The organism is Micromonospora sp. CA-240977 (genome assembly GCF_050942285.1).
In the GTDB taxonomy this organism is placed as follows: domain Bacteria; phylum Actinomycetota; class Actinomycetes; order Mycobacteriales; family Micromonosporaceae; genus Micromonospora.
Genome location: NZ_CP192055.1, coordinates 168042 through 222910, shown reverse-complemented (window position 1 = coordinate 222910; position 54869 = coordinate 168042). Strand labels below are relative to the sequence as shown.

Sequence of the window (54869 nt, the reverse complement as noted above, 5' to 3'; positions counted from 1 at the left end):
CGGCGATCCGGCCGCCACCGGCAAGCCGGCCGGCGACGACCTGCGCACCGGCAAGCCGACCGTGCTGCTCATGCTGGCTCGAGAGCTGGCCACGCCGGCCCAGCTGAGGGCGTTGGAGCGGGCCGCCGACGAACCGGTCGACCGGCTCGCCGAACTGGTGGCCGAGACCGGCGCGGTGGCCCGGGTGGAGCGGATGATCGCCGAGCGGGTGAGCGACGCGCTTGTCGCGCTCGACGCCGCGCCCGTGGACCGGACGGCGCGGACCGCGCTGACCGGGCTGGCCACCGCCGCGACCAACCGGCGGGCCTGATGAGCGACATTCTCGAGGAGGTGGTCACGTGCGGACGGTGACGGGACGGACGGACCGGGTGGTGGTCGTCGGGGCCGGCCTGGGCGGGCTCGCCTGCGCGCTGCACCTGGCGGGCAGCGGGCGACAGGTCACCGTGCTGGAACGCGAGCCGGTGCCCGGTGGTCGGGCCGGCCGGCTCGGTGTGGACGGCTACGAGTTCGACACCGGCCCGACAGTGCTCACCATGCCCGACCTGATCGCCGAGGCACTCGGCGCGGTCGGTGAGGAGCTGCACGACTGGCTCGACCTGACCCCGCTCGATCCTGCCTACCGCGCGTACTACCCGGACGGTTCGACACTGGACGTGCTCACCGACACCACCCGGATGGCCGCCGAGATCTCCCGGGTCTGCGGGCCGCGGGAGGCCGACGGTTACCTGCGCTTCGTCGAGTACGCCCGCGAGCTGTGGCGGCTGGAGCGGACCGACTTCATCGAGCGCAACCTGGACGCGCCCACCGACCTGATCACCGGCAACCTTCTCAAGCTGCTCGGCGGCGGGGCCTTCCGACGCCTCCAAACGAAGATCAATCAATTCTTCCGGGACCCCCGTACCCAGCGGATCTTCTCCTTCCAGGCGATGTACGCCGGCCTCGCGCCGCACGACGCGCTCGCCATCTACGCGGTCATCGCGTACCTCGACTCGGTGGCCGGGGTCTACTTCCCGCGCGGCGGCATCCACGCGGTCTCCAAGGCCATGGCGGGCGCCGCCGAGAAGCACGGCGTGCAGATCCGGTACGACACGACGGTGACCCGGGTGGAGACGGCGCACGGCCGGGCCACCGGTGTGCTCACCGCCGACGGCGAGCTGGTGCCGGCGGACGTGGTGGTGCTCAACCCCGACCTGCCGGTCGCCTATCGGGACCTGCTCCCCGCCGCCCCGCAGCGTCGCCTCACCTACTCTCCGTCCTGCGTCGTTCTGCACGTCGGGTCCCGACAGGGATATGCGAAGATCGCCCATCACAACATCCACTTCGGACGCGCATGGAAGGGCACCTTCGATGAGGTCATCCGGCGGGGGGAGCTGATGACCGACCCGTCGCTGTTGGTGACCAACCCGAGTCGGACCGACCCCTCGGTGGCCCCACCGGACCGGCACACCTACTACGTGCTCGCCCCGGTGCCCAACCTGCACCGGGCCCCGTTCGACTGGCGCGGCGACCTGACCCAGCGCTACAGCGACCAGCTGATCGGCACCCTGGAGGAGCGCGGTTACGTCGGCTTCGGCGCCGGGGTCGAGGTGCTGCGGGCGATCACCCCCGCCGAGTGGGAGGAGCAGGGAATGGCCGCGGGCACGCCGTTCGCCGCCGCGCACACCCTCTTCCAGACCGGCCCGTTCCGCCCGTCCAACCTGCACCGCGACCTGCCGAACGTGGTCTTCGTCGGTTCCGGCACCCAGCCCGGGGTGGGCGTACCGATGGTGCTCATCTCCGGCAAGCTGGCCGCCGGCCGGATCAGTGGGGAAGGTCGATGAAAAGCCGCGAGGAGCATCTTGTCGAGCTGGTCGACGAGACCGGCACGGCCCACGGCACGTTGACGGTGGCGGCCGCGCACCAGCCTCCGGGGCACCTGCACCGGGCCTTCTCGGTGCTGCTTGTGGACCCGGACGGCCAGGTGCTGCTGCAACGCCGGGCCGCCGTCAAGACCCGGTTCCCGCTGCGCTGGGCCAACTCCTGCTGCGGCCACCCCCAGCCAGGCGAGTCGCTCGCCGAGGCGGCCAACCGGCGGCTGCGCGAGGAGTTGGGGGCGGGCCCGGTCGAGCTGACCGAGGTCGGCGTCTACGTCTACTACGCCGAGGACCCGGCCACCGGTCGGGTCGAGTTCGAGTACGACCACGTGCTGCGGGGCGATTTCCTGCCCGCGGCGCCACTGCTGCCGGACCCGGACGAGGTCGCCGAGTTGCGCTGGGCCGACCCCGCCGCGCTCGCAGCCGAACTGGATCTCGACCCTCGGTCGTACGCGCCCTGGCTGGGCGGGGTGGTGAACCGGCTGCTGCACCCCTCGGGCGACACGTCGGGCGCACCCGCTCCGGCCGTGACCCCGCCCGGCTCGTCGGCGGATGACACGGCGGAGCGGTCGGGTGGTCGATGAGGCGCTGAGCGCGGGCGCTGTCGCACGGCGGCTCGGGGTCGCGGTGACGACCCTGCGTACGTGGCACCAGCGCTACGGGCTCGGGCCCAGCGAGCACGTCCCCGGTCACCACCGTCGGTACACGCCCACCGACCTGGCGCGCCTCGAGATCATGCGACGACTCACCGCCGAGGGGGTGAGCCCCGCCGAGGCGGCCCGCTGGGCCCGCCAGGCACCGGATCCGATGCCCACCGAGACCGTCACCTCCGGTCGGATCCACCGACCGGGCCGGGATGGCGGCGGAACCATCCCGGTGGGCCGCGCCGGACCAGCAGCCCGTGGGTTGGCCCGCGCCGCCATGCGGCTGGACGCGGCAGCGATCAGCGAGACGATCGCGCACGCTCTGGCAGCCGGCGGGGTCGTCGCCACCTGGGAGGGGCTGCTCCGCCCGGTCCTCGCCGGCATCGGCGAACGCCACGCCGCCACCGCCGGCCTGATCGAGGTGGAACACCTGGTGTCCCGCTGCGTCTCGGAGGCGCTCGCGACGGCCAGTCGGGCCAAGGTTCCCACCGGGCCGGCCCGCATCCTGCTCTCCTGCGCCGACGAGGAGCAGCACACCCTGCCGCTGGAGGCGTTGGCCGCCGCTCTCGCGGAGGCCGGGGTCAGCTACCGGACGCTCGGCGCCCGGGTGCCGGTCGCCGCCCTCCTGGAGGCGGTCAACCGGACCGGACCGGCCGCCGTGGTGCTGTGGTCGCACACCCGGGCCACCGCCGACCCGGACCAGCTCAGCGCGCTGCTGGCGGCGCCCCGCCGCCCGTTGCTGGTGCTCGCCGCCGGCCCCGGCTGGCGAGCCGACACGCTGCCGGCGGGGGTGGTGCGGCCGATCGACCTGGCCGAGGCCGTCTCGCTCGCCGTCGCAGTCCGTGACTCGCTGGATCAGTCGAGGCGTGACTGACCGCACTGTCGCCCCAATTGGGGCGTGAACTACCGTCGGGGTTCCGCCCACCCCGACCCCTCCGGGAGCGAGCAGATGCAAGCCCGCGCCGTTCTGGCGTCCGCCCTCGCCATGGCGCTGGTCTTGTCCGGTTGCGCCCAGCCGAACCGCACCATCGCACCCGCCGGCGCACCGCGGCCGGTGGAATCACCCACGCCCGTCCCGTCACCGCACCCCACCCTCGCCAAACCTCCCAAGCCTCCGCTGCGACCACTGCCGGCCAAGCTCCCCGCCGGCCTGCGGCGCAACACCGGCGCGCGGCCGGTGGTCCTGACCTTCGACGACGGGCCCAGCCCGGCCTGGACACCGAAGGTGCTCGACCAACTGCGGGCCGCCAAGGTGACGGCCACCTTCTGCGTCGTCGGCCGCGAGGTGCAGAAGCACCCGGAGCTGGTCCGCCGGATCGTCCGCGAGGGACACCAACTCTGCAACCACAGTTGGCGGCACGATCTCGACCTGGCACGGCGACCCGTCGCCGAGATCAGGGCCGACCTGGACCGCACCAACAGGGCCATCCAGGCGGCGGCCCCCGGGACGAAGGTGTCCTTCTACCGGCAGCCGGGCGGCCGGTGGACCTCGGAGGTGCTGGAGGTGGCCAACGATCTCGGCATGCACCCCCTGCACTGGTCGGTCGACCCACAGGACTGGGACAAGCCGAACGCCGCCACGATCGGCAAGCGGGTCCATGCCGCCGCCCGCCCCGGCGCCATCGTGCTGCTGCACGACGGGGGCGGCAATCGGGCCGCGACGCTCGCCGCCTGCCCCCATCTGATCGCGGACCTGAAGCAGCGCTTCGGCATCACCCGACTCGGCTAGACCACCCTTGACCTGCGGTTATGACCCGATCCACGCCCCTGCCGACACCGATTTTGTTCACCGACCGGGCATCACGTATGCTTTCCAAGCCTCCGGCGGGGCCGGATGGGAGCAAGTCCGCTTGAAGTTGCAAATGTGCAATGATGGCGGGGCCGCCCTCATCGTCTAGCGGCCCAGGACGCCGCCCTTTCAAGGCGGTAGCACGGGTTCGAATCCCGTTGGGGGCACGACCGGCGCAAGCCGGAGCAACACAAGCTAGGTCCTGTGGAGCAGTTGGAGTGCTCGCCGCCCTGTCAAGGCGGAGGTCGCGGGTTCAAGTCCCGTCAGGACCGCAGCGCTGACGCCGCGCATCGCGCGGCGTTCTGCGTATCGGAGCAGGTCGCCCTGCCGCCGGTTCGTCCGGTTGTTGGGTAACATGGGCCGAGCACCACGGCCAGGTAGCTCAGTTGGTACGAGCGTCCGACTGAAAATCGGAAGGTCGGCGGTTCGACCCCGCCCCTGGCCACATAGCCTTTCGCCGGGCTACAGAGGTCCCCACCAGCGGATACGCAGGTGGGGATCTTGCTTTTGTTCGATGCCCGGCCGAGTGGCAGTTGACCGTGGTTGTCCCCATGGGGCCATGGTTAACCGCTCCTTGTCGCACGTAGATCGCACGTGCCCTTTCCCACACGGCGGGCCTCAGAGCCATCTCCGCCGTGAGTCCCACACACCGTGGAGTGGGCCAGGGGCCAGGGTGTCAAGGTGGAGCGCCCTACCGGACGAACGACCTTGGCACCCTGGCCCCTGGTCTGCTCGGCTCTGCCTGGGACTCATGGTGGAGATGGCGACCCGCGCAACCATCGACTACCGCACCCTCCGGACGGGCTTCCCCCATCTCTGTCGAAGATCCCTGCCCGGAGGGCAAACAGCTCTTGCAGTCCGTCAGCGTGGCCGGTCGGCCCGGCCGATGCCGGCCGGAGGTCGCCAGCAGGCCGGGGCCGGGCCGGCGCGGCCCGCTTGCGGGCCGCCTTGATTCATAAGAGGCCAATTCGGCAACCGACTCACCAGCCCGCAGCGCCGGTACGATGGCACACAAGGAGTGCGGGTCTTCTCTTCGGGAGGTTGCGATGTTTGCCCTGGTGGTCCGGTTTGATCTGAAAGACGAGGACGCTGCGGCGGGCTTCGACCGACTTATGGAAGAGACGCTGCCGGGCATTCGGTCACTCGAACCGGGGACGCTGGTGTACGCCACACACCAGGTGGAGGGTGAGCCGCTGGCGCGGGTCTTCTACGAGGTCTACCGGGATCGTGCGGCCTTCGACGAGCACGAGCGGCAGCCGCACACCCTGCGGGCTCTGGCTGAGCGTGAGCAGTACCTGTCGGGAGTCCGGGTGGAGTTCTTGGAGCCGATGGGCATGAAGGGTGTGGCCTCGTGAGCGAGGACCCGAGCGCCGAGCGTGCGCTGGGGCGGCGGATTGCATTGCACCGTCAGCGGCGAGGGCTGTCGCAGCGGGAGTTTGCCCGTCTGATCGATCGGTCCGAGACGTGGCTGTCCCAGGTTGAGCGGGGGGCTCGAAAGATCGACCGGATGACGGTCCTTGAGCGTCTCGCCCAGGTCCTCGATGTGCCGCTGTCGGAACTGGCCCCTGAGGCTCCGGTGATCGCTGCCGTGCACGAAGAGCCACAAGCGGCAACGGAGCTGAGCCTGGCGTTGAGTTCAAGCCACGCCTTGGCTGCCGTCCTCAGGACAGAGTCGCCTCCCGTCGATATCGGCGAGCTGTCGGATCGGGTCGAGCGCGCGTGGAGCCATACGCACGCGTCGGAGGTTACTCAGGTCGGCGAGCTGCTTGTGCAGTTGCTGCCGGATCTAGAGAGCGCGGCTCGTTCCACCGAAGGGGAAGGGCAGCGGGCCGTCTATGCGGCGCTTGCTCGGGCGTACCACGCCTGTGCGGCAGTGCTTTCCACGATTGGCGACCCGGGGGCTGCTTGGGTTGCAGCGGACCGCGCGATCGCTGCCGCCGAGCGTGCGGAGGACGTGCTCCTCATGGGCGAGGGCGCGTTTCGGCTTACGTTGGTCTTTCAGGCCGCGCGACGGCTGGACCGGGCGCACCAGACCGCCAGTACAGCCGCGGTGGCCCTAGAGGACCGCGCGGACGATGGCGAACCAGGAGCCCTGTCGGTGTCGGGCGCGCTGCATCTCCAACTGGCCATCGTGGCGGCCCGGCAGAACGACGCCGAGCGGGCGTACCGGGAGATTGAGGTAGCGCGACGAGCTGCGGAACGCCTCGGCGAGGACCGCAACGACTACAACACGGAGTTTGGTCCCACCAATGTCGCGCTTCATGAGGTAGCTGTCGCGGTCGAGTTGGGCGATGCCGGACTTGCTCTGCGAACTGCCGCCACCCTCGACCCATCAGGGCTATCGCCTGAACGGCGGAGCCGGTACCTCATCGACATCGCTCGCGCCCAGGGTCAGCGCCGCAACCTGGCCGCCGCAGTGGAGGCGCTGACACAGGCCGCCGACTTGACGCCCGAGCGGGTGGCGGCACACCCGCTGGCGCGTGGGCTTGTTGCAGACCTACTGCGGATGGACCAGTCAGAAGATCCGGACCTGCGCGCGCTCACCGAGAGGTTCGGCATGCGCTGACATCGAGGCGCTGCCTCTGCTCGTAGTCACCACCACAAGTCGTCCGCTGCTGGCCTTGCGCCAACGGCGGGCGACTTGTCTGTTTTCTCGCTCACCGTATCGACCCGCACTCTAAGTATTGAGCCACACTAAAAGTGCGGGTACCGTCCTTTGTGTGCGGCAAGGCCGCACGAAACGCCAAGTGCCGGCGACGAGCCGGCGGCGACTGAGAGGACGTGGAAGCGATGGCGATCCCCAACACGATCAAGGTCCCCGTGCCGTTCGATTACGTGTTCCCGCAGGGCGCACTGTGCCTGGGTGTGGAGCCGGTGACGGACTTCGACAAGCGCGGCCAGGGCGACGACCAGGCCCGCGACAAGGACACCGGCGAGCGGCTGTGGGTGGTCAAGGTCCTGGACCTGGACCCGGAGGCCGGGAAGTTCGGCGCGACCAAGGAAGTCAAGGTGAAGATCGCCGCCCCGGTCCAGCCGGTCCCGCCGGCGTCGAAGATCCCCGGCTACCCGCCGGCGGTGACGTTCACCGACGTGACGCTGACGCCGTACGTGGACTCGCAGCGGTGCAAGGGCTCGGGGAAGTGCCGGGCGCGTCAGGCGTGGTCGGTCCGCGCCGGGGCCATGACCGAACCGGCCGCAGTGAAGCAGGCGGCCTGACCAGATCTGGACGCGCGGGGTGGGACTCGCCCGCCAAGACAACTCCCGCCCCGCGCCTGACCCTCATCTCCCTGAAAGGAGCTGGGCTGATGCCCACGCTAGCTGACGCTGCCCGCATCGTCGGGAACCCGCGCCCCGCCCCCCACCGCCGCACTCACCGCCGCACGGTGATGCGTCTCGCCGGCCCCGGTATCCGGGCCGCCCGCGAGGTCTACACCACCGTCCCCGCCGACGCGGTCCGCGTCGCCGCACTGGTGGAGATCGCCGCCGCCGCTGCCGCTCTGGCTCGCACGGTGGTGAAGCTGCGCCACCTCGACCCGGACCTGATCGCCCCGCACGTCTCTGACCGTGTCGACCTTCGGGCGGTCCTCGGTCGGGGCCGGTGGCTGCCGACCATGACCCGTCACGTGCCCGCCCCGGAGTCCGGGCCGGTCGACCTGGCCGCGTTGATGCCGGCCCGCCCGCCGGTGCGTCGTCGGGTGGTGCGTCGTGGTCCCGGTACGCCGGGTCAGCCCGCCCTGTTCGCCGCCGCCGCCGCGACGGTCGGGGAGGGCTGAGGGATGCCGCTGGTGAATGTGATCCGGGGTGACCGGATCGACTCCGCTCCGATCAACGTGCGGACCCCGTTCATCCGCATCCCGATGTGGGTGGCCCTGACCTGGTGGACGCTCAAGGCGTTGGCCCGGCTGGTGTTCGTGGCGGTGCGGTTCTGGTACGTCACCGTCCCGGCGGTGTTCTTCGCCTGGCTCTACGGACGGTTCGGCTGGGCTGGTCCGGTTGGGATCGTCGCCCTGTTCGCCGTCGTCGCCACCGGCTGGGCGTTCGGGCATCGGCCGTCGTTCCTGCGGTTCGGGTGGTGGCCGGTGCTGTCCTGCTACCGCCGCTGGATCTACCGCCGCAAGTGGATGGCGGCGATGGTGACCGCCAAGCTCGCCGTCTCGTTCGACTCCCACACCGTCCTTCCGGTGCTGCGTCGGGTGCGCTGCGGCGGCGGTGTCGACGTGGTGGTCGTGCGGATGGTGACCGGGCAGATCCCCGACGACTTCGCCAAGGTGGCGGAACGCCTCGCCCACACGTTCGGTGTCCGGCAGGTCAAGGCCGCGCCCGGTCCGCGCCCGGACGTGGTGCTGCTGCACCTGTTCCGCGGTGACCCCCTCGCCAAGCTCGTCCGCCCGATGCCGGTCCCTGCCGTGCCGGAGTTCACCGCCTTGGCCGTGGGTCGGCAGGAGGACGGCGACGGCTACGAGCTGCGCCTGTTCGGCACGCAGGTCCTCGTGGTCGGCGCGACCGGGTCGGGCAAGGGCTCGGTCATCTGGTCCGTGGTGCGCTCCCTCGCCGCCGGGGTCACGTCCGGGCTCGTGCAGATCTGGGGCCTGGACCCCAAGGGCGGCATGGAACTCGGGATGGGTGCGCCGATGTTCACCCGGTTCGCCCGCAAGGACTACGCCGCGATGTGTGAGCTGATCGAGGAAGCCGCCACCGTCGCCAAGGACCGGGCCGGGAAGCTCTACGGCCGCACCCGCCAGCACACCCCGACCCCGGACGAGCCGCTGATCGTCCTGGTCATCGATGAGCTGGCGAACCTGACCGCCTACCTCACCGACCGCCAGCTCAAGGACCGCATCAAAGCCGCACTCTCGATCCTGCTGTCGCAGGGCCGTGCGGTTGGCGTGCACGTCGTCGCCGCAATCCAGGACCCCCGCAAGGAAGTCCTGCCGTTCCGGGACCTGTTCCCGACCCGCATCGGCCTGCGCCTCGCGGAAGCCGCTCAGGTCGATCTCGTGCTGGGTGAGGGGATGCGCGATCGCGGGGCGCTGTGTGACCGCATTCCGCAGTCCCTGCCCGGTGTCGGGTTCGTGGTCATCGACGGTGACCCCACCCCGATGCGGGTCCGCTTCTCCTACCTCACCGACGACGAGATCCGCGACATGGCCCAGACCTACGGCCGGCTACGCGTGATCGACGGCGAGATCCTGGACGGTGCCGCATGAAACCCCACCCCACCAACACGCGCGCCGACCGGATCGAGGGCCTGGTCCTCATCGTCATCCTGCTCATCGTCGCCGGCTTCGCCGGGGCCGCATCGTTCACCCACGTCAAAGACTGGACCCTCGACAACTCCCCGGCCGGCACGGGTGAGTGGTTCGGCTGGGCCAACGCCGTCATCTCCGAACTCATCCCCGCCGCCGCCCTGCTCACCATCCGCCGACGACGCCGCACCGGCGGGTCGATCGGCTACCCGATGTTCCTGCTCGTCGCCGCCGTCGCCCTGTCCCTGTCCGCGCAACTCGCCGTGGCCAAGCCCGGCTTGTCCGGCTGGCTGCTGTCCGCCGTGCCCGCGCTGGCGTTCATCGGCCTGTCCAAGCTCGTCCTGTCCACCGCCCCCACCCCGACCCCGGCCGCCGATGCTGCGCCGGCCCGCCCGGTCGAGCAGCCCACCGCGACGGCTCCTGCCCCGGCCGTGGCTGAGCCGGTCGTCCTGGCCCCGGTCGAGCCTGCCCACCCGGCACCGGTCGCTCCGGCTGCCTTCGTTCGCCGCAATGGTGTCCCGCTGATGGGAGAGGTGACCCGATGACTGATGCACTCCTGTCCGGCCTGCTTCTCGTCGCCGTCCTTGCCCTGCTCGCCTGGGATCAGTACCGGCTCTACGTCGCCCGCTACGAACTAGCCGCCCTGCAACGCGCCACCCTCCGCGACGCGCTCACCGGCCTGGCCAACCGCACCGGCCTGGCCGACGCGTGGACCCAGCTCGCCACGCTGCGCCCGTGGGTGGTGGTGGTCGACCTGGACGACTTCAAGCCGGTCAACGACACCCACGGCCACGCCGCCGGGGACCTGGTCCTCACCGCCGTCGCCTCCCGCCTGCGCAGCATCCACGGCGTGGCCGCCCGGCTCGGTGGGGATGAGTTCGCCGCGCTACTGCTCGACCCGAACCCGGCCGCTGCTGCCCGCCAGCTCGCCGCCGCGATCGCCGCTCCCGTCCGGCTGCCCTCCGGGATCACGGTGTCAGTGACCGCGAGCATCGGCCTCGCCCCCGCCATCCCTGCCGGCCTCGCCGCCGCCCTCGCTGACGCTGACGCGGCCATGTACCGGGCGAAGACCACCCGGGCCGGTGTGGTGGCGTTCGACCCGCTGCGCGATGACCACGCCACCGCCAACCCCCGCCCCGTCCTGCGGGTCCGCGACCTCGCTTCGTCGTGGGGGGTGGGTCGATGACGCTCACCCCGACGCTGCCCGGCCTCGAACCCGCCCCCGTGGTGGAGCCGAGGCCGGGCTCCCGGGCCGCCCGGATGCTCATGCCCCGCTCAGTCGATGTGGTCAAGGATCTGGCCGCCGACTATGGCGTCTGTACCCGCCCTGTCAGCCTGCGCCGCACTGACCTCGACTCCGGGCAAACCGAAGTCATCGACATGCCCTGCGGTGCCACCCAAGAGGCCAAGTGCCCCGCCTGCGCCAGCCGCGCCCGCCGGCTGCGCCAGCAGCAGATCCGCGAGGGCTGGCACCGTACCGACGAACCCGACCCCGGACCCGAGCCCGCCACCGACGCGCAACGCGGCCTGATCGTCGCCCGCGCTCACCTCGAATTCGCCCGCGACGAAGCGGCCCGCGTCTCGCAGTGGGATCAGGTCGCCGACCTGGACGACGCGATCGAGGAACTGGAAAGCCAGATCACCACCGAAGGCATGCGCGGTCGCCCCGCACCACCCCACGGCAGCGACGACCAGGAGGACGGCGACGGCAAGCGGCGGGTCCGCTCCACCAAACGGCGACAGGACGCTCCCGACCTGCCCCGCCTCCCGGTCGAGAACCGGACCGTTGGGCGGACCTTCGACGGGCGCGGTGGGCGGGTGTTCCGGCCATCGATGTTCCTCACCCTCACCCTCGGCTCCTACGGCCGAGTCCACAGCGACGGGACACCGGTCGACCCGGACAGCTACGACTACCGGCGGGCCGCCTGGGACGCGGTGCACTTCCCCCGGCTGCTCGACCGGTTCTGGCAGAACCTGCGCCGCGCGGTCGGCTGGAACGTCCAATACGCCGGAGCCGTCGAGCCACAGCGCCGGCTCGCCCCGCACGCACACTTCGCCATCCGAGGCACCATCCCTCGGGCACTGGTACGGCAGGTCGCCGCCGCGACGTACCACCAGGTGTGGTGGCCATCCGTCGAGCAGCGGGTCTACGAACCGGGGCGGGCGCCGCAGTGGGACGCCGACGCCGCCGGCTACACCGACCCGACCACCGGCCGGCTCCTACCGTCCTGGGATGACGCCCTGGACCTGGTCGACGCCGACCCCAACGTCGAACCCGTCCACGTCGCCCGCTTTGGAAGCCAGGTCGACGCCAAAGGCGTCCTCGCCGGCACCACGGACGCCGACCGGTGCGTCGGCTACATCACCAAGTACCTCACCAAGCAAGCCGCCGACTGCCACGACGTGACCACCGGCCGGCAACGGGCGCACCTGGAACGGCTCTGGCAAGAGCTGCGGCACACGCCGTGCTCGGAGCGGTGCGCCAACTGGCTGCTCTACGGCGTCCAACCCAAGAAAGCCAAGCAAGGACTGCGGCCGGGCAACTGCAAGAACAAGGTCCACAAGCGCGAAACCCTCGGCATCGGCGGGCGGCGCGTCCTGATCTCCCGGCAGTGGTCCGGCAAGACGCTGACCGATCATCGGGCCGACCGGCGTGACTGGGTCAAGGCTCTGCTCGGTGTCACCACCGACGCCGACACCGCCCCGGCCGGCGGCGAGCAACGCCACGCCTGGGAACTTGCTCGACTAACCGATCCCGATGTCGCCCCGCTCGGTCATCGTGTCCTGCGCGCCATCTCCGAGCGCATCCAATGGCGCGTCCAGCTCGACGCCGCCAGACGTGCTGCCGCCGACCCGCCCGACGTTTCGGCAATCACCACCACCGACCCGACCCGGAAGGAGGCCATCGAGTGGAGAAGCTGCTGACGGTCAAGGAAGCCGCGGGCCGCCTCGGCACCACCGAGCGATTCCCCCGCCGGCTCATCGCCGAGCGGCGCATCCGCTACGTCAAGCTCGGCGGCCACCACGTCCGCATCCCTGAGGTTGCCCTCACGGAGTTCATCGCCGCCGGCACGGTGGAGCCGGTCACCGTTGCCTGGTCGGATGGAAGGGCGGTGGCCTGATGGGCAAGCGTCGCCAGTTCGGGTACGTCCGCAAGCTTCCCTCGGGTCGCTTCCATGCCTCGTTCGTGCCGCCCAGTGGTGGTGCTCGGCAGAACGCGCCGCAGACCTTCAAGACGAAGACTGACGCCAACCGCTGGTTGACGCTGGTTGAGGCAGACATTTCGCGTGGCACCTGGTTGGACGACCGTGCGGCGTCGGAAACGTTCGGCAACTACGCGCGGGCCATCCTGCGGGACAGCCCGAAGATCGGCGTTCGGTGGCGGGAGACGTGCGAACGGAATCTGCGGCTGCACTTGGTGCCGTTGGTCGCCGTGCCGCTTCGTGATCTAACAGCGAGTCGGGTCCGGGAGTGGCATGCTGCGGCTCTGCGCGGCAACGGTGGCCGCACCTCCATCTCTCAGTCGTACCGCTTCCTGCGCATGGTCATGAACACCGCTGTACGTGAGGGCGTCATCGCCCGGAACCCGTGCCAAATCCCGGGTGCCGGTACGGTCCGCGTCGCTGAACGGCCAGTCGCCACGCCCGCTCAGGTCGTCGCCCTGGTCGACGCCATCACCCCGCGATACCGCACCGCTGTTCTCATCGCTGCATGGTGCGGCCTCCGACGTGGCGAGATCGCCGGTCTGCGCGTCGCGGATGTTGACCTGACCGAGCACACGATCACGGTTCGGAAGGCACGCGTCGAGCCGCTGCACGCCCCCGGCCAGGCGTTCGACAAGGACCCCAAGTCGGAGGCAGGGAAGCGGACGATCTCGATCCCGCCACACGTCGTGCCGCTGGTTCGGCTCCACCTGGACACGTACGCGGGCAAAGATCGACTGTTTGTCAGCCGCGATGGAACGCCGCTGCGGGGCAACACCTTGTATCAGGCGTTCGTCCGGGCACGGAAGAAGGTCGCCCTTGATGATCTGACTTTCCACGACCTGCGGCACACCGGCCAGACCCTCGCCGCACAGACCGGCGCGACCCTGGCCGACCTGATGAAGCGACTCGGGCACTCGTCCATGGCGGCGGCCCGGCGGTACCTGCACGCCGTCGACGGCCGTGACCGCGAGATCGCTAAAGCCCTCTCGGAGCTCGCGGCGCACGGTGATGTCGCACGGCTACCCCGGCACATCACCATGCGCAGCTAGCGACGGATCAGCGAAAACGCGCCCGCCGCCGTCAGCAGCAACAGCAGTGACACCGCGAACAGAGTGCGTCCAAGAGGAAGAGGCATGGAGATGAAGAACGGTGCCTGGGCGATCAACAGACCCGCGCCGATCGTGGCTTGGGCGATGCCCACCTGCACGGGCTCGGACCGCTCGTCCAACTTTACGCGTGCAAGCCGAACCCAGGCTGCGGGAAACCGTCGTGACACGGCCACGCGCACCCCGAGTACAACCGCTCCCAGGCTGAGGACCATGACCCCCACCCGCAAGGCGATCGTGACCGGGTCCTCGTCATACAGGCTCATGCGCCCATCATCGGAGAGGCGTCAAGCGCGCAAATCGCACGACAGACGCACGACAGCCTCTGCCGGCTTCCTGACCTGCCAAAATGCACGTGCCTGAAAATCGGAAGGTCGGCGGTTCGACCCCGCCCCTGGCCACATAGCCTTTCGCCGGGCTACAGAGGTCCCCACCAGCGGAAACGCAGGTGGGGATCTTGCTTTGTGCCCTCTCGGAACTCGCGGCGCACGGTGATGTCGCGCAACCGCCCCCGGCACATCACCCCATGCGCAGCTAGCGACGGAGCAGCGAGAACGCTCCCGCCGCCGTCAGCAGCAACAGTAGTGACACCGCGAATAGGGCACGTCCCAGCGAAAGGGGCATCGAGATAAAGAACGGTGCCTGGTGGATCAACACGCCCGCACCGATCATGGCCTGGGCAATGCCCATCCGCAGGGGCTGGGACCGCTCTCCCACCCTGAGGCGTGCAAGCCGAACCAAGGCGGCGGGAAACCGTCGTGACACGGCTACCCGCACCCCGAGTACCAGCGAGCCCAGGCTGACGACCACGACCCCCACGCGCAGAGCGACAGTGACCGGGTCCTCGTCATACACGCTCATGCGCCCATCATCGGAGGAGCGTCAAGCGCGCGAACCGCACGACGGACGCACGGCAGCCTCTGCCGGCTTCCTGACCTGCCGAATCGGCGGTGGGTTCGCTGCCCGGCCGTCAGTCCTCGTGCCCCTGCTGGCGGTGCTGCGCCATGCCACTCTGGATCGCCTCCCACACGCTGCGCCCGGCCTGTCGCAGCGTTTCCCCCGCCTGCTCGGCGAGCTGGGCCGCGCTCTGCGCCGCGGCCTGCGCCCCACCCCGGGGGCCGGTACCGCCGGCACCAGCCCCAGACGGGCGCGTGCCGGCGGCGGACGACTGATCGGGTCGGTTGCCGGCCTGCCCATTCGACGACTCCGCCGGGCTCTCGGTGCCCCGACCCGCCTCGGACGGCCGCTGCCCTTCGGGGTGGTGCCGCTCCCCGTGTCGCCGGCCGGTCGGGTGGTCCTGCGATCCGCCGGACTCCGGTCGTATCTGTTCCGCCGGCCCAAAGCGGGCCCCGGGTCCCCCAGCGCTGGGTCCCGGACCACCAGCGTGCGGCTCGGGGCCACCCGCGGTTGGCCCCGCGCCCGGTCGACCAACTCCCGGCCGACCAGCTCCCGGCCGTTCGACGCCTGGCCGATCAGAACCTGGCCGATCAGAACCTGGCCGACCCGCTCCTGGCCGAGCCAGCCCCGGCTGGTCGAGGCCCGACCGATCGGCGCCCGACCGATCGGCGCCCTCTCGGGTCGGGCCGGCGACGGTGCCGGCGGCGCCCACCTGCCGGCCCGGCCCGCCGAGCACACCGTCGGAGCGGCGCGCCGACGCCTCGACAGCCACGGCCTCGTGGGCTGACTGCTGTGCGCCGCGGTTCACGTCGTCGAGGCCGGTGGCAGCCGTCCGGCCGAGCGCCTCGATGATCTGCGGGTTCTGGTCGAGGGTGTCGAGCGCCCGCCCGAGGATCATGGTCAACTGCTCCAACCGCACCCGCAGCTGCGCCTCGGCGTGCACCCCGTTGATGTCCAGCTCACCGCTGGTGAGGTGCACCCGTACGCCGGCGTCGACCTGGATCAGGTTGGCCACCCGGGCCCGCAGCGAGAGGTCGGCGTCCAGGCCGTCGACCGCCAGCCGGATCGAGTCGACGGAAACCTTCGGAATGTCGAGCAGGACGTCCGGGTCCACCCGGTCCGGCTCCCGCTGCTGTGCGCTCTCGCTCATGCTCTCCCGCCCGCCTGCACCCCGGCCCGGTCGTCCGGCCCGTTCGGCGCGGTTACCCGCTTTCCGGCGGGGCATCCCGTCCGTGGCGGATCGACAACGGCCTGTCTGGAACCGGGCACCGTATGAAGCTGCACACGCGGGCATCAGCCGGTATGGTCCGGGCCTATGGGACAGGAAATGACTGATCCGGCCGACATCCGGCAGGACGTCGACCGGTTCTCCTTACGGTGCAGCCTCCACGTCCCGAGTTCCGCCGAGCGGGCGTTCACGGTCTTCACCGACGAGCTGACCGACTGGTGGGTCACCGAATACACCTGGTCCGGCCCGGACGCGCTTGCCGAGCTGGGCATGGAGCCGCAGGCTGGCGGCATGCTCTACGAGATCGGCCCGTACGGCTTCCGCTCCGACTGGGGTCGGGTGCTCACCTGGGACCCGCCGCGCCGGTTGGTCTTCGTCTGGCAGATCGGCCCCGACCGGGCGCCGGTGCCGGACCCGGCCCGCGCGAGCGAGGTCGAGGTGCTGTTCCAGTCCGAGGGGCCGGAGCGCACCCGGGTCGAGCTGGAGCACCGCCACTTCGACAGGCACGGCGAGGCGGCCGAGGGGTATCGCGAGGCGCTCACCGCCGGCTGGCACGAGTTGCTCACCCGCTACGTCGCGACTGTGTCACGGCACCAACCCACCACCCCCGCCTGACCGCCGCCGTCCCGCGGTCGTCAGTGGCCGAGTTGCCGTGCCGGTGCGGTGTTGCCGCCGAGGTTCCGACCACCCAGATCCGCGTGGCGGCCGGCCTCCGCCCCCGACCCGAAGCCGGTGCCGCCCAACCTGCGTGGCGGTGCGGTGCGCAGCCGCGGGTACTGCTCGGTGAGTCGCCGCTGCACCCGGTCGGACCGGTCGGCAAGGACCAGTGCCACCGACGGGACCCCCGACTCGCTGGCCGCCGCGGTTTCCGCCGCCCAGAGCCGGCCTCCGATCACCTCCGCGAACCCGGCCAGCCAGGACCGGCGGAAGGCGGCGGGGTGGTCGTCCGCCGGCACCGCGGTGGCGGCCAGGCCGTGCGCCGCCTGCACGAGCAGTGAGGTGAAGAGCAGATCCACCCGCTCCAGATCGCTGGCGAAGCCGAACAGGTGCAGTGCGAAGCCGTTGCCCTGCCGGCGGCGTACGCAGCGGCAGCGCAGTGGTTCGGCGACAGCGGCGAGCAGGCCGACCTTGTCGCGGGCGTAGGGGGCGACGATGTCCAGGACCCGGTCGCCGACCGGGTCGGTGGTCGGGTCACGGACCGCGAGCAGCGCCCGGTCCACGCCGTAGCGGGCGATCAACTCGGTCGCCTTGGCGGTGAACGCCTCCGCCTCGGCGGGTGTGCAGGCCGGGTCCTCGGCTTGGGCGAGCAGCTTACGCACCTTGCTCAGCATGGCCTCGGACATGAGTACAGAGCTATCACACGGGTCGGACAGCACCGGGGCCGCGGCGCAGTCGATCGATCGTTATCATCGTCACGATCGATGATCAGTCCAATACGGACGGTCAATCAACCGCTTCCGGAGGAATGCATGTCATCCCCAACCGCTCGGCTCCTCGCCGTCGCCACGGCCACCGCACTGCTCTCCGCCGGTGCGCCCGCACAGGCCGAACCGACCGGACCGGTCACGCCGGTCAGCGCGGGGCCGAACATCTTCGCCCCACTCGCCACCTGCTACGGCGGCGCGGTCCGGTCGTACTTCGAGACCGGCCGCTACGGCGGCCAGGCCGGGCAGTTCCGCACCACGACCCGCTGTCGCGACATCAACGTCCGCAACGCGAGCGTGTACGCCACGGAGGCGTGCGTGATCTTCGTCGACAAGACGAGCGCCTGTAACTACTGGACCTACCTCCCGGCCAACTCGGGTTGGATCACGGTGGCGACAAACGTCCGGGACGGGGTGAACTTCCAGGTCCGCTTCGAGAACCTGCGGTACGAGTACGAGCCCCTGATCGCGTACCACGCGTTCTGAGGGACCCGTGCGGTCGCGGCGCCCGTCCCGCCGGACGCCGCGACCGCACGGGCGTCACTCGGCGCGGCTGCGCAGGGTGGCGATCGTCGACCCGGCGAGGGTGAGCAGGCAGTCCGGGAGCAGCCCGTCGGCCGCCGCGGCGCCGAACAGCGCCGCTCCGGTCGGTTCGTCCCGATTGGCGTACGCGCTGACGAAGCGGGCCACCCAGCGGGTGTCGTAATCGGCCTGGTCGATGCCCGGAAAGTCGAGAGCCGCCCCGCTGGCCGCTGGCGTGTCGCCGACCATCGTCGCGGCCAGGCACCAGGCGACCCCGTACGCGCCGTCGAGGCCAGCCCGGTCGACGACCGCGTCGAAGGCACCCACCACCGCGTCCCCATCTCCGGTGAGCGCCGAGCGGAGCACGGCGGCCGCGTCGTCGAACGTCTGCTGTGGTAGGTCCGTCACGCAGCGCACAGTAGGACGGGCGGTCAAGTGACCAAGCGACCGTCACTGTCCGTGTTCAACGCGAGCTACCTGCGCTTTACGCCACCTCCACGGTCCCGTCGATGGCGTCGGCACGCTAATGTGCGCAGCGGACCTTCGCCGGAGGAAGGACGACCATGTTCGTATCACGCCGCTCGCGGGTAGCCACACTGGCTGCCTGCGCGACGATCCTGCTCGCCACAAGCGCCTGCGGGGATGACAAGGCCAAGGAGTCAAGCGCCCAACAGGTGCGCCTCTATGGCACGGACGGCAACATGCTCAACTCCTATCCCGCGGAGCTGAAGGAGCGGGCAAGTCTCGTCGACGGGATGAAGGGCACCACGCCGCTCACCCCGTTGCCCGACGACTTCAAGAGCCGGTTACGGGCCGTCAATCCGGCACTGACGGACTACCTGTACTCCGCCGAGACGTACGACGCGGTGGTGATCGCTGTGCTCGCCGCCCAATTGGCCGGCAGCACCGACCCGGCTGCCATCGCCAAGCAGATCGTCGGTGTGACAAACGACGGGCAGCGCTGCGAGGACCCGGCCACCTGTCTCACACTGGCCCGTGCCGGGCAGGACATCGAGTACCGCAGCGTTTCGCTGACCCGGGCGGGGTTCACCGACAAGGGTGAGCCGGCCACCGCGAGCTACGCCACGCTGACCTTCGACGGGCAGCAGATCAACGACGGCAAGACCGAGTTCGTCGGCGCGGGCATCGAGTCGGCGGCGAGCACCAAGACGCCGCCGAAGCCGAAGAAGCAGCGGCCGACCGTGGACCCCGACCAGAAGCCGCTGATCCTGGGCGGCCTGCTGCCGAAGACCGGTGACCTGGCGATCGCCTACCCGCCGATGGCGGCCGGCGCCGTGTTGGCGATCCGGGAGGTCAACGCCGCCGGCGGCGCGCTGGGCAAGCCGGTGACCTGGCTGGATGGCGACGACGGCACGAGCCCGGTGGTGGCCAAGGCAACGGTGGCCAGGCACGTGACGGACGGCGTCAGCGTGATCATCGGCGCTGGCGGCTCGGGTATCTCCCGGGAGGTGCTGCCGGACGTGGTGCAGGCCGGCAAGATCCTCTTCTCCCCGTCCAACACCGACAGCGGCCTGACCGACGTCGAGGACCGGGGCCTCTACTTCCGCACCGCGCCGCCGGACAGCCTCCAGGGCCGGGCACTGGCCGATGTCATCCTCCGCGACGGATCGCAGAAGATCGTCATCGTCGCCCGCAAGGACTCCTACGGTGAGGGCCTCCAGGGCACCGTCCGTGACGAGCTGGAGAAGGCCGGCATCGCGGGCGACCGCCTCAAGCTGCTCACCTACGAGCCGCCCGCCGACGCCAAGGCTCCCCCGGTGGACTTCTCCGGTGGCGCCAAGGAGATCAAGGACTTCGGCGCGGACGCCGTACTGATCATCGGGTTCGGTGAGTCGGCCTCGGTGATCCGTTCGCTGGCCGACAGCGGGGTGCAGATCCGGCACTGAGCACCACCGCAGCCCCGAAACGGCCGCACCGGCAACCGCCGGTGCGGCCGTTCCCCGTTCAGCGATCAACGGGTCCGACGGCGATCCAGGAACTCGGTCATCCGCCGGTGCTTCTCCTCGTCCTCGAAGAGCACCGCCTGGCTGACCAGGTCGAGGTGTGGGTGCGCGGCAGCGGGCGCGTCCACCGCCAGCTTGGTCAGCCGCACCGCCAGCGGGGAGCCCAGGGCGATCTCGTCAAGCACCCCGTGCGCCACAGTGAGCAACTCGTCGGGCTCGTCCACCACCCGGTTCACCAGACCGATGCGCAGCGCCTCCGCGGCGTCCACCCGTCGACCGGTGAAGAGCAACTCCTTGGCCCGCCCCTCACCGATCAACGCGGGTAGCCGGTGGGTCGCGCCCGCGCCGGCCAGGATCCCCAACCGCACCTCCGGCTGGCCGAAGACGGCCCGCGCCGTGCACACCCGCAGATCGCAGGCGTACGCCAGTTCCGCGCCACCGCCCAGCGCCGGCCCGTCGACGGCCGCCACAGTGGGCATCGGCAACGCCCGGATCCGAGCGAACGCCGCGGAATTGATCGCGGCCAGGGCGTCCACGCGGCCCCGCTCCCGGAGCTGGGCGATGTCGGCGCCACCGGCGAAGATGCCGGCCGTGCCACCGGTGAGCAGCAGCAGCCGGGGGCGCGCCTCCAACTCGGCGCAGACCTGGTGCAGTTCGGCGATCAGGTCAGCGTCGATGGCATTGCGCTTCTCCGGCCGGTCCAGGGTCACCACCAGCCGGTCCGGCCGCTCCTCGATCCGCAGCCCGCTCACTGCTTGACCCCGCCGTTCCACCTGTAGAAGCCGTGCCCCGACTTCTTGCCCAGCCGCCCCTGGCCCACCATCTCCACGAGCAGCGGCGGCGGCGCGAACCGCTCCCCGTACGCGGCCTGCAGGGTACGGGCGATGTCCAGCCGTACGTCGAGGCCGACCAGGTCGGTGAGCTCCAACGGCCCGATCGGGTGCCGGTAGCCGAGCACCATCGCCTTGTCGATGTCGGCCGGGCTGGCCACCCCGTCGGCGACCATCCGGATCGCCTCCAGTCCGAGGGTGACCCCGAGTCGGGAGGTGGCGAAGCCGGGCAGGTCGCGTACGACGACGGGGTCCTTGCCCAACCGGCCGGCGAGCGCGACGGCCGCGGCGGTGGTCTCCTCGGCGGTGGCCGGGCCGACCACGATCTCCAGGAGGGCCATCGCCCAGACCGGGTTGAAGAAGTGCAGGCCGAGGAAACGCTCGGGCGCGTCCAGCCCGGCGGCCAGCTCACCGATGGCGATGCTGGAGGTGTTGCTGGCCAGCAACGCCGGGCGCAGCGCCGCGGCGTCACGCAGGACCGCCCGCTTCAGGTCGAGCCGCTCCGGCACCGCCTCCACGATCACCTCGGGGGCGGGGGCGACCTCGGCGAGCGTCGGTCGCAGCGTGACCCGCTGCCGGTGCGTGGCGGCCTCGTCGGCGCTCAGCTTTCCGCGCTGCACGGCCCGCTCCCACAGCTCGGCGAGCCGGTTCAGCGCGGTCCTGCCCCGCTCCGGGTCCACCTCGACCAGTTCGACGGTGTGCCCGGCCCCGGCCGCCACGTACGCGATGCCGAGCCCCATCGTGCCGGCGCCGACGACCACGAAACGTCCGCTCATCACGCCTCCCTGTCCCGCCTGCCGGCGCGCGGGGTCCCCGCCACACCGAGCCGGGTGTTTCGCCTGCTCCGCTCGCTCATGCTGCGACCCTAGACAGCTCGACGATCCGGCCCATGCTTGGGGGAGCGCGGGATCGGGTAATGACGGCCCGTCAATCGAGGGAAGGAACCAGTCGACATGAGCCAGGCACCGGAGAGCGTCACCGACGGGGAGATCGTGGAGACCCGGGGCGACGAGCGGGTCGAGCTGCTGCGCGCGGACACCAACAACGACGGCAAGACCGATGTGTGGGTGGTGGACACCGACGGCGACGGCAAGGCCGACCTGTTCCAGTTCGACACCGACGGTGACGGCAAGGTGGACATCACCATGGTCGACATCGACGAGGACGGCCAACCGGACGAGGTGGTCGACGGCGATGGCGGCCTCCCGCCCGAGCAGCTCCCGCCGACCGTCCAGGTCTGAGCGGTACGACGGCCCCCGCGCTGGCTGGCGCGGGGGCCGTCGCTCACTCGGCGAGGCGCAGGGTGGCCAGGTAGTAGGGGGCGTCCCGGTCGTCCACATCGGTCAGCCGCCAGCCGGTGCCGTGCACCAGCGAGGCGAACTCGTCGGCCGAGCAGACCAGGTAGTCGAACCACTCGGTGCTCAGCTCGCGGTAGCGCAGCCGGAGCCGGAGTTGGCCGCCGAGCCGGCCCCGACGGCGGTTGCGCTCGTGGTAACTGGTGTGCAGCGGGTCGCGGGTGCCGTACGGGTCGGTGCCGTGCGCGATGATCTGCGCTCCCGGTCGGGCCAGCGCGGCGAGCGCGGCCAGGAACCCGGGGGCACGCTGCCGACCCTCGAACAGCCCGAGGTTGTTGCCGAGCAGCAGGAACGTGTCGTACCGCTGACCGTCGGCGACGTGCGTGTCGACGGTGCCGTGCACCAGCCGCCGGACGCCACGACGCCGGCTGACCGCGAGCGCGCCCGCGGAGGTATCCAGCCCGGTGACCGGTACGCCGCGCTCCTGGAGCAGCAGCGCGATCCGGCCGGCGCCGGTGCCGATGTCGAGCGTCTCGCCGCGTACCCGGTCCACGGCCCGGTGGTCGTACGGCTGCCACTCCTGCGGCCCGTCCAGGTAGTGCGCGGCCGGAGCGCCGTTGATCAGACCGTCGTCCCGCTCGATGATCTCGATGACCGGCCGGGGTAGTCGGCCACCGACCAGCGGTCGGGGGCCCACCCCGGTGGCCACGGCGAGCGTGTCCCGCAGCAGTTCGCCGATCACGTCACCGATTTGAGGATCGCCTGTCACGGGGTTCACGCTATCTGTCCACTCAGCGGCCGGTAGCGGTCGTATCCTGGCGGCGTGACCACGCTGGACCGGCTGTCGGCCGAGAAGTACATCCTGCTCACGACCTTCCGCAAGGACGGTCGGGCGGTGCCGACCCCGGTCTGGGCGGTCCGCGACGGTGAGGCGCTGGCGGTCTGGACCGGAGCCGACTCGGGCAAGGTCAAACGGATCCGCAACAACGGCCAGGTGACGGTGGCGCCCTGCGACGTGCGGGGGCGTCCGCACGGGGCGGAGGTGCCGGCGCACGCCACGATCTGTGGCGGCGGTGACACCAGGCGGGTTCGTGATCTGCTCAAGCACAAGTACCGGCTGATCGGCCGGCTGAGCCTGCTGGGCAGCCGGTTACGCCGCGGCGAGGGCGGCACGGTGGGCATCCGCGTGACGCTGGCCGAGGGCCGGCGCTGAGCGTGACGCTTACCGAGGGCCGGCCCTGAGGTCGGTCGGGCCTCGCCCCGGCCATGGAAAGGGGCGGCGGATCGAGATCCACCGCCCCTGACCGGAAAAACTGGTGCCGCTCAGTCGCCCTGCCGCTGCTGCGGGATCTGACCCTGCAGCAGCGCCCTGACCTCCGACTCGCGGTATCGACGGTGGCCACCCAGGGTGCGGATGGCGCTGAGCTTGCCCGCCTTGGCCCACCGGGTCACCGTCTTCGGGTCGACACGGAACATCGACGCCACCTCGGCCGGCGTGAGTAGCGGCTCTGGTTCGTGCGTTCGCGATGCCATCGGTCACTCCTCCACATGTATAGACATCGGCCGGGGTCCCGCCGGCCGACGCGTCTCCCATGGTCCGGCTAGTCCCCGATGTCCGACATGGGCCGAACGGATGAAGGTCCCTAGACGGACGGATGAACCATGCCCGATTTTTACGACTTTTACACGGCAGAATCTACCTTATTCGGACTCATGATCACGGTTCGTGATGCGTCAACTACGAGCGCAACTCACCTTGGGAGCGCTCCTACGGGCATTTGCCCTAATTGCACCGCTCCAACAGCTGCACCGCGCGCCACCGGGCCACCAACTTGTCGTACGCGGCGGACGCCTCCTCGGCCTCGCCCCGCGACAGCCCCGCCAGGCCCTCGGCGACCAACTCGGGCGAGTCGTCCGCCGCGAGAGTCTCGTCGGAGAGCAGGTCGACAAGGCCGCCGTAGTCCAATTCGACGACCGACCGGGGATGGAACTCCTCCAGCCAGCGAGCCGCCTCCTCCACCGCCTCGGTGATCGGCGCCTCGCCCACCGACTTGCGCAGCACGGACAGCGCCCGTGACGACCGCCGACGAGCCTTGGAGATCTCCGTGCGGTAGCGCAGCGCCCGTCGGCCCGACTGGGTCACCAGGTCCCGCTCGGCCGGCTCGAAGAGCACGAACCAGCGCAGCGGCACGCCCCACGTGGCGATCTGCTCGTGCACCCGGGGCACGCCGTGCTCCAGCACCCGGGCCCCGCTGCGCCAGTCGTCGACCACCGCCCGGGCCTGCCCGGCCAGCACCGGCGGCACGAAGGCGTCGGCGAGTACCGAGGGCACCCCGTCCCGGGCGCTGAGCGCGGCCTCAGCGACCCGGATCCGCAGGTTCCACGGGCAGACCAGCAGGCTGTCGTCCGTCTCCAGGACGTACGCCTCCTCCGGCAGGTCCGGCAACCGGGTCCAGCCAGCGCCCAGCGCCTCGATCACCGCCGTCCGTTGCCGGCCCGGACCCTCGGCCGGGGCCACCGCCCTCCCCTCCGAGACGTAGCGGCGCCAGTAGCTCTGCCGGTCTCGGTCGAAGGCGGTCAACGGTTCGTACACGCGCAGGTAAGAAGCGAAGAGCGACGGCACCGCGCGATCCTCCCACGAACCGCACCCGTACGCGGTCAGCGGCCGGACCACGCGCGCCGCAACGTGGGACGGCGGCGGCGTGTCGAGCGCTCGCACGGCGGCCGATACTAGGCTCGATCACACCGGCAGCATCCCCGCCGGCGTCCACCAGGTCCGCGTCCCACAAGGGCGCACACCACTCCAGGAGCCAACAATGGGTGTATTCGCGAGCACCGACGACCCGGTATCGACAGGTCACGAACAGGTCGTGTTCTGCCAGGACAAGCAGAGTGGCCTGAAGGCGATCATCGGGATCTACTCCACCGCGCTGGGTCCGGCGCTCGGCGGCACCCGCTTCTACCCGTACGCCAGCGAGGAGGACGCCCTCGCCGACGTGCTCGACCTGTCGCGCGGGATGGCGTACAAGAACGCGCTGGCCGGGCTGGACCTGGGCGGTGGCAAGGCCGTCATCTGGGGCGACCCGGAGCAGATCAAGAGCGAGGCGCTGCTGCGCGCGTACGGTCGCTTCGTGGAGTCGCTGGGCGGCCGCTACTACACCGCCTGCGACGTCGGCACGTACGTGGCGGACATGGACGTCGTGGCCCGCGAGACCCGCTACGTGACCGGACGCAGCGTGGAGCACGGCGGCGCCGGCGACTCGTCGATCCTCACCGCCTGGGGCGTCTTCCAGGGCATGCGGGCGGCCGCCGAGCACGTCTGGGGCACTCCGAGCCTGCGGGGCCGGAGGATCGGCGTGGCCGGGTTGGGCAAGGTCGGCAAATACCTCACCGGGCACCTGCTCGAAGACGGCGCCGAGGTGGTCGCCACCGACGTCAACCCGAAGGCCCTGGCCTGGGTACGCACCAACCACCCGCAGGTCACCCTGCTGGACGACGTCAGCGCGCTGGCCGCCGCGGACATCGACGTGTACGCGCCCTGCGCGCTGGGTGGCGCCCTGAACGACGACACAGTGCCGGCGCTGCGCGCCAAGGTGGTGGCCGGTGCGGCGAACAACCAGCTCGCCCACCCGGGCATCGAGAAGCTGCTGGCCGACCGGGGCATCCTCTACGCCCCGGACTACGTCGTCAACGCGGGCGGCGTCATCCAGGTGGCCGACGAGATCGAGGGCTTCAACTTCGAGCGGGCGAAGCTGCGGGCGACCGGGATCTACGACACCACCCGCGAGATCCTGCGCCTGGCCGACGCCGAGGGCGTGCCGCCGGCGGTGGCCGCGGACCGGCTGGCGGAGCGGCGGATGGCGGACATCGGCCGGCTGCGCGGAATCCACCTGCGCTGAGCGTTCCTCCCGGAGGCGGATCGACGGGATCCGCCTCCGGGCCCCCCTGGCCGGCTCGCCCTGGGTAGGCTGAAGTCGGGTCAACTTTGATGCGGTTTGTCCGGTGTCACGGGTGCTAACCGTTCCGCTCCTTACCCGGTACACTGGGTGACGGCCGGATCGACGCGACGCGCAGAGCCGGCTGACGGTAACCCGAGGTGCCGAACGTTGGCATCCCCATGTACCGTAAGAGCCACGAGAGATGCCTGACGTCATCGGGGCCCGCCTTCGGGCTGCCCCGCATTCTGTGCGAGGGGGTCGAGCCATGGGGCGCGGCCGTGCTAAGGCCAAGCAGACGAAGGTGGCCCGGGAGTTGAAGTACCACTCCCCGAACACCGACCTCACCGCCTTGCAGCGCGAACTGGCGGGTGCTGGTAAGTCTGAGCACCACTTCGACGACGACTCTAAAGAGTTCGTCGACGACGATGATGAGGATCACGCGGACGACGACCCGGATCCCTGGGTCCGTCCGACCCGCTGACCTCTCGACGCAACTGAGCACGCGGTAAGGCCGCGTGCTCACGCACGTTCCGTGCAGGTGCAGTAGCCGACGATCAGGGGCCTGACCCGACCGGAGCTATTCCGGTCGCTCGACAGGCCCCCGATCGTGGCTCACCTCAGCGTGGGCGGTTGTTCCAGTTGTAGAACGTCGGGATGTTCTCGAAGTGGTTCCAGGCGCAGACCGCGCTGGCGCCGTCGCTTCCCGAAACCTCGGAGCGGAGCCTCCGCGCGTCCTCGGCCTCCTGTAGCAGCGCGATGAGCGCGGGACCCGCCTCCCGCACCCGTTCGGTGACGCCGTCGTCCGCTTCGCGCTCAGGGCGCCGGTGACTGGTGGTCTCGGGCATGCTCCAACACTCCCTCCAATAGGCGGATCTTGCTGTTGCGGCAGTGCTCGGTCTCGGTACCGTCAAAACGCCCCAGCTCGAAGTAACGGTTGGCGGCATGGCCGCCCCCGCAGAAGCCGAAGTACGGGCAGGAGACCCGGCACGCCTCCACCCCAGCCAGGAACTCGCCGACCCACGGCGTCGCCGCCGCACCGGCGAGGATCTCCGCCAGCGGGGTCCGCAGCACGTTGCCACTGCTGAAGTCGCCGTAGCGAGGGTCGCTGAAGCCGGCCAACTCCGGGGACAGCACGATCACCGAGCCGTCGTGACCGATCGTCGGGATCGGGTCCAGTTGGCGGGGCAGCACCCCGTCCGCCGCGTTGTCGAGCACGGCCGCGGCATAGCGCAGCGACCACTCGATCTCGCGCAGGTGGATCCGGGGCTCCCGACGCCAGGCCGCGACCAACTCGGCCCAGAAGCCGGTCACCGCCGCCGGGTCGTGGCTGTTGTCGCGGGTGTTGACCCCTTCGGTCTCCTCGATGTTGACGCCCAACACGTCGCAACCCAGATCGAGGAAGTAGTCGTACAACTCGGTGGCGAGCCCCGGCTCCGGACGGGACACCACGGCCAGCGCGGAAAACGGCAGGCCGTGCCGACGCAGTGTGGCGATGCCCCGCACGATCCGGTCGTACGCCGGCTGGCCACCCCGGTTGACCCGGTCACCGTTGCGTGCCCGGGGACCGTCGACGCTCACGCTCACCCGCATCTCGTGCCGGGTGAAGAAGTCACACCAGTCGTCGTCGATCAGGGTGGCGTTTGTCTGCACGTGATGCTCGACCTCGGGCCCGAACGGAGCCATCAGGTCGGCCAGGTGCTCCCGGCCGGCCGCCAGCGGCTCACCGCCGTGCCACACCACCGAGAACCGGCCCGTCGTCGCCCAGGGGTTGACCGCCGCCGCGACCGCCTCGGCCACCGCCACCGGCATCCGTCGGTCGGCGGAACGAAACGGCAGGTAGCAGTACGTGCAGTCGAGGTTGCACAGGGTGGTCGGCTGCATGACGACGTACGACGGGACGGCCGCCAGACCGCGCATCCCGCTGAACGCCTGTCCCCGAGCAGCCATCACCCTCCTCCGCCTAGCCTGAGCCCTTCAGGCTAGGCGGCATTGGCCACTCGGGTGAAGCCCTGATCAGGTGCCCGTACGATCACCAGCATGTGATCAACCTCGGGTGTGCTGACCGACCATCTGCACGTTGCCGGTGCCCTCGATGATCTCGCCGGCCTGCCACGCCTCGACTCCACGGCCGGTCAGGGTGGCCAGCGCGCGGTCAGCGTCCTCCGCCGACACGATCGCGAACATGCCGACGCCCATGTTGAACGTCGACTCCATGTCCTGGTCGTCGATGCGACCCTTGGACTGGATCAGGTCGAAGATCGGCTGCGGCTTCCAGGTGGACCGGTTGACCACCGCGTCGACGTGCTCCGGCAGCACCCGGACCAGGTTGCCGGGGATGCCGCCGCCGGTGATGTGGGACAACGCCCGCACCTCCGCCTCGGCGATCAGCTTGAGGCAGTCCTTGGCGTAGATCTTCGTCGGGGTGAGCAGCTCCTCACCCAGGGTCCGCTGCCGACCGAAGTCGTCGATCACGATGTCCAGTCGCATCCGGGCCGCGCCGAGCAGCACGTGCCGGACCAGCGAGTAGCCGTTGGAGTGCAGGCCGGACGAGCGCATGGCGATCACCACGTCGCCCACCTCGACCCGCTCCGGGCTGAGGATGTCGGCTTCCTCGACCACGCCGACACCGGTCGCGGAGATGTCGTACTCGTCCGGGCGGAGCACACCGGGGTGCTCGGCGGTCTCCCCGCCCAGCAGCGCGCAGCCGGCGTAGCGGCAGCCGTCGGCGATGCCCGCGCCGATCTCGGCGACCTTGTCCGGCACGACCTCGCCGGTGGCGATGTAGTCGAGCAGGAACAGCGGCTCGGCGCCACAGGCCACCAGGTCGTCCACGACCATCGCGACCAGGTCGATGCCGACGGTGTCGTGGATGTCCATCTGCTGGGCGATCACCAGCTTGGTGCCCACGCCGTCGGTGGAGGACGCCAGGATCGGGCTCTTGTACTTCTTCGTGTCCAGCCGGAACAGACCGGCGAACCCACCGAGGTCACCCAGCACCTCAGGGCGGCGGGTCTGACGCACCTTCGACTTGAGCAGCTCCACCGCGCGGTCGCCCGCGTCGATGGAGACTCCGGCGTCGGCGTACGAGACCGAGCGTTTGCGGGCCTGCCGGCTGGTGCCGGCCGTCCAGGGCTGTCGGTCGCCGCCGGCGCCGGTCGGGCTGCTTCCTGCGCCGCTGCGCTCGGACACGTGCGTCACGGTTCTCCCCTTTGGTTCTCGGTGCCGCGCCGACGGTGGCCGGGCCGCGCCGGTTGGTGCTACGGGCGGTTTGCGGTAACGCCACCCGGAGTGGCGACGGACGAGCCGTTGGTGTGCGGGGCTTCCGACGTCGAGTTCGCGACCCGTCGCCCCACCCCCTCGAGCACGTGCTTGCCGATCAGGTTGCCGGCCGGCAACTCGATCGGGTACTCCCCATCGAAACATGCCCGACACAGCCGGGTCTTCGGCTGCTCGGTTGCGGCGATCAGGCCAGGAAGGGAAACGTAACCCAGCGTGTCGGCGCCGATCGAGCGCCGGATGCCGTCGTTGTCCAACCCGTTGGCCAGCAGCTCCGCCCGGGTGGCGAAGTCGATGCCGTAGAAACACGGCCAGCTCACGGGCGGGGAGGAGATCCGGACGTGCACCTCCAGCGCCCCCGCCTCACGCAGCATCCGGACGATGGCGCGCTGGGTGTTGCCCCGGACGATCGAGTCGTCCACGACCACCAGCCGCTTGCCCCGGACGTTCTCCCGCAGCGGGTTGAGCTTGAGGCGGATGCCGAGCTGACGCAGGGTCTGCGACGGCTGGATGAAGGTGCGACCCACGTACGGGTTCTTCATGAGGCCGGCGCCGTAGGTGATGCCGGACGCCTCCGCGTAGCCGATCGCGGCCGGGGTGCCGGACTCCGGCACCGGGATCACCAGGTCGGCCTCGACCGGGTGCTCCTTGGCCAACTGCCGACCGATCTGCACCCGCGCCGCGTGGACGTTGCGCCCGGCGATCGTGGCGTCCGGGCGGGCGATGTAGACGTACTCGAAGAGGCAGCCCTTCGGCTCGGGCGCGGCGAACCGGGTGGAGCGCAGCCCGTTCTCGTCGATCGCGATCAGCTCGCCCGGCTCGACCTCGCGGACCACACTCGCGCCGACGATGTCCAGGGCGGCCGTCTCGCTGGCCACCACCCACCCGCGCTCCAGACGGCCGAGCACCAGCGGGCGGACGCCGTGCGGATCGCGGGCCGCGTAGAGGGTCGACTCGTCCATGAAGACGAAACTGAACGCGCCGCGCAGCTGCGGCAGCACCTCCAGTGCGGCCGCCTCGACCGACAGATCCGGTCGGCCGGCGAGCAGCATCGTCACCAGGGAGGTGTCGTTCGTCGAACCGTCCGCGATGAGGCCGCGCTCGGCGACCTCCTTCTCCAGCTCGGCGGTGTTCACCAGGTTGCCGTTGTGCGCCAGCGCGATGGTCGTGCCGGAGGTGGTGGACCGGATCGTCGGCTGGGCGTTCTCCCAGTTGGACGCGCCGGTCGTGGAGTAACGGGCGTGCCCGATGGCCAGGTGGCCGCGCAGGCTCGCCAGGGTGGGCTCGTCGAAGACCTGGGCCACCAGGCCGAGGTCCTTGTAGACCACCACGCCGGAGCCATCGCTGACCGCGATGCCCGCCGCCTCCTGGCCGCGGTGCTGCAGGGCGTAGAGGCCGAAGTAGGTCAGATTGGCGACCTCTTCGCCGGGCGCCCAGACGCCGAAGACACCACAGGCGTCTTGGGGGCCAGGTCGTTGTGGGTCAAGGTCGTGGCTCAGCCGGCCGTCGCCTCGGGGCACCTACCGCTCCCTCATGCTGGTCTGGACCGGCCGGGCGGGATCACGGACGGATCCACACTCGTCTGCCGGGACCACTCTCATCGCCTGACAGTGTACGCGAATCGCCATCGACACAGATAGTCACGTTTCCCATGCTGAGCGTCACGATGAGTGGGACATCGGACGATCAGAGGGGCAGATAGGCAGAGAGGTCCGCCCGGACCCCGCTCATCTGGACGCGGCCCTCGGTGACCGCCTCCGCCCACCCGATCCTCCCGGTAGCCAGCTCCAACCACGTGTCCGCGGCCATCTCGACCACGTTTGACGGGTTTCCCCTGGTGTGTCGAGGGCCGGGTACGCACTGGATCGCACCGTATGGTGGGACGCGCACCTCCACCGATCGGCCGGGGGCGCGCTCCGCGAGGACGGCCAACAGCGACCGGACCGCCTCTCGGAACACCGGCCGTTCGGGTGTACGCCCCTCGTCGAGCGCCGACAACGCCGCCGCGACGGCAGCGGACTTACTGTGCGGAGAGGACACGAAGGGACGATACGACCCGCAGGCCGAACACCCGACGTTGGCCCTGGGTCGCGCCGATCCAGTTGGACAAGGCATAGTTGCCGACGGCGTATTCGAACCGTGATGATCCCCGGCCCGGCGCCCCGCCGGTCGGAGGGAAGTCAGCCCGGAAGGCGGTGGACGTGTCAACACACCGACGTGCCTGGAAGCAGCGGGCCGGTGTGGTCGTAGCGCTGGTTGCCGGCGCTCTGCTCGCCGTCCCCGCCACACCGGCAATGGCCGCAGATGTCGAGGTCTCCCCCGACTCGATCACCGTCAACGCCGGCAGCGATGCCACGGTCACCGTGCGCGTTAACGGCGGCAACGACGACAAAAAAGGAACGATCAGTCTCTCTGGCCTGCCGTCTGGTGTCAGCTGCGCCGGCGGTTGTGGCGATTTCGACTTCTCCGGCGGCCTGGGCAACCCGGCAAAGTCGGTGCTGGTCAGGATCGCGGCCAACGAGAACGCTGGCGACGCGACAGCAACGATCACGGTCGCCGTTGAGGCCGATTCCGGCCCGGACACCGCCACCATCGCGCTGACCGTCAAGGGCAAGGCCGCCGCGCCGCCCCCGCAGGCGCAGACCGTACAGTCGATCTCCGGCAAGGTGGTCGTACAGGCCGACAGCAAGGCGGTGCCGAACGCGGTGGTCATGCTGCTGGACAGCACCGGCAAGCGCTTCGACACCACGAGCGACGGCAGCGGCAACTTCCGCTTCACCGGCAGCACGAGCAACCCGATCGCACCGGGTCGCATCGACCTGGGCGCCACCTTCGACAACGTGCAGGCCCGGAAGACTCTGAACGCCGCTGCCGGGCAGTCCATCACCGGGCAACGGATCAGCCTCGCGATCAAGGTCGAGGTGACGCCCAGCGCCACGCCGTCCGCCACCGCCGAGGCGGTTCCCAGCGAGGAGCCGGCCGACGAGGCTGGGGAGGACGAAGGCGCCGACGACGCCAGCGCCGGCCCTCCGGCGAACGCCTCGAACAACGAGGACGGCGGCGGCGGCGCGGGCTCGTACCTGATCATTCTGCTCGGTGGTCTGCTGGTGGCCGCCGGTGTGGGCACGATCGTCCTGCTCTGGATGAAGCGCAAGGACAACGGCGGCGACGACGACGCCCCGGCTGCGGCTGGTGGCGGCGGTGTGGTGCCGCCGGCACGGGGCGGTTTCCGCGGCCCCGACGACCCGACCCGGATGGTCGGCGGTCGGCCCGGTGGCGGAGCGGACCCAACAATGGTCGGCGGTGCGGCGCTGAGCGAGGCGCCGACGATGATGCACCGCCCGGTCGTCGATGACGTCCCACCGGACCCGTACGGCGCGCCGGCGCAGGCCTACGGCGGTGCGGGGCAGCAGGGTTGGGGCGGCGCCGGCTACGGCGACGAGCCAGCACCCGGCGGCTACGGGGCCGGCGGCTACGGCAACGCCCCCGCGTCGGGTGGCGGCTACGGCAACGCTCCCGCCTCCGGCGGCGGCTACGGCGCTCCGGCAGGTGCCGAGGGCGGCTACGGCGCCGGTGACGGCTACGGTGCGGCACCCGGTTCCGGCGCAGGTTACGGCGGCGCACCGGCCTCCGGTGGCGGCTACGGCAACGCGCCAGCGTCCGGTGGCGGCTACGGCAACGCCCCCGCCTCCGGCGGTGGGTACGGCAGCCGCGACTACGCCGCCCCGGCCGGGGGAACCGCCGCCTACCCGCCGGCTCCCGCTGGTGGAGCGGCCTACGGCGAGCGGTACGACGAGCCGACCGGCCGGTACACCGGCGACACCCAGTACCCGGCACCGGCCGACCCGTACGCCACAGGCGTCTACCAGCCGGAGCAGGGGCAGGGGTACGGCCAGCCCGACCCGGCTCCGTACGGCGGCCGGGCCGCCGAGCCGACCGCCGGGTATGGCGGCCAGCAGGCCGGCGGCTACGAGCAGGGTGGCTACGGCCAACCAGCCGGCGGGTACGACCAGGGTGGCGCCTACGGTCAGGAGCCTCCGCAGCAGCAACGCGGCGGCTACGACGACCGAGGAGGCTACGAGCAGGGCGGCTACGGCCAACCGGCCGGCGGGTACGAGCAGGGCGGCACCTACGGTCAGGAGCCTCCGCAGCAGCAACGCGGCGGCTACGACGACCGAGGAGGCTACGAGCAGGGCGGCTACGGCCAACCGGCCGCCGGTCGGTCCCGACCGGAGACCCCGCCGCCGACCGACCGGGGCGGCCGACGCCTCGACTGGCTGGACGACTGACCCACCACAGCGCACGGAAACGGCCACCCGGATCTCCGGGTGGCCGTTTCGCACTCAAGACCTACTCGTGGTCAATGAAGTCGCGGCATCCCGCCTGCCGGATACCCCGGTTTCCGGCAAGCCGAGTTGATCACCCCAGCGCCGCGGCATGGCTCGGCCTGGTCACCCCGACGCGCGGCGCGCTCAGCCTGATCGCCCGCTCAGGCGGCGGAGAAGACGCCCTGGTTGAGCACCGGCACGACGTCCGAGACGCCGACCCGGACGGCGACGTCCACGTCCTCGGCGAAGCCGCCCTCGGTCAGTTCCCGCCCGGAGACGCTTCCCCGCACGGCGGCAGGCACATCCGGGGTGCTCGCCAGCGCGGCGAGCGCCATGGCGGCCTCCACGGACAACCCGCCCGGTACGCCGGAGAGAGCGTCGAGCACCGAAGCGGCGCCGAGCTGGTCCTCCACCGACGGGCGCAGTGACCCGTCGGGCCACCGCTCCCCGGAGGCGATCACGCCGATCGGGGCGTCCACCGTGCCGTACCCCTGGCGGCGCAGCCACCGCCCGACGGCCCGGGAGTTGCGCAGGCACGCCGCGACCACCGGGAGGCCGGTGGCGCTGGCGGCGGCGCTGATGGCGGAGCCGTTCGGCGAGGGCAGGACCAGGTCCGCCACCACCGGTGCGGTGCTCAGCGCGGCGGGCGAGAGCGACCACGGATGCTCCGCGCTCACCCGTCGCCGGCCCACCGCCGCGACAGCGCCGACGCGCACCGCGTACTCGGCGGCCTGCTCACCCCAGGGGAACGGGTGCACCCGCATGCCCCGGGCGACCGCCACCTCCACGGCGGTGGTGAACGACAGCACGTCCACCACCACCAGCGCCGCGCAGACCCGACCGAGCTCGGCCGCCCCGGTCAGCCCCCAGTCGAACCGGGCACCGGAACCGGGTTGGCCGTAGACAGCGGCCGCCAACGCCTCAGCGCTCGTCAGGCGACGGTTCGGTGGCACCGGTGTCAGACTCGGACGAGCGACCGGGCTGTGCCGGACCGATCGGCTCGACAGCGCCGGTCTCCGGGGAGGGCCCCGAAGAGGCGATCGGCTCGGAGAGCACCTCGGCCGGGTCGATCGGCTCGGCCGGGGCGACCGGCAGCGGGACGGCCTCGACCGCGCCCGCCACGCCGGCGGCCGGCGCGGGCACCTCGACAGCCGCCGAACCCCCGAAGAGGCGCGGCAACGTCTCGGTGTGCGCCCTGCGCAGCTCGTCCAGGTCGATCCGGAACTGACCGTGCACCTCGAGCGCCCCGCCGGACGGGTCGGTGACGCCGATCAGCTCGAACGGCACCCCCCGCTCGGCGCAGAGCGCCGCGAACGCCTTGTCGTGGCCGCGCGGCACCGACACCAGCGCGCGCGTGGCGGACTCGCTGAACAGGTAGACGAACGGCATCGAGCCCTCGGCGAACTGCTCCGGCACCGCGATCCGGGCCCCGACGCCGCGGCGCAGGCAGGCCTCGACCAGGCTCTGGGCGAGGCCACCGTCGGAGAGGTCGTGCGCGGAGGCCAGGTGACCCACCCGGGCGGCCTCGGCCAGCAGGTCGGCGAGCGCCTTCTCCCGCGTCAGGTCGACCTGGGGCGGGATGCCGCCGAGGTGCTCGTGCGTCACCCAGGCCCACTCCGAGCCGGACAGCTCCACGTTCGTCTCGCCGAGCAGGTAGAGCTGGTCGTGGTCGCCACCGGCACGCGGGACGAAGCCCATCGGCACCCGGTCGGCGACGTTGTCCAGCACGCCCAGCACACCGACCACCGGGGTCGGGTGGATGGCCGCCGCGCCGGTCTGGTTGTAGAAGCTGACGTTGCCGCCGGTCACCGGGATGCCCAGCTCCAGGCAGCCGTCCGCCAGGCCGCGCACGGCCTCGGCGAACTGCCACATCACTCCCGGGTCCTCCGGGGAGCCGAAGTTGAGGCAGTCGGTCACGGCGATCGGCTTCGCGCCGGTCACCGCCACGTTCCGGTACGCCTCGGCCAGAGCCAGCTTGGTGCCGTTGTACGGGTCGAGTCGGGCGTACCGGCCGTTGCCGTCCACCGACAGCGCCACACCCAGCCCGGTGCGCTCGTCGATCCGGATCACGCCGCCGTCCTCCGGCTGGGCGAGCACTGTGTTGCCCAGCACGTAGCGGTCGTACTGCTCGGTGACCCAGGTCTTGTCGGCCAGGTTCGGCGACGCGATCATGCGCAGCACGGTCTCCCGCAGCGCCTCCGGGTCGGCCGGGCGGGGCAGCGTCTCGGCCCGGTCGGCCTGGAGCAGGATCAGGTCGGCCGGCTCACGCATCGGCCGGGCGTAGACCGGGCCGTCGTCGACAAGCGAACCCGGCGGCACGTCGACGACCAGGTGGTCCTGCCAGGTGATCAGCAGTCGACCCGGGCGGCCGTCCGGCTCCGGTGCGGTGACCTCACCGATCGCGGTGCCGAGGACGCCCCACTTCTCGCAGGTCTTGAGCACCGCGTCGAGCTTGTCGGGCTCGACGACGAGCAGCATCCGCTCCTGCGACTCGCTGGCCAGGATCTCGTGCGGGTCCATCGACGGCTCGCGCAGCGGCACCCGCTCCAGCCAGACCCGCATGCCGGTGCCGGCCGCGGCGGCGGTCTCGGTGAGCGCGCAGGTCAGGCCGGCGCCGCCGAGGTCCTGGATGCCGACCACCAACTGGCCGTCGTACAGCTCCAGGCACGCCTCGATCAGCAGCTTCTCGGTGAACGGGTCGCCCACCTGCACGGCGGGGCGGCGCGCCTCGCTGCCCTCGTCGAAGGTGGCGCTGGCGAGCACCGACACGCCGCCGATGCCGTCGCGGCCGGTCTTGGCGCCCATCAGGACGACAACGTTGCCCGGGCCGGCGGCGGCCTTGTTCTGCAACCGGCTGACCGGCAGCACGCCCAGGCACAGTGCGTTGAGCAGCGGGTTGCCCTGGTAGGAGGGGTCGAAGACCAGCTCGCCACCGATGTTGGGCAGGCCGAGGCAGTTGCCGTAGCCGCCGACGCCGGCGACCACGCCGGTGAGCACCCGGGCGGTGTCCGGGTGGTCCGCGGCGCCGAAGCGCAGCGGGTCCATCACCGCGACCGGGCGTGCGCCCATGGCGAGGATGTCCCGGACGATGCCGCCGACACCGGTCGCCGCGCCCTGGTACGGCTCGACGAAGCTCGGGTGGTTGTGCGACTCGACCTTGAAGGTCACCGCCAGCTCGTCGGAGATCTGCACGACACCGGCGTTCTCACCGATGCCGGCGAGCATCCGGTCGCTGTGTGGGGCCTTCTCGGCGAACTGGCGCAGGTGCACCTTGCTCGACTTGTAGGAGCAGTGCTCGCTCCACATGATCGAGTACATCGCCAGCTCGGACTGGGTGGGCCGGCGGCCGAGGATCTGCCGGATCCGGTCGTACTCGTCGTCGCGCAGACCAAGCTCGGTGTACGGCTGGAGCTCGCCCGGAGTGCCACCGGCGCGCGGCACGGTGTCCACGCCCTCGGTCCACACGGCGGTGGGCAGCGGGGCCGGGGCGACGGGCTGCGCCGGGCTCGGCTCGGCCGGCTGCGCCGGGGCGGAGTACGCCTCGGGCGTGTCGCGTACCGGGTCCGGATGGGTGGTCATGACCTCTCCTCGCTGCGCTCGTGCCCGCCAGGCCGGCGGTTGAGCAGACCGATGATCGTGTCGCCGGTCATGCCGGCGCCCCCACCAGGTGCTTGAGGACCGACGTGAAGAAGCCGAGGCCGTCCAACGAAGGACCGGTGAGTGCCTCCACCGCGTGCTCGGGGTGCGGCATGATGCCGACCACGTTGCCCGCGGCGTTGGTGATCGCGGCGATGTCGCGCAGCGACCCGTTGGGGTTGCCGCCGACGTACCGGGCGACCACCCGACCCTCGGCCTCGAGCTGGTCCAGCGTCGCGGTGTCCGCGACGTAGCAGCCCTCGCCGTTCTTGACCGGGATGAGCACCTCCTGGCCGGGCTGGAACGCGTTGGTCCACGCGGTGCCTGCCGACTCGATGCGCAGGACCTGGTCCCGGTTGCGGAAGTGCAGGTGCTGGTTGCGGGTGAGTGCCCCGGGCAACAGGTGCGCCTCGCACAGGATCTGGAAGCCGTTGCAGATGCCGAGCACCGGCAGGCCACCCTGGGCGGCGTCCACGATCGTCTCCATCACCGGGGCGAACCGGGCGATGGCGCCGCAGCGCAGGTAGTCACCGTAGGAGAAGCCACCGGGCAGCACTACCGCGTCGACCCCGTGCAGATCCGGGTCACCGTGCCAGAGCCGGACCGGCTCGGCGCCGGCGATCCGGACGGCCCGGGCCGCGTCCCCGTCGTCGAGCGAGCCAGGGAAGGTGACGACACCGACCCGGGCGGTCACGAGCGGGCGTCCGCGGTCTCGTCGGCCTCGACCACGCGGATGGTGAAGTCCTCGATGACCGGGTTGGCGAGCAACTTGTCGGCAATCTCCCGAGCGCGGTCCAGGTCCGGTTCACCGGTGAACTCGATCTCGATCCGCCTGCCGATCCGAACCGAGGCGACGTCACCGACGCCGAGCCGGGGCAGCGCGTTTGCGACGGCCTGGCCCTGCGGATCGAGGATCTCGGGCTTGAGCATGACGTCGACGACGACGCGAGGCACTGGGCACTCCTGACTGTGTACGCAGTTGGGTGCCGACCCACAACGGGCGAGCGCAGCCAGCGTACCTGGCAGATATCGCCACTGACGCACCGGCCGGGTGCAGTTCAGGCAGTGATCGACATCACCGGCGCTCTGGGTGACCCGGGGAGCGCGACAGGCGGCCTCAGCAGGACATACACGGCGCTCCCGGTGGCCGAATCGTTACATTGATCAATCCCGATCAAAATCTTGATAACGCTGACGCCGAGCCCTATCGTACATCGACGTAAGTCGATTCAGGCGACGGTGGGAACCCCCGCCGTCGCCCTCCCGCACCCGGCGACCCCGGGTCCGCCCGTCCAAGGAGCCCCCCCGATGCGCATCCGCCCCCTGCTCGCCGTCCTCAGCACCGCGTTGGTCGGCGCCCTCGGCGCCGCGTCCGCCGCGTCCGCCGCCCCGCCCGGCCCGCAACCCATCATCGGCGGCGACACCGTCACGTCGGCGCCCTGGGCCGCCGCGGTGCTGAGCAACGGCTCGTTCACCTGCTCCGGCAGCGTCATCGCCGCGCAGTGGGTGCTCACCGCCCGGCACTGCATCAGCGGCACCATGTCGGTCCGGGTCGGCAGCGTCTACCGCGCCTCGGGCGGGGTCACCCGTACGGTCAGCGCCACCTACACCCGCAACGACCTCGCCCTCATGCGGCTCTCCAGCACCGTCAGCACGTCGACGGTCACCCTCGCCAGCAGCAACCCACCCCTCAACTCGACAAACTCGATCTACGGGTGGGGCATGACCTGCTACAGCGGCTGCTCCGCGTCCAGCCAGCTGAAGACCGCCACCGTGCGGGTGACAAGCACCAGCGTCACCGACGCGTACGGCGGGCAGGCGATCCGCAGCACCGAGATCAGCGGTAACGCATGGCGGGGCGACTCGGGTGGCCCCCAGTTCTACAACGGCCAGCAGGTCGGCGTCGCCTCCACCGCCGACGGCTACAGCATCCAGAACTACGGCAGCGTTGCGTACAACCGGGCCTGGATCACCTCGGTGGCCGGTGTCTGACGGTTAACACCCCGGGCGGCGCGGATGGTCGACTGCGTGTCGGCCGTCCGCGCCGCGTCGTTTTGCAGCATCCGATCAGGTGAACAATGCACCCGATCGGGTTGGGCCAGTCCTGACAGCATCGGAACCGTGCTGGTCGTGACGACAGAGCAACTGCCCGGCTATGAGATCCGCCAGATTCTCGGTGAGGTCGTGTCCTCGATGGCCAGGACGCGCAACCCGTACCGCGAGGGGGTCAAGAACCTGCGCGGTGGCGCGTACGACCCGATGGCCCCGGACAACCTGACCCGGTGGCGCACCGACTCGGTGTCCCGGCTCGGCGAGGAGGCCCTGCGGCTCGGCGCGAACGCGGTGATCGGCATGCGCTTCGACAGCCGCGACTGCGGCGAGATGTGGATGGAGATCTGCGCGTACGGAACGGCGGTGATCGCCGTACCTGTCATGCCCGAGGTCATGCCGGCCGACCAGCCGGCGATCGCCGCGGAGACCGCCACCGACCCGGCCTTCGCCGAGTCGCTCGGTGGCATCGCCGAACCGGCAAGCGCGCCCAACCTCAGAACTGCCGCCGAAACCCCGACCGGCGAGTAACCGCCGGTCGAGGTGGGGATCAGAGGATCGGGGGTGGGCTGTAGGTGGCCGCCTCCGGGTGGGCCGTCACCACTGCGGTGATCCGCTTTGTCACCGCCGCCACCTGGGCCTGGGCGGCACCGACGAAGGCGCTGCGGTCGGCGACCAGGGTGTCGATGTCGGCGCGGGTCAGGCCGAGCCGGCCGTCGGCCGCCAACCTGTCGAACAGGTCGTTCTCCGGCGAGCCCTTCTCGCGCATCGCCAGGGCCACCGCTACCGCGTGCTCCTTGATCACCTCGTGCGCGACCTCCCGGCCGACGCCCCGCCGGACCGCCGCCACCAGGATCTTCGTGGTGGCCAGGAACGGCAGGAACCGCTCCAACTCCCGGCTGATCACGGCCGGGTACGCGCCGAACTCGTCGAGCACGGTGAGGAAGGTCTGGAACAACCCGTCGGCGGCGAAGAACGCGTCCGGCAGGGCCACCCGGCGGACCACCGAGCAGGACACGTCCCCCTCGTTCCACTGGTCACCGGCCAGCTCGCCGACCATCGACAGGTAACCGCGGATGATCACCGCGAAGCCGTTCACCCGCTCCGACGAGCGGGTGTTCATCTTGTGCGGCATCGCGCTGGAGCCGACCTGGCCCGGCTTGAAACCCTCGGTGGCCAGCTCCTGGCCGACCATCAGCCGGATCGTGGTGGCCAGCGACGACGGCGCCGCGGCGGTCTGCGCCAGGGCGGCCAGCACGTCGAAGTCCAGCGAGCGCGGGTAGACCTGCCCGACGCTGTCCAGCACCCGGGAGAAGCCAAGGTGCTCGGCCACCCGCCGCTCCAACTCGGCCACCTTGTCCGCGTCGCCGTCGAAGAGGTCCAACTGGTCGGCTGCCGTGCCGACCGGTCCCTTGATGCCCCGCAGCGGGTAGCGGGCGATCAGCTCTTCCAGCCGCTCGTACGCGACGAGCAGCTCCTCCGCCGCGGACGCGAAGCGCTTGCCCAACGTGGTGGCCTGCGCCGCCACGTTGTGCGAACGGCCGGTCATGACCAGCTCGGAGTGCTCGTGGGCCAACCAGGCCAACCGGGCGAGGGCGGCCACCACCCGGTCCCGGATCAGCTCCAGCGAGGCGCGCACCTGAAGCTGCTCGACGTTCTCGGTGAGGTCCCGCGAGGTCATCCCCTTGTGCACGTGCTCGTGCCCGGCGAGCGCGCTGAACTCCTCGATCCGGGCCTTCACGTCGTGCCGGGTGACCCGCTCCCGCTCCGCGATCGAGGCGAGGTCGACCTGGTCGAGCACCCGCTCGTACGCCTCGACCACGCCGTCCGGCACCGACACGCCCAGGTCACGTTGGGCGCGGAGCACGGCGAGCCAGAGCCGCCGCTCCATCCGGACCTTCTCCTCCGGAGACCAAAGGGCGACCAGTTCGGGCGAGGCGTACCGGTTGGCCAGCACGTTGGGGATCGTCGTCACGTACCTCATTGTCCCGCACCCGCTGGTCGACACCCAGGGCGGGCCGGGTTATCGAGGCCGTCCGGGGGTGACCACCCTTGATCAGGACCGACACCTCGACCGGCCGCCCATGCACCGAGCGAACCACTCGGAACTGACGGATCACCGGCACCTGTGGTGGCAGCGAGAGGATCTCCAGCTCCTGGGTGGCCGGCATCCTCACGGACAGCCGGTCGACCAGGCCAAGCTGGGGGTGACCCAGTTCGGCCAGCGCCTGAGGGGCGCCACCCACGATCTTCTGACACGCGGCGATGGCAGTGCCTCGGCCGATCGAGACCGGGTAGTACGACCACGACACCTCAACCGGCTGGCAGTTCACCGGCCATGACACGTGCTCGGATCTCCGCAGAAATCTGCTCATGCCGAAACCGCTCGCGCCGGCTGCTCATCGAGTACGTGCACGACCGGCTGTCGCTGACGTTCTACCTGGGTCTACACCTGGCAGACGCGGCGGCCGACCTGCCGAACACCTCCGCCGACAGGCTGCACGCCCGGTTCCTCGGCGGGATCCGGCCCCGCCCACCGTGATCGAGCCCGGGGGTGGCCGTTCGGGTGTCCGGCAGCGCCGGCACCCGACGCGTCGGCGCTCCGCACCCTGTGTCTCCTACCGAATCAGAGGTCGTGCGCCGCCTTCGTGGGTGCCGAGGGGTCGTTGATGAACCGTCCTTCGGCATACCTCTCAAACGCCCGCACGACCTCATCCTGAGACGCCCGCAGGGAATCCAGCCCCAGCAGGATTATGGACAGTCGACCATCGACCTTGTTCGTGTATTCCGCCGCGACGCCGACGTCGACGCCGGTCGCCGGCACCAGAACGAGTCGCGGAACGCCAGCGCCTTGCGCCGTACTGGCAGGCGACTCAAGGAGCACCGCGTCGATCGACGCCCACGGTACGGAACGGTTGATGCCCGCCACGTGCAGCCGGAGCCCGGTCTCGTCGATGACGATGGGCGTCGGTCGGAACGTGCTGGCAACGAGGGCGAGCGCTCCGAGGAACGAGACGAGTCCGAAGAGGAACAGCGGTCCGGAGCCCACCGGCACAATGAGGACCCGTAGCTCCCAGCCGTTCAGGGATGCCCACATGGTGAGTAGGCCGCCCAGAAGGAAAAAGGTGATCCAGAAGAGGTGGGGACGAGCGCGGCGAAGCTCCATCGTGAACTCCAGGTACTAGGCAGGCTGTGTGCCATTGCAGCAAGGTCGCGCAGAACCTAGCAGTAGCGATCTTGAGGAGACAACGACGCAAACCCGTCGTGAAGAGGCTCTAGTCCGTCGGCAACGGGTCCGGCTACGGGCGCGCAGCTCGAGTAGAAGACACCGGGTCGGATGTCGGGGCCATGTCTCTGTGGAAGAGACAATGAGACATCGCAGCGGGGCGCGCTCAGCGCTCCAGGATGGCGGTCACGCCCTGACCGCCGGCGGCGCAGATGGAGATCAGCCCGCGTCCACTGCCCTTCTCGGCCAGCATCTTGGCCAGGGTCGCCACGATCCGACCGCCGGTGGCGGCGAAGGGGTGCCCGGCGGCCAACGACGAACCGTTCACGTTGAGCCGGTCGGTGTCGATCGCGCCCAGTGGCGCGTCCAGGCCGAGGCGGTCCTTGCAGAACTCCGGCGACTCCCAGGCGGCGAGGGTGGCCAGCACCTGCGATGCGAACGCCTCGTGGATCTCGTAGTAGTCGAAGTCCTGCAACGTCAGCCCGGCGCGGGCCAGCATCCGGGGCACCGCGTAGGCGGGGGCCATCAGCAGCCCCTCGTCGCCGTGCACGAAGTCGACAGCCGCCGTCTCCGACCAGCTGAACCAGGCCAGCACCGGCAGGTTGTGCGCGGCCGCCCACTCCTCGCTGGCCAGCAGCACCGTGGACGCGCCGTCGGTGAGCGGCGACGAGTTGCCCGCGGTCATTGTGGCGTGCTCGGCGTCCGGGCCGCGGGTGCCGAAGGCCGGCTTGAGTGAGCCGAGCTTCTCCAGGCTGGTGTCGGGGCGGAGGTTCTGGTCGCGGGTCAGCCCCAGGTACGGCGTCATCAGGTCGTCGAAGAAGTTCCGGTCGTACGCGGCGGCCAGCCGTTGGTGTGAGCGCAGCGCCAGCTCGTCCTGGGATCGCCTGTCGATCTGCCACTGCAGGGCGGTGCGGGCGGCGTGGTCACCCATGGACAGGCCGGTACGCGGTTCGGCGATGCGTGGGATCTCCGGCTTGAACGGCTGCGACGGGCGCAGCTTCGCCGCGACCCTGAGCCGTTCGCCAAGCGTGCGGGCGGAGTTGAGCTTGAGCAGCGTGCGCCGCATCTCCTCGTTGACCGCGAGCGGCGCGTCGGAGGCGGTGTCGACACCGCCGGCGATGCCCACGTCGAACTGACCGAGGGCGATCTTGTTGGCGACCAGGATCACCGCTTCCAGGCCGGTGCCGCAGGCCTGCTGGATGTCGTACGCCGGGGTGTGCGGGTCGAGCCGGGAGCCGAGCACCACCTCGCGGGCGAGGTTGAAGTCACGGGAGTGTTTGAGGACCGCTCCGATCACCACCTCGCCGACCCGCTGACCGGCCAGCCCGTACCGGGCGATCAGACCGTCCAGCGCGGCGCCGAGCAGGTCCGGGTTGGACGCGTCCGCGTAGCGGGAGTTGGAACGGGCGAAGGGGATGCGATTGCCCCCGATGACCGCGACCCGCCGGATGCTCTGCACGATCCGCCTCCTCCGAGATGTGTTGCTCGAACCTACTCGCCAGTAGGCTACGCCCATGACCGACAGGTACGCGAGCTTCGTCCAATCGGCCGCCGGCCGCGCGCTGGTCAAGCGCCTCGGGCTGCCCGACCCGCCCCGACTGCGTCGGCACCATCCCGGCGACCCGCTGCTGCCCGGACCGGCCCTGCTCGGCGCGGCCACCGGCGGCCGGCTCGCCGCGCCGCTCGCCACGATCCTGACCACCGCCGGGGTCGAGCTGCGGGACACCGGCAGCGCCACGGCGCAGGACCGGTTCGGCGCCCTGGTGTACGACGCCACCGGGATCACCGACTCGACCGACCTGCGCCAGCTCTACGACTTCTTCCACCCGCAAGCTCGGGCGGTGCTGCCCAGCGGCCGGGTGATAGTGCTCGGCACCCCGCCCCGGGAGTGCGCGACGACCCGCGAGGCGACCGCCCAGCGCGCCCTGGAGGGGCTGGTCCGCAGCATCGGCAAGGAGTTCGGCCGGGGCACCACCGCCCAACTCGTCCAGGTCACCCGCGCCGGAGGTGACGCAGCGGACACCCCGGACCTCTCGGCCGGCACGCTCACGAGCCTCGCGTCGACCCTCCACTTCCTCCTTTCCGGCCGGTCCGCGTACGTCTCGGGCCAGGTCATCCGGGTCGGCGTCGGCGCGGCGAGCGCACCGGCCGACTGGGACCGCCCGCTGGACGGGCAGGTAGTGCTTGTCACCGGCGCCGCCCGGGGCATCGGCGCGGCGCTGGCGACGGTGCTCGCCCGCGACGGCGCGCAGGTCGTGGCGCTGGACGTCCCGGCCGCCGGGGACGCCCTCGCCGCGGTGGCGAACGACATCGGCGGTACGGCCGTGCAGCTCGACCTGACCGCGCCGGACGCGCCGACCCGGCTCGCCGACCACCTGGCCAGCCGGCACGGCCGGGTCGACGTGGTGGTGCACAACGCCGGCATCACCCGGGACAAGACGCTCGGCCGGATGGACGCCGACCGGTGGGACCAGGTCATCGACGTCAACCTTTCCAGCCAGGAGCGGATCAACGACGTGCTGCTGGAGCGGGAGCTGATCCCGGCCGGCGGGCGGATCGTCGCGGTCTCGTCGATCGCCGGGATCGCCGGCAACCGGGGGCAGACCAACTACGCGACAAGCAAGGCCGGGGTGATCGGGCTGGTCGACGCGCTCGCCCCGGCCCTGCGCGAGCGGGGGATCAGCGTCAACGCGGTGGCCCCGGGCTTCATCGAGACCCGGCTGACCGCGCGCATCCCGCTTGTGGTGCGGGAGGCGGGTCGCCGGATGAACAGCCTGGCCCAGGGCGGCCTGCCGGTGGACGTGGCCGAGACGATCGGTTGGCTGGCCTGGCCGGCCAGCGGTGCGGTGAGCGGCAACGTGGTCCGGGTCTGCGGCCAGAGCCTGCTGGGGGCGTGATGGGCACGCGGAGGGAGCCGGACGACGACCTTTCCCTGCACGAGTTGATCGACGGCCCGACGGAGGCGCTGTCGGCGGAGACGCGGGCCAGGGCGCTGCGGCCGGAGGCCGACGCCCGTACCCGTGTCGAACTGGCGCGGATGCCGGCGTCCGGGGCGCTCCACCGGAAAGCGGTGCTCGGCGCGCTGCCGGGTCTCGGTGGCGGTCGGCGGGGGTCCGGCCTGCCGGCGGCCGAGTTGGCCGTGGGCGGGGTGCGGGTGGACCGGGCGCACCTGGCCGACTACGACCGGATCTGCGGTTTCCGGCTCAGCGACCGGCTGCCCGCGACGTTTCCGCACGTCATGGGCTTTCCGCTGGCCCTGCGTCTGATGACCGAGCCGGATTTTCCCATCCCGCTGACCGGTGTGGTCCACGTCGGCAACCGGATCACCGTGCACCGCCCGATCGACGCCGACGAGACAGTCGACTTCCGCACGTACGCGGAGAACCTGCGCCCGCACGACCGGGGGCGGCAGGTGGACGTGGTGCTTGTCGGCGCTGTCGACGGTGTGGAGGTCTGGCGCGGCGTCTCGACGTACCTCGGTCGGGAGCGCACGTCCGGCGGCGGTGAGCGGCGCGACCGGAGCGCACGCCCCGCCGCGCCGACCGCCACGGCCCGGTGGCGGGTGGAACCCCGCGTCGGTACGACGTACGCGCGGGTCTCCGGGGACCACAACCCGATCCACACCTCACTGCTCGGTGCGCGACTGTTCGGCTTCCGTCGACCGATCGCGCACGGCATGTGGAGCAAGGCGCGCTGTCTGGCCGCGTTGGAGAACCGGCTGCCGGACGCCTACACCGTCGAGGTCGCCTTCAAGGCGCCCGTGTCGCTGCCGAGCACAGTGAACTTCGCCCTGCTGCCGGACGGCGGGTTCGCCCTGCACGACTCGCGCGGGCGTCCGCACCTGGCGGGTTTCGTGCGCTGACGGTTTTCGGGCTTGGCAGTGATGCCCTCGTGCGTTAAGTTGTTCTCAGAGAGAGATGTTCTCAAGCTGAGAGAGACGCGATGAACGAGCAGGAGTTCCTTGCCGCGTACGACCCCCGGGCCTACCCGTCGGTCGCGGTGACAGTCGACGTGGTGGCGTTGACCATCCGGGACGGCGCACTGCACCTGCTGCTGATCCAGCGCGGGCAGCCACCCTTCGCGGGGCACTGGGCGCTGCCCGGCGGCTTCGTCCAGCCCGACGAGGACCTGATCGCCAGCGCTCGACGGGAGCTGGCCGAGGAGACCGGGCTCGGCGGCGAACGGCTGCGCCGCGTACACCTGGAGCAGTTGGGCAGCTATGGCGCCCCCGACCGCGACCCGCGGATGCGCGTCGTCTCGATCGCCCACCTCGCGTTCGCCCCCGACCTGCCGGACCCGGCCGCCGGCACCGACGCCGACGCGGCGATCTGGCTGCCGGTCACCGCGTTGACCAGCCGGCAGCTCGCCTTCGACCACGGCCGGATCATCGACGACGGGCTGGAGCGGGCCCGGTCCAAGCTGGAATACACCCCACTCGCCACGCGCTTCCTCGACGCCGAGTTCACGATCAGCGAGCTGCGCACCGTCTACGAGACGGTCTGGGGTCACCCGCTGCACGCCGGCAACTTCCACCGCAAGGTGCTCTCGGTGCCCGGCTTCGTGGAGAGCACCGGCGCCAGCACCGAGCGCGGTGGCACCCGGGGTGGCCCGCGCGCCCGGCTCTACCGGGCCGGCGACGCCCGCCTGCTGCACCCGGCGCTGCTGCGCCCCGCCCGCGAGGAGACGGTGCGATGAGGACCGCGGCGGCCATCGACCTGGTCACGGCGGCCCGCACCGACGCCGACCTGTTCGGCACGGACCAGCCGGCCCGGCGTTACCGCGCGCTGGTCGCCGCCCTGCACCCCGACCGCCTGCCGGCCGACCCGGCGGTACGCGCCGAAGCCCTCGACGCGTTCATCCACGTCACCACCCGCTGGCGGGCCCGGCAGGTCACCGTCCTCGGCGACTACCGACTCGGCGCCCCGGCCCACTCGGGTGACCTCGCGGACCTCTACGACGTCGGCGACGACCGGCTGCTCAAGCTCCCCCGCCGGCCCACCGACAACGACCTGATGGCCCGCGAGGCGCACGCCCTGCGCACCATCGCCGAGCGTGGCGACCCGCGCTACCTGCCGTACGTGCCCCGGCTCGTCGACGAGTTCCCGCACCGCGACGCGTCGACCGGCTCCGAACGGCGGATCAACGTGCTCGCCACCGCACCCGGGCTGCACGACCTCGACGAGGTGCGGCACGCGTACCCCGACGGGTTGGACGGCCGCGACGTGGCCTGGATGTGGCGGCGGCTGCTTGTGGTGCTCGGCCTGGCCCACCGGGCCGGCATGGTGCACGGCGCGGTCCTGCCCCGACACGTGCTGATCGAGCCGGACGGCCACGGCGTGGTGCTTGTCGACTGGTGCTTCTCCGCCCCCGTCGGCGGCACGGTCCCGGCGCTGGTGCCGGGCCAGGAGGACTGGTATCCGGAGGAGGTCCCCGGCAGGCGGCAGTGCGGGCCGGGCACCGACATCGCGTTGGCCAGCCGCTGCATGAGCTGGCTGATGGGGTCGCGGGCGCCCCGCGAGCTGCACGCCTTCGCGCGGGGTTGCCGGCAGCGGTCCCTGGACGCCCGGCCCGACGACGCCTGGCGTCTGCTGCGCGAACTCGACAAGGTGCTGGACCGGCTCTACGGCCCACGCACCTTCCGCCCCTTCACCCTCACCCCCTAAGGAGCTGTCATGGGCAGTGGAATCTGGTCCACCGACGTGTACGACGCCGCCGACCGCTACCGCCGCTCCACCGGCCGCAGCGCGTTCTCCTACAGCGACAGCGGGGCGCGCACCGTGCACACCGCGCTCGACCCCCGCGACGCGATGCGCGAGAGCCGTGACTCCGACGAGCACCCCCGGTCGACCCCCGTCGCGGTGCTCTTCGACGTGACCGGCTCGATGCGCACCGTGCCGCGCGTCCTGCAGACCAAGCTGCCGCAACTGCTCGGGCTGCTGCAACGGCAGGGGTACGCCAGCGACCCGCAGATCATGTTCGGTGCGATCGGCGACGCGACCTGCGACCGGGTCCCGTTGCAGGTCGGCCAGTTCGAGTCGGACAACCGGATGGACGACGACCTCGGCCGGATCGTCCTCGAAGGCGGTGGCGGCGGGCAGATGAGCGAGTCGTACGAGCTGGCCATGTACTTCATGGCCCGGCACACCGTCACCGACAACTGGGAGAAGCGCGGCCGGCGCGGCTACCTGTTCATCATCGGCGACGAGCTGGCGTACCAGCAGGTGAAGGCCCGGGAGGTGGCCCGCCTGATCGGCGACGACCTGGCCGAGGACGTGCCGCTGCGGCAGGTCGTCGACGAGGTGACCCGCCGCTGGGACACCTACTACCTGCTCCCCGCCGGCAGCCACTACGCCGGCAACGCGACGGTGCTCGACTTCTGGCGGGACCTGCTCGGGCAGAACGCCGTGGTGCTCGACGACCTCGACGCGGTCTGCGAGACCATCGCGCTCACCATCGGCCTCGGCGAGCAGGCCATCGACCTGGACGAGGGCCTGCGCCACCTGGACCACGCCGGATCCAGCGCCACCGGCACCGTGTCGAAGGCCCTGGCCCGCCTCGGCCGGGGACGGCGGGCCGAGGTGTCGACGCTGCCCGCCTTCGCCGACACCACCGGTGGGGTGACCCGACTGTGAGGCACGTGGCGGTGGTCGACCTCGGCTACGGCGACGCCGGCAAGGGCACCGTGGTGGACTGGCTCTGCGCCACCCGACCGGTGCACACGGTGATCCGCTTCAACGGGGGCGCGCAGGCGGCGCACAACGTCGTGCTGCGCGACGGGCGGCACCACACGTTCGCGCAGTTCGGCGCCGGCACGTTCCACCCCGGGGTCCGTACCCACCTGTCGCGACACGTGGTGGTGGACCCGCTGGCGCTGGCCGCCGAGGCCGACCATCTCGCCACGGTCGGGGTGACCGACGCGCTGGACCGGCTGACCGTCGACGGGGACGCGCTGCTCGCCACCCCGTACCACCGGGCCGCCAACCAGGCCCGGGAGATCGCCCGGGGAGCCGACCGGCACGGCTCCTGCGGGCTCGGGGTGGGCGAGGCCGTCGCGTACGGTCTCGCCCACCCGGACGACGCGCCCCGGGTCGGCGACTGCCGTCGTCCGGCGTTGCTGCGCCGCCGGCTGACCGCCCTGCGGGATCGGCTGACCGCCGAGCTGGGCCCGCTGGACGCGCCGCCGGTCGAGGACTGCCTGCCCGCGTTCACCGGGTTCGCCGGGCGGGTCGCGATCGTCGACGGGACCTGGCTGGCCGGGGCGTTGCACGCCGGGACCTGCGTCTTCGAGGGCGCACAGGGGGTGCTGCTCGACGAGTGGCACGGATTCCACCCGTACACCACGTGGAGCACCACCACGTTCGCCAACGCCGACAGCCTCCTCGCCGAGGCCGGCCAGTCCGGCGACGTGACCCGCGTCGGGGTGCTCCGCGTGGTCACCACCCGACACGGGGCCGGGCCGCTGGTGACGGAGGACCCGACCCTGTCGCTGGCCGACCCGCACAACCCGACGAACCCGTGGCAGGGCCGGTTCCGGTTCGGCCACTTCGACGCGGTCGCCCACCGGTACGCCCTCGCGGCGGCCGGCAAAGTCGACGGCCTCGCCCTGACCCACCTCGACCTGGCCGGCCCCGACCTCCGGATCTGCCGCCGCTACGACACCACCGGCCAGCTCACCCCGGGCCCACCCGGTGACCTGGACCGGCAGGCCGCGCTCACCGCCCGCCTGCTGCGCTCCCGCCCGGTGTACGACGAACCGCCGACGGACTGGGCGGAGGCGGTACGCACGGAGCTGGGCACCCCGGTGGTGCTGACCTCGCACGGCCCCACCGCCGACGACAAGACCCCGCACGGCCCGCTGCTCGCCCCACCGGCGTTGGTCCGCGCCGGCTGATCACGGCCGAAGACGGGTGATCCGGCAACTCGCCCACCGGGTGGGTCGCGCCCGACAAGCATGGGGGAATGGACGCCCTGCTCGACCTCCTCCGTGGGACGGTCACATCGCCGTGGGTGTACCTGCTGATCTTCGGGCTCACCGCGGTCGACGCGTTCTTCCCCGCGGTGCCGGGCGAGGCCGCCGTGATCACCGCCGGGGTGCTCGCGGCGAGCGACGGGCATCCCAGCCTGACCCTGGTGATCGTGAGCGCCGCCATCGGCGCGCTGGTCGGCGACCACATCTCGTACGCCATCGGGCAGGGCGGAGGCGCCCGCCGGCTGGCCCGCCTGCCCAACGGCAGCCGTCGGCGGGCCAGCTCCGAGTGGGCCCGCCGCGCCGTCGACCGGCGCGGCGGAATCATCCTGACCACCAGCCGGTACGTGCCGGGCGGTCGGACCGCCGTCACCCTGACCATGGGCGCGGTGCGCTATCCCCGCCGGGCGTTCCTGCTGTACGACAGCATCGGGGCGGTCACCTGGGCGGTGTACTGCGGACTGCTCGGCTACTTCGGTGGGCTGGCCTTCGAACGTGACCCGGTGAAGGGCGTGCTGGCCGGCGTGGGGCTGGCGGTGATCGTCACGTTCGGGTTGGAGGGGATCCGTTGGCTGCGCCGCCGAGCACACCGCCGCGCCGCCTCCCGCCACTGAGCGGCGCGCGTCGTTGGTCAGCGCCTCCGGGACCACCCGGTCCGCCGTGTGCCGCACTGTCGCCGGCAGCCGGGGCGGTCAGTCGGCGGGTGGGCGCCAGACGACGCCGTGCAGGAGTTGGCCGGCGCCCAGCCAGGCCACGTTCATCATCCGCGTGGCGGTCTTCTCCGGGTCGGCCTCCGGGTGGTCCGCGAGCCAGTCGGCCAGCGACTCGGTCGCGCCGACCAGGGCGTACGCGACGACCTCCAGGTCGACGGCGGTGATCTCCCGGCCCTCGGCGCGCAGGGCGTGGTCGAGCATCCCGGCGACGACCTCGACCAACCGGGCCCGCATGGTGGCCAGTTCGCCGGCGAACGGCTGCTCACCCCGAGCCTGCCGGTAGAGCACCGCCCAGCCGTCGCGGTGTGCGCCCACGAAGCCGAAGAACGCCTTCAGCCCTCGCCAGAGTCGGACGTCCGCCGGCAGGTCGGGGGCGGCGGCGCCGGCGATGGCCTGCATCATCCGGGTGCCCTCCCGGTGCAGGCAGGCGACGAAGAGTTCCTCCTTGGTGCCGAGGTAGGCGTACACCATGGGTTTGGAGATGCCCGCATCCTCGGCGATCTCGTCCATGCTGGCGGCGTGGAAGCCGCGCCGGGAGAAGACCTTGACGGCCGCGTCAAGCATCTGCTGCTCACGAACGGCGCGCGGCAGGCGCTTGAAGGCGGGCGGCGTGGACACCTTGCGAGCATACCTACTCGTGCGTAGGGTTACGCACGAGTAGCCATATCTTCCGGAAGGCGCACCTGATGACTGACTTCGACCCGGCCAGCTTCGCCAACGTCGGCCCCAAGGAGTTCGCCCAGCTGGTCAAGTCCACCCCGGACGACAAGATCGCCCAGGTGATGTCCGGTGACCTGCGCGGCAAGATCCTGGGCGAGGTGTTCGGCCGGATGCCGTCGCTGTTCCGCGCGGACCGGGCCGGCGCCACGAACGCGGTCATCCACTGGATCATCACCGGCCGGGCGGATGGCGGCAGCGACACCTACGAGGTGGCCATCGCCGACGGCAAGTGCGTGGTGAACGAGACCCCGCAGCACGACCCGAAGCTGAGCCTGACCATGGGCCCTGTCGAGTTCCTGAAGATCGTCTCCGGTGGCGCCAACCCGGTGATGATGTTCATGACCGGCAAGTTGAAGGCGAAGGGCGACCTCGGTCTCGCCGCCAACATCGCCAACCTGTTCGACATCCCCAAGGCCTGACATGACTGAGTTCTCGCTCGACCTGAACGAGGAACAGCGGGATCTACGCGACTGGGTGCACGGCTTCGCCGCCGAGGTCGTGCGCCCGGCCGCCGCCGAGTGGGACGAGCGCGAGGAAACCCCGTGGCCGGTGATCCAGGAGGCCGCCAAGGTCGGCCTCTACGGCTTCGAGTTCCTCGCCACCTGCTGGGCCGACCCGACCGGGCTCTCCCTGCCGATCGCCAGCGAGGAACTCTTCTGGGGTGACGCCGGCATCGGCCTCTCCCTCTTCGGCACCTCGCTCGCCGTCGCCGCCATCTACGGCGCTGGCACCCCGGACCAGCTGGTCGAGTGGGTGCCGCAGTGCTTCGGCGACGTCGACTCGCCAGCCGTCGCCGCGTTCTGCACGAGCGAGCCGGAAGCCGGCTCCGACGTCGGCGCGATGCGCACCCGGGCCGTCTACGACGAGGCCACCGACGAGTGGGTGCTCAACGGGCAGAAGGCGTACGCCACAAACGGCGGAATCGCCGGAGTACACGTGGTCACCGCCTCGGTCGACCCCACCCTCGGCTCCCGGGGCCAGGCGGCGTTCGTCGTACCCCCGGGCACCCCCGGTCTGGCCGCCACCCGCAAGCTGCGCAAACTCGGCCTACGCGCGTCCCACACCGCCGACGTCTTCCTCGACGGGGTACGAGTGCCCGGCCGCTGCCTGCTCGGCGGACGGGACGCCCTGCTGGCACGCCTCGACCGGGCCCGCTCCGGTCAGCGGGCCACCGGGCAGGCCGCGATGCGCACCTTCGAGCTGTCCCGACCCACAGTCGGCGCGCAGGCGCTCGGCGTGGCGCGGGCCGCCTACGAGTACGCCCTGGACTACGCGAAGGAGCGGGTCCAGTTCGGACGGCCGATCATCGAGAACCAGGCGGTCGCGTTCGCGCTGGCCGACATGCGGATGGAGATCGACGCGGCGCGGCTGCTGGTCTGGCGTGCGTCGTGGATGGGCCGCAACAACCGCCCGTTCACGGCGGGCGAGGGATCGATGTCCAAGCTCAAGGCCAGCGAGGTGGCGGTGTCGGTCACCGAGAAGGCGGTGCAGCTACTCGGCGGTGCGGGTTTCCTGCGCGACCACCCGGTCGAGCGCTGGTACCGCGACGCCAAGATCTACACCATCTTCGAGGGCACCTCCGAGATCCAGCGACTTGTCATCTCCCGGGCGATCTCCGGGATGCAGATCCGCTGACCGACAGCGTCGACGGGTCGCGGCGCGCCCGGCTGGTCCCGCCCGGCCAGGCGCGCCTCGGCCCGGCTGCTCTCGGCAGCCGGCGGATTCCACGATCTGTGCCGTGTTCGTCACCCCGCGCGGACGCGAACTGGGCCTTCCGTCGCGCCCGGTGCATGATCAAGGAGACGCCCTGATGGACGGGGAGATCCGCTACCCCGTCCACGCACCACCCGAGGAGGTCTGCGGCATGGACCTGCCGTTCACCGTTGCCACGCTGACCCGTCGCGGACTGCTCACCCCCGGCAGCCCCGTCCGGGTCGCCTCGCAGCTCAACGCGCTACGAACGTGGGGATGGAGCCTGGCCGGCGAATTGCGCCAGGCAGCCGCCCGGGACCCCGGCCGGCCGGCGGTCATCGACGAGAACGGCGTCGAGCTGACGTACCACGACCTGCTCGACCGGGCCGAACGGATGGCCCGCTCGATGCGGGCGGGGCTCGGCGTCCAGGCCGGCGACCGGATCGGCGTCCTCTGCCGCAACCACCACGGGCTGATCGAGACGATCGTCGCGGCCACCCTGCTCGGCGTCGACGCCGTGCTTGTCAACACCGGGCTCTCCGCCGCCCAACTGGGCACCGTCGCCGAGGAGCAGCGGCTGCGACTGCTGGTGCACGACGACGAGTTCGCCGAGCGGGTCCTCGGCCTCCCCGCCGAACTGCCACGCCTCGACGAACGGGCCCGCGAGGAGTTGGTCGCCGGGGCGCTGCCCGGCGACCTGCATCCGCCGGAGCGGGACGGCCGGATCATCGTGCTGACCTCCGGCACCACCGGCACCCCCAAGGGCGCCCGCCGACCCACGCCGAGCGGCTTCGGCCCGCTGGTGTCCATCATCGACCGCATCCCCCTGCACGCCCGGGACCGGGTGATGATCGCCGCACCGATCTTCCACACCTGGGGGTTCGCCGCCCTCCAGGTCTGCCTGGCGTTGCGGGCCACCATCGTGCTGCACCGGCGCTTCGACCCGGTAACCACGCTCGCCGCCCTCGCGGCGCACCGGTGTGACGCGCTGTTCGCCGTACCGGTGATGGTGCAGCGACTCCTGGAGGTGCCCCCGCCGGACCCCCGCCCCCCGCTCAAGGTCGTCGCGGTCAGCGGCTCCGCCCTGCCCGGCGGGCTCGCCTCGACGTTCATGGATGTCTACGGCGACGTCCTGTACAACCTCTACGGCTCCACCGAGGTCTCCTGGGCCTCCATCGCCGCTCCCGAGGATCTGCGTCAGGCGCCCACGACGGCCGGCCGGCCACCGCACGGCACCCGGCTGGAGATGCTCGGCGACGACGGTCAACCGGTGCCGAACGGTCAGGTGGGAAGGATCTTCGTCGGCAACGAGATGCTCTTC

Annotated in this window: 59 protein-coding genes, 3 tRNA genes and 1 pseudogene (2 of these 63 cut by a window edge); 39 read left to right on the top strand and 24 right to left on the bottom strand. The window is 71.2% G+C overall.

Features of this window, described 5'->3' with window-relative positions:
* From ACQPWW_RS01150 to ACQPWW_RS01065, 18 genes are all read left to right on the top strand, one after another.
* On the top strand, window positions 1-310 hold the end of the coding sequence (locus ACQPWW_RS01150) for a polyprenyl synthetase family protein (RefSeq protein WP_433128240.1). The gene continues 833 nt to the left of window position 1, outside the view; the window shows 310 of its 1143 coding nt (coding positions 834-1143); the start codon falls outside the window, past its left edge; its stop codon occupies window positions 308-310.
* 28 nt (window positions 311-338) lie between these two features.
* Window positions 339-1820 (top strand): phytoene desaturase family protein, encoded by a 1482-nt coding sequence (gene crtI / locus ACQPWW_RS01145; RefSeq protein ID WP_433128238.1) that lies wholly within the window; start codon window positions 339-341, stop codon window positions 1818-1820.
* Entirely contained in the window at window positions 1817-2437 is a 621-nt protein-coding gene (gene idi, locus ACQPWW_RS01140; RefSeq protein ID WP_433128236.1) for an isopentenyl-diphosphate Delta-isomerase, read from the top strand. The genes crtI and idi overlap by 4 nt, the downstream gene beginning before the upstream one ends.
* Window positions 2427-3371, top strand: coding sequence for a MerR family transcriptional regulator (locus ACQPWW_RS01135; RefSeq protein WP_433134057.1), 945 nt, complete (start codon window positions 2427-2429; stop codon window positions 3369-3371). Before idi ends, ACQPWW_RS01135 begins: the two co-directional genes overlap by 11 nt.
* Before the next feature lie 75 nt (window positions 3372-3446).
* Window positions 3447-4226: a polysaccharide deacetylase family protein gene (locus ACQPWW_RS01130; protein ID WP_433128234.1), complete on the top strand. Its 780-nt coding sequence runs from the start codon at window positions 3447-3449 to the stop codon at window positions 4224-4226.
* Window positions 4227-4380: 154 nt separating this feature from the next.
* Window positions 4381-4453: transfer RNA gene (locus tag ACQPWW_RS01125), tRNA-Glu, on the top strand.
* Window positions 4454-4484: 31 nt separating this feature from the next.
* Window positions 4485-4558: transfer RNA gene (locus ACQPWW_RS01120), tRNA-Asp, on the top strand.
* 99 nt (window positions 4559-4657) lie between these two features.
* A tRNA-Phe gene (locus ACQPWW_RS01115) sits at window positions 4658-4731 on the top strand.
* A 601-nt stretch (window positions 4732-5332) separates the two neighbouring features.
* Entirely contained in the window at window positions 5333-5641 is a 309-nt protein-coding gene (locus tag ACQPWW_RS01110) for a putative quinol monooxygenase (RefSeq protein ID WP_433128232.1), read from the top strand.
* On the top strand, window positions 5638-6852 hold the full coding sequence (locus ACQPWW_RS01105) for a helix-turn-helix domain-containing protein (protein WP_433128230.1): 1215 nt from the start codon (window positions 5638-5640) through the stop codon (window positions 6850-6852). Before ACQPWW_RS01110 ends, ACQPWW_RS01105 begins: the two co-directional genes overlap by 4 nt.
* Window positions 6853-7076: 224 nt before the next feature.
* Window positions 7077-7502, top strand: a complete 426-nt coding sequence (locus ACQPWW_RS01100) for a hypothetical protein (RefSeq protein WP_433128228.1) — start codon at window positions 7077-7079, stop codon at window positions 7500-7502.
* 89 nt (window positions 7503-7591) lie between these two features.
* Window positions 7592-8059, top strand: a complete 468-nt coding sequence (locus tag ACQPWW_RS01095) for a hypothetical protein (RefSeq protein WP_433128226.1) — start codon at window positions 7592-7594, stop codon at window positions 8057-8059.
* A 3-nt stretch (window positions 8060-8062) separates the two neighbouring features.
* On the top strand, window positions 8063-9493 hold the full coding sequence (locus tag ACQPWW_RS01090; RefSeq protein ID WP_433128224.1) for an FtsK/SpoIIIE domain-containing protein: 1431 nt from the start codon (window positions 8063-8065) through the stop codon (window positions 9491-9493).
* The gene (locus ACQPWW_RS01085) at window positions 9490-10077 is read left to right on the top strand and encodes a DUF2637 domain-containing protein (RefSeq protein ID WP_433128222.1); all 588 of its coding nucleotides are present in this window, start codon (window positions 9490-9492) and stop codon (window positions 10075-10077) included. Before ACQPWW_RS01090 ends, ACQPWW_RS01085 begins: the two co-directional genes overlap by 4 nt.
* Window positions 10074-10718, top strand: coding sequence for a GGDEF domain-containing protein (locus ACQPWW_RS01080; RefSeq protein WP_433128220.1), 645 nt, complete (start codon window positions 10074-10076; stop codon window positions 10716-10718). Before ACQPWW_RS01085 ends, ACQPWW_RS01080 begins: the two co-directional genes overlap by 4 nt.
* The gene (locus ACQPWW_RS01075) at window positions 10715-12457 is read left to right on the top strand and encodes a replication initiator (protein ID WP_433128218.1); all 1743 of its coding nucleotides are present in this window, start codon (window positions 10715-10717) and stop codon (window positions 12455-12457) included. Before ACQPWW_RS01080 ends, ACQPWW_RS01075 begins: the two co-directional genes overlap by 4 nt.
* The gene (locus tag ACQPWW_RS01070) at window positions 12442-12654 is read left to right on the top strand and encodes an excisionase family DNA-binding protein (protein WP_433128216.1); all 213 of its coding nucleotides are present in this window, start codon (window positions 12442-12444) and stop codon (window positions 12652-12654) included. The genes ACQPWW_RS01075 and ACQPWW_RS01070 overlap by 16 nt, the downstream gene beginning before the upstream one ends.
* Entirely contained in the window at window positions 12654-13787 is a 1134-nt protein-coding gene (locus tag ACQPWW_RS01065) for a tyrosine-type recombinase/integrase (RefSeq protein ID WP_433128214.1), read from the top strand. The genes ACQPWW_RS01070 and ACQPWW_RS01065 overlap by 1 nt, the downstream gene beginning before the upstream one ends.
* Here ACQPWW_RS01065 and ACQPWW_RS01060 read toward each other — a convergent pair.
* The 3 genes from ACQPWW_RS01060 to ACQPWW_RS01050 all read right to left on the bottom strand — a co-directional run bounded on the left by ACQPWW_RS01060 (window position 13784) and on the right by ACQPWW_RS01050 (window position 15891).
* Window positions 13784-14110 (bottom strand): hypothetical protein, encoded by a 327-nt coding sequence (locus ACQPWW_RS01060; protein ID WP_433128212.1) that lies wholly within the window; start codon window positions 14108-14110, stop codon window positions 13784-13786. The two genes, ACQPWW_RS01065 and ACQPWW_RS01060, sit on opposite strands and share 4 nt — an antisense overlap.
* Window positions 14111-14378: 268 nt before the next feature.
* Window positions 14379-14705 (bottom strand): hypothetical protein, encoded by a 327-nt coding sequence (locus ACQPWW_RS01055; protein WP_433128210.1) that lies wholly within the window; start codon window positions 14703-14705, stop codon window positions 14379-14381.
* A 109-nt stretch (window positions 14706-14814) separates the two neighbouring features.
* Window positions 14815-15891 carry a hypothetical protein gene (locus tag ACQPWW_RS01050; protein WP_433128208.1) on the bottom strand — a complete coding sequence of 359 codons (1077 nt, stop codon included), beginning with the start codon at window positions 15889-15891 and terminating at the stop codon, window positions 14815-14817.
* 165 nt (window positions 15892-16056) lie between these two features.
* On the opposite strand from ACQPWW_RS01050, the gene ACQPWW_RS01045 reads away from it, so the two are divergent.
* Window positions 16057-16584: an SRPBCC family protein gene (locus tag ACQPWW_RS01045; RefSeq protein WP_433128206.1), complete on the top strand. Its 528-nt coding sequence runs from the start codon at window positions 16057-16059 to the stop codon at window positions 16582-16584.
* 20 nt (window positions 16585-16604) lie between these two features.
* On the opposite strand, the gene ACQPWW_RS01040 is transcribed toward ACQPWW_RS01045, so the two are convergent.
* Window positions 16605-17312 carry a DUF2786 domain-containing protein gene (locus ACQPWW_RS01040; protein ID WP_433128204.1) on the bottom strand — a complete coding sequence of 236 codons (708 nt, stop codon included), beginning with the start codon at window positions 17310-17312 and terminating at the stop codon, window positions 16605-16607.
* A 126-nt stretch (window positions 17313-17438) separates the two neighbouring features.
* Here ACQPWW_RS01040 and ACQPWW_RS01035 point away from each other — a divergent pair, with 126 nt between their 5' ends.
* The gene (locus tag ACQPWW_RS01035; protein WP_433128202.1) at window positions 17439-17879 is read left to right on the top strand and encodes a hypothetical protein; all 441 of its coding nucleotides are present in this window, start codon (window positions 17439-17441) and stop codon (window positions 17877-17879) included.
* Between the two features lie 54 nt (window positions 17880-17933).
* Here ACQPWW_RS01035 and ACQPWW_RS01030 read toward each other — a convergent pair whose 3' ends face one another.
* Window positions 17934-18323: a hypothetical protein gene (locus ACQPWW_RS01030; RefSeq protein ID WP_433128200.1), complete on the bottom strand. Its 390-nt coding sequence runs from the start codon at window positions 18321-18323 to the stop codon at window positions 17934-17936.
* Window positions 18324-18478: 155 nt separating this feature from the next.
* On the opposite strand from ACQPWW_RS01030, the gene ACQPWW_RS01025 reads away from it, so the two are divergent.
* Window positions 18479-19822 (top strand): ABC transporter substrate-binding protein, encoded by a 1344-nt coding sequence (locus ACQPWW_RS01025; RefSeq protein WP_433128198.1) that lies wholly within the window; start codon window positions 18479-18481, stop codon window positions 19820-19822.
* Window positions 19823-19887: 65 nt separating this feature from the next.
* Here the strand turns inward: ACQPWW_RS01025 and ACQPWW_RS01020 are convergent, their stop codons facing one another.
* Together ACQPWW_RS01020 and ACQPWW_RS01015 are read right to left on the bottom strand one after the other, a co-directional pair.
* Complete coding sequence (locus ACQPWW_RS01020; RefSeq protein ID WP_433128196.1) at window positions 19888-20631, bottom strand: enoyl-CoA hydratase/isomerase family protein; 744 nt, start codon at window positions 20629-20631, stop codon at window positions 19888-19890.
* Window positions 20628-21485, bottom strand: coding sequence for a 3-hydroxyacyl-CoA dehydrogenase family protein (locus ACQPWW_RS01015; RefSeq protein WP_433128194.1), 858 nt, complete (start codon window positions 21483-21485; stop codon window positions 20628-20630). Before ACQPWW_RS01015 ends, ACQPWW_RS01020 begins: the two co-directional genes overlap by 4 nt.
* A gap of 177 nt (window positions 21486-21662) precedes the next feature.
* Between ACQPWW_RS01015 and ACQPWW_RS01010 the strand changes: the two genes are divergently transcribed.
* Entirely contained in the window at window positions 21663-21950 is a 288-nt protein-coding gene (locus ACQPWW_RS01010) for a hypothetical protein (RefSeq protein WP_091396025.1), read from the top strand.
* Between the two features lie 43 nt (window positions 21951-21993).
* Here the strand turns inward: ACQPWW_RS01010 and ACQPWW_RS01005 are convergent, their stop codons facing one another.
* The gene (locus ACQPWW_RS01005; RefSeq protein WP_433128192.1) at window positions 21994-22773 is read right to left on the bottom strand and encodes a class I SAM-dependent methyltransferase; all 780 of its coding nucleotides are present in this window, start codon (window positions 22771-22773) and stop codon (window positions 21994-21996) included.
* A gap of 54 nt (window positions 22774-22827) precedes the next feature.
* Between ACQPWW_RS01005 and ACQPWW_RS01000 the strand changes: the two genes are divergently transcribed.
* A complete protein-coding gene (locus ACQPWW_RS01000; protein WP_433128190.1) occupies window positions 22828-23217 on the top strand; it encodes a PPOX class F420-dependent oxidoreductase in 390 nt (129 codons plus the stop codon).
* 110 nt (window positions 23218-23327) lie between these two features.
* Here the strand turns inward: ACQPWW_RS01000 and ACQPWW_RS00995 are convergent, their stop codons facing one another.
* Together ACQPWW_RS00995 and ACQPWW_RS00990 are read right to left on the bottom strand one after the other, a co-directional pair.
* Window positions 23328-23537: a BldC family transcriptional regulator gene (locus ACQPWW_RS00995; RefSeq protein ID WP_007073996.1), complete on the bottom strand. Its 210-nt coding sequence runs from the start codon at window positions 23535-23537 to the stop codon at window positions 23328-23330.
* 250 nt (window positions 23538-23787) lie between these two features.
* Window positions 23788-24627: a hypothetical protein gene (locus ACQPWW_RS00990; protein ID WP_433134055.1), complete on the bottom strand. Its 840-nt coding sequence runs from the start codon at window positions 24625-24627 to the stop codon at window positions 23788-23790.
* A 193-nt stretch (window positions 24628-24820) separates the two neighbouring features.
* Between ACQPWW_RS00990 and ACQPWW_RS00985 the strand changes: the two genes are divergently transcribed.
* Window positions 24821-25903, top strand: coding sequence for a Glu/Leu/Phe/Val family dehydrogenase (locus ACQPWW_RS00985; protein ID WP_433128188.1), 1083 nt, complete (start codon window positions 24821-24823; stop codon window positions 25901-25903).
* Window positions 25904-26207: 304 nt separating this feature from the next.
* Complete coding sequence (locus ACQPWW_RS00980) at window positions 26208-26423, top strand: DUF3073 domain-containing protein (protein ID WP_030332207.1); 216 nt, start codon at window positions 26208-26210, stop codon at window positions 26421-26423.
* 136 nt (window positions 26424-26559) lie between these two features.
* Here the strand turns inward: ACQPWW_RS00980 and amcA are convergent, their stop codons facing one another.
* From amcA to ACQPWW_RS00955, 5 genes are all read right to left on the bottom strand, one after another.
* On the bottom strand, window positions 26560-26787 hold the full coding sequence (gene amcA, locus ACQPWW_RS00975) for a multiple cyclophane-containing RiPP AmcA (RefSeq protein ID WP_355029613.1): 228 nt from the start codon (window positions 26785-26787) through the stop codon (window positions 26560-26562).
* Complete coding sequence (amcB, locus tag ACQPWW_RS00970) at window positions 26756-27859, bottom strand: cyclophane-forming radical SAM peptide maturase AmcB (protein WP_433134052.1); 1104 nt, start codon at window positions 27857-27859, stop codon at window positions 26756-26758. The genes amcA and amcB overlap by 32 nt, the downstream gene beginning before the upstream one ends.
* Before the next feature lie 126 nt (window positions 27860-27985).
* Window positions 27986-29140, bottom strand: coding sequence for a phosphoribosylformylglycinamidine cyclo-ligase (gene purM / locus ACQPWW_RS00965; RefSeq protein ID WP_357805659.1), 1155 nt, complete (start codon window positions 29138-29140; stop codon window positions 27986-27988).
* 59 nt (window positions 29141-29199) lie between these two features.
* Entirely contained in the window at window positions 29200-30738 is a 1539-nt protein-coding gene (gene purF / locus ACQPWW_RS00960) for an amidophosphoribosyltransferase (protein ID WP_433128185.1), read from the bottom strand.
* 166 nt (window positions 30739-30904) lie between these two features.
* Window positions 30905-31258 (bottom strand): sterol carrier family protein, encoded by a 354-nt coding sequence (locus ACQPWW_RS00955; RefSeq protein ID WP_355029616.1) that lies wholly within the window; start codon window positions 31256-31258, stop codon window positions 30905-30907.
* Between the two features lie 161 nt (window positions 31259-31419).
* Here ACQPWW_RS00955 and ACQPWW_RS00950 point away from each other — a divergent pair, with 161 nt between their 5' ends.
* The gene (locus tag ACQPWW_RS00950; protein WP_433128183.1) at window positions 31420-33507 is read left to right on the top strand and encodes a hypothetical protein; all 2088 of its coding nucleotides are present in this window, start codon (window positions 31420-31422) and stop codon (window positions 33505-33507) included.
* Window positions 33508-33707: 200 nt separating this feature from the next.
* Here ACQPWW_RS00950 and ACQPWW_RS00945 read toward each other — a convergent pair whose 3' ends face one another.
* The 4 genes from ACQPWW_RS00945 to purS form a co-directional block, all read right to left on the bottom strand.
* Window positions 33708-34463: a 2-phosphosulfolactate phosphatase gene (locus ACQPWW_RS00945; protein WP_433134050.1), complete on the bottom strand. Its 756-nt coding sequence runs from the start codon at window positions 34461-34463 to the stop codon at window positions 33708-33710.
* 4 nt (window positions 34464-34467) lie between these two features.
* Window positions 34468-37125, bottom strand: coding sequence for a phosphoribosylformylglycinamidine synthase subunit PurL (gene purL, locus ACQPWW_RS00940; RefSeq protein WP_433128181.1), 2658 nt, complete (start codon window positions 37123-37125; stop codon window positions 34468-34470).
* Between the two features lie 67 nt (window positions 37126-37192).
* Window positions 37193-37876 carry a phosphoribosylformylglycinamidine synthase subunit PurQ gene (gene purQ / locus ACQPWW_RS00935; RefSeq protein WP_433128179.1) on the bottom strand — a complete coding sequence of 228 codons (684 nt, stop codon included), beginning with the start codon at window positions 37874-37876 and terminating at the stop codon, window positions 37193-37195.
* Window positions 37873-38136 carry a phosphoribosylformylglycinamidine synthase subunit PurS gene (gene purS / locus ACQPWW_RS00930; protein WP_204942808.1) on the bottom strand — a complete coding sequence of 88 codons (264 nt, stop codon included), beginning with the start codon at window positions 38134-38136 and terminating at the stop codon, window positions 37873-37875. The genes purQ and purS overlap by 4 nt, the downstream gene beginning before the upstream one ends.
* Window positions 38137-38490: 354 nt before the next feature.
* On the opposite strand from purS, the gene ACQPWW_RS00925 reads away from it, so the two are divergent.
* Both ACQPWW_RS00925 and ACQPWW_RS00920 read left to right on the top strand, forming a co-directional pair.
* A complete protein-coding gene (locus tag ACQPWW_RS00925; RefSeq protein WP_433128177.1) occupies window positions 38491-39174 on the top strand; it encodes a S1 family peptidase in 684 nt (227 codons plus the stop codon).
* Window positions 39175-39198: 24 nt separating this feature from the next.
* Complete coding sequence (locus ACQPWW_RS00920) at window positions 39199-39762, top strand: YbjQ family protein (RefSeq protein WP_433128175.1); 564 nt, start codon at window positions 39199-39201, stop codon at window positions 39760-39762.
* A 19-nt stretch (window positions 39763-39781) separates the two neighbouring features.
* Here the strand turns inward: ACQPWW_RS00920 and purB are convergent, their stop codons facing one another.
* Both purB and ACQPWW_RS00910 read right to left on the bottom strand, forming a co-directional pair.
* Window positions 39782-41206, bottom strand: coding sequence for an adenylosuccinate lyase (gene purB / locus ACQPWW_RS00915; protein ID WP_433128173.1), 1425 nt, complete (start codon window positions 41204-41206; stop codon window positions 39782-39784).
* Between the two features lie 67 nt (window positions 41207-41273).
* A pseudogene (locus tag ACQPWW_RS00910) lies at window positions 41274-41555 on the bottom strand (GntR family transcriptional regulator); the annotation flags it as partial.
* A gap of 14 nt (window positions 41556-41569) precedes the next feature.
* Between ACQPWW_RS00910 and ACQPWW_RS00905 the strand changes: the two are divergent.
* Window positions 41570-41773, top strand: a complete 204-nt coding sequence (locus ACQPWW_RS00905) for a flavin reductase (protein WP_433134778.1) — start codon at window positions 41570-41572, stop codon at window positions 41771-41773.
* Window positions 41774-41857: 84 nt separating this feature from the next.
* Here the strand turns inward: ACQPWW_RS00905 and ACQPWW_RS00900 are convergent, their stop codons facing one another.
* Both ACQPWW_RS00900 and ACQPWW_RS00895 read right to left on the bottom strand, forming a co-directional pair.
* Window positions 41858-42397, bottom strand: a complete 540-nt coding sequence (locus tag ACQPWW_RS00900; RefSeq protein WP_433128171.1) for a hypothetical protein — start codon at window positions 42395-42397, stop codon at window positions 41858-41860.
* 226 nt (window positions 42398-42623) lie between these two features.
* Window positions 42624-43916: an acetyl-CoA C-acetyltransferase gene (locus ACQPWW_RS00895; protein ID WP_433128169.1), complete on the bottom strand. Its 1293-nt coding sequence runs from the start codon at window positions 43914-43916 to the stop codon at window positions 42624-42626.
* A gap of 55 nt (window positions 43917-43971) precedes the next feature.
* Here ACQPWW_RS00895 and ACQPWW_RS00890 point away from each other — a divergent pair, with 55 nt between their 5' ends.
* The 7 genes from ACQPWW_RS00890 to ACQPWW_RS00860 all read left to right on the top strand — a co-directional run bounded on the left by ACQPWW_RS00890 (window position 43972) and on the right by ACQPWW_RS00860 (window position 51037).
* Entirely contained in the window at window positions 43972-45354 is a 1383-nt protein-coding gene (locus ACQPWW_RS00890) for a 3-oxoacyl-ACP reductase (protein WP_433128167.1), read from the top strand.
* A gap of 140 nt (window positions 45355-45494) precedes the next feature.
* Entirely contained in the window at window positions 45495-46319 is an 825-nt protein-coding gene (locus tag ACQPWW_RS00885) for a MaoC/PaaZ C-terminal domain-containing protein (RefSeq protein ID WP_433134047.1), read from the top strand.
* An 80-nt stretch (window positions 46320-46399) separates the two neighbouring features.
* Window positions 46400-47152 (top strand): NUDIX hydrolase, encoded by a 753-nt coding sequence (locus tag ACQPWW_RS00880; RefSeq protein WP_433128165.1) that lies wholly within the window; start codon window positions 46400-46402, stop codon window positions 47150-47152.
* Window positions 47149-48120, top strand: a complete 972-nt coding sequence (locus ACQPWW_RS00875; protein WP_433128163.1) for a serine/threonine protein kinase — start codon at window positions 47149-47151, stop codon at window positions 48118-48120. Before ACQPWW_RS00880 ends, ACQPWW_RS00875 begins: the two co-directional genes overlap by 4 nt.
* Before the next feature lie 9 nt (window positions 48121-48129).
* Window positions 48130-49089: a hypothetical protein gene (locus ACQPWW_RS00870; RefSeq protein ID WP_433128161.1), complete on the top strand. Its 960-nt coding sequence runs from the start codon at window positions 48130-48132 to the stop codon at window positions 49087-49089.
* Window positions 49086-50348, top strand: a complete 1263-nt coding sequence (locus ACQPWW_RS00865; protein ID WP_433128159.1) for an adenylosuccinate synthetase — start codon at window positions 49086-49088, stop codon at window positions 50346-50348. The genes ACQPWW_RS00870 and ACQPWW_RS00865 overlap by 4 nt, the downstream gene beginning before the upstream one ends.
* 68 nt (window positions 50349-50416) lie before the next feature.
* On the top strand, window positions 50417-51037 hold the full coding sequence (locus ACQPWW_RS00860; protein WP_433128157.1) for a DedA family protein: 621 nt from the start codon (window positions 50417-50419) through the stop codon (window positions 51035-51037).
* Between the two features lie 78 nt (window positions 51038-51115).
* Here ACQPWW_RS00860 and ACQPWW_RS00855 read toward each other — a convergent pair whose 3' ends face one another.
* A complete protein-coding gene (locus ACQPWW_RS00855; RefSeq protein ID WP_433128155.1) occupies window positions 51116-51754 on the bottom strand; it encodes a TetR/AcrR family transcriptional regulator in 639 nt (212 codons plus the stop codon).
* 68 nt (window positions 51755-51822) lie between these two features.
* Here ACQPWW_RS00855 and ACQPWW_RS00850 point away from each other — a divergent pair, with 68 nt between their 5' ends.
* The 3 genes from ACQPWW_RS00850 to ACQPWW_RS00840 all read left to right on the top strand — a co-directional run.
* The gene (locus ACQPWW_RS00850) at window positions 51823-52275 is read left to right on the top strand and encodes an SCP2 sterol-binding domain-containing protein (protein ID WP_433128153.1); all 453 of its coding nucleotides are present in this window, start codon (window positions 51823-51825) and stop codon (window positions 52273-52275) included.
* Between the two features lies 1 nt (window position 52276).
* Window positions 52277-53491: an acyl-CoA dehydrogenase family protein gene (locus tag ACQPWW_RS00845; RefSeq protein WP_433128151.1), complete on the top strand. Its 1215-nt coding sequence runs from the start codon at window positions 52277-52279 to the stop codon at window positions 53489-53491.
* A 229-nt stretch (window positions 53492-53720) separates the two neighbouring features.
* On the top strand, window positions 53721-54869 hold the 5' portion of the coding sequence (locus ACQPWW_RS00840; protein WP_433134044.1) for an AMP-binding protein. Its footprint extends 414 nt past the window's final position; the window shows 1149 of its 1563 coding nt (coding positions 1-1149); it begins with the start codon at window positions 53721-53723; its stop codon lies beyond the right edge, outside the window.

Excerpts from the sequence above, each read along its gene's own strand:
- idi (WP_433128236.1), top strand. The coding sequence starts at position 1,817 with ATGAAAAGCCGCGAGGAGCATCTTGTCGAGCTGGTCGACGAGACCGGC.
- ACQPWW_RS01130 (WP_433128234.1), top strand. The coding sequence starts at position 3,447 with ATGCAAGCCCGCGCCGTTCTGGCGTCCGCCCTCGCCATGGCGCTGGTC.
- ACQPWW_RS01110 (WP_433128232.1), top strand. The coding sequence starts at position 5,333 with ATGTTTGCCCTGGTGGTCCGGTTTGATCTGAAAGACGAGGACGCTGCG.
- ACQPWW_RS01100 (WP_433128228.1), top strand. The coding sequence starts at position 7,077 with ATGGCGATCCCCAACACGATCAAGGTCCCCGTGCCGTTCGATTACGTG.
- ACQPWW_RS01095 (WP_433128226.1), top strand. The coding sequence starts at position 7,592 with ATGCCCACGCTAGCTGACGCTGCCCGCATCGTCGGGAACCCGCGCCCC.
- ACQPWW_RS01090 (WP_433128224.1), top strand. The coding sequence starts at position 8,063 with ATGCCGCTGGTGAATGTGATCCGGGGTGACCGGATCGACTCCGCTCCG.
- ACQPWW_RS01085 (WP_433128222.1), top strand. The coding sequence starts at position 9,490 with ATGAAACCCCACCCCACCAACACGCGCGCCGACCGGATCGAGGGCCTG.
- ACQPWW_RS01080 (WP_433128220.1), top strand. The coding sequence starts at position 10,074 with ATGACTGATGCACTCCTGTCCGGCCTGCTTCTCGTCGCCGTCCTTGCC.
- ACQPWW_RS01075 (WP_433128218.1), top strand. The coding sequence starts at position 10,715 with ATGACGCTCACCCCGACGCTGCCCGGCCTCGAACCCGCCCCCGTGGTG.
- ACQPWW_RS01065 (WP_433128214.1), top strand. The coding sequence starts at position 12,654 with ATGGGCAAGCGTCGCCAGTTCGGGTACGTCCGCAAGCTTCCCTCGGGT.
- ACQPWW_RS01060 (WP_433128212.1), bottom strand. The coding sequence starts at position 14,110 with ATGAGCCTGTATGACGAGGACCCGGTCACGATCGCCTTGCGGGTGGGG.
- ACQPWW_RS01055 (WP_433128210.1), bottom strand. The coding sequence starts at position 14,705 with ATGAGCGTGTATGACGAGGACCCGGTCACTGTCGCTCTGCGCGTGGGG.
- ACQPWW_RS01050 (WP_433128208.1), bottom strand. The coding sequence starts at position 15,891 with ATGAGCGAGAGCGCACAGCAGCGGGAGCCGGACCGGGTGGACCCGGAC.
- ACQPWW_RS01045 (WP_433128206.1), top strand. The coding sequence starts at position 16,057 with ATGGGACAGGAAATGACTGATCCGGCCGACATCCGGCAGGACGTCGAC.
- ACQPWW_RS01040 (WP_433128204.1), bottom strand. The coding sequence starts at position 17,312 with ATGTCCGAGGCCATGCTGAGCAAGGTGCGTAAGCTGCTCGCCCAAGCC.
- ACQPWW_RS01035 (WP_433128202.1), top strand. The coding sequence starts at position 17,439 with ATGTCATCCCCAACCGCTCGGCTCCTCGCCGTCGCCACGGCCACCGCA.
- ACQPWW_RS01025 (WP_433128198.1), top strand. The coding sequence starts at position 18,479 with ATGTTCGTATCACGCCGCTCGCGGGTAGCCACACTGGCTGCCTGCGCG.
- ACQPWW_RS01015 (WP_433128194.1), bottom strand. The coding sequence starts at position 21,485 with ATGAGCGGACGTTTCGTGGTCGTCGGCGCCGGCACGATGGGGCTCGGC.
- ACQPWW_RS01010 (WP_091396025.1), top strand. The coding sequence starts at position 21,663 with ATGAGCCAGGCACCGGAGAGCGTCACCGACGGGGAGATCGTGGAGACC.
- ACQPWW_RS00995 (WP_007073996.1), bottom strand. The coding sequence starts at position 23,537 with ATGGCATCGCGAACGCACGAACCAGAGCCGCTACTCACGCCGGCCGAG.
- ACQPWW_RS00985 (WP_433128188.1), top strand. The coding sequence starts at position 24,821 with ATGGGTGTATTCGCGAGCACCGACGACCCGGTATCGACAGGTCACGAA.
- ACQPWW_RS00980 (WP_030332207.1), top strand. The coding sequence starts at position 26,208 with ATGGGGCGCGGCCGTGCTAAGGCCAAGCAGACGAAGGTGGCCCGGGAG.
- amcA (WP_355029613.1), bottom strand. The coding sequence starts at position 26,787 with ATGCCCGAGACCACCAGTCACCGGCGCCCTGAGCGCGAAGCGGACGAC.
- amcB (WP_433134052.1), bottom strand. The coding sequence starts at position 27,859 with ATGCGCGGTCTGGCGGCCGTCCCGTCGTACGTCGTCATGCAGCCGACC.
- purL (WP_433128181.1), bottom strand. The coding sequence starts at position 37,125 with ATGACCACCCATCCGGACCCGGTACGCGACACGCCCGAGGCGTACTCC.
- ACQPWW_RS00925 (WP_433128177.1), top strand. The coding sequence starts at position 38,491 with ATGCGCATCCGCCCCCTGCTCGCCGTCCTCAGCACCGCGTTGGTCGGC.
- ACQPWW_RS00920 (WP_433128175.1), top strand. The coding sequence starts at position 39,199 with ATGGTCGACTGCGTGTCGGCCGTCCGCGCCGCGTCGTTTTGCAGCATC.
- ACQPWW_RS00905 (WP_433134778.1), top strand. The coding sequence starts at position 41,570 with ATGACACGTGCTCGGATCTCCGCAGAAATCTGCTCATGCCGAAACCGC.
- ACQPWW_RS00900 (WP_433128171.1), bottom strand. The coding sequence starts at position 42,397 with ATGGAGCTTCGCCGCGCTCGTCCCCACCTCTTCTGGATCACCTTTTTC.
- ACQPWW_RS00890 (WP_433128167.1), top strand. The coding sequence starts at position 43,972 with ATGACCGACAGGTACGCGAGCTTCGTCCAATCGGCCGCCGGCCGCGCG.
- ACQPWW_RS00885 (WP_433134047.1), top strand. The coding sequence starts at position 45,495 with ATGCCGGCGTCCGGGGCGCTCCACCGGAAAGCGGTGCTCGGCGCGCTG.
- ACQPWW_RS00880 (WP_433128165.1), top strand. The coding sequence starts at position 46,400 with ATGAACGAGCAGGAGTTCCTTGCCGCGTACGACCCCCGGGCCTACCCG.
- ACQPWW_RS00875 (WP_433128163.1), top strand. The coding sequence starts at position 47,149 with ATGAGGACCGCGGCGGCCATCGACCTGGTCACGGCGGCCCGCACCGAC.
- ACQPWW_RS00870 (WP_433128161.1), top strand. The coding sequence starts at position 48,130 with ATGGGCAGTGGAATCTGGTCCACCGACGTGTACGACGCCGCCGACCGC.
- ACQPWW_RS00860 (WP_433128157.1), top strand. The coding sequence starts at position 50,417 with ATGGACGCCCTGCTCGACCTCCTCCGTGGGACGGTCACATCGCCGTGG.
- ACQPWW_RS00850 (WP_433128153.1), top strand. The coding sequence starts at position 51,823 with ATGACTGACTTCGACCCGGCCAGCTTCGCCAACGTCGGCCCCAAGGAG.
- ACQPWW_RS00845 (WP_433128151.1), top strand. The coding sequence starts at position 52,277 with ATGACTGAGTTCTCGCTCGACCTGAACGAGGAACAGCGGGATCTACGC.